Below are 57,550 nucleotides of genomic sequence, written 5' to 3' on the forward strand. Positions count from 1 at the left end.
TTGGATTTCAGCGGTGTCTTGCGCCCGCCGCGCGGGGCTTCGTCGGCGGTGATGAGCACCTTGGCGTCGCAGCCATTGATCCGCGCCGCCAGCGCGTCCGGCGAGAAGCCAGCGAACACGATCGAGTGGATCGCACCGATCCGCGCGCAGGCCAGCATGGCATAGGCGGCCTCGGGGATCATCGGCAGATAGATCACCACCCGGTCGCCCTTGCGCACGCCCATCGATTCCAGAATGTTGGCCATCCGGCAGGTGCGGCGGTGCAGCTCGGCATAGGTGATGTGCTGCGCCGCGTCGTTCGGATCGTCCGGTTCCCAGATGATCGCGGTCTGATCGCCGCGCGTTTTCAGGTGACGGTCCAGGCAGTTGGCCGATACGTTCAGCGTGCCATCAGCATACCAGTTGATGCCAACAGACCCGAATGCATAACTGACATCCTTGACCTGGGTATAAGGCTTGATCCAGTCGACCCGCTTGCCTTGCTCATCCCAGAACGCAACAGGATCTTCAATCGATGCCTCGTACATCCGATCGTACTTGTCAGAATCGACATGTGCACGCGCAACTGTTTCTGCGGACGGCGGATAGACCTTGGCATCTGCCTGGGCAGCGGTTGTCATACTGGGCTCCTCCCTATGGACTGGATTTCACTGGTTCGAATTTTGCCCGCTGATCAGGCGATGTCGACCCGTTTCCTCCCCGATAGGAATAATACGGGGAACTGAAAACAATGAAATAAATTACCGGAATCTTTGAGTTTGTTTGTAAAAAAATTTCTTCATGTTTGGTAAATTGGTGAAAAAAAGCAAAAAATGCTTAAAAAATAACAATAAAACAAATAGATACGTGTAATGATTTTTCGACTGTTGTTGGGGTGGGGTGGGCCACAATTTGCTTCTTTTCAAATTCATCTTTCGGTTGTTAGCGACTGAGGGCTGCTGTTGCCGTGGATTCGCAATTCCTTGCAGGGGTTGGCACATTCCGATGTTGGCGCTAGCTTTGATGCCAAGCGCTTGGACAAAGAGCGCAGTATAGGGAGAAATCATGATGAAAAAGATGTTGAGCGGTGCCGCTGTCGCCGCCTTGGGTGTTGCATTCGTGACTGAGGTTGCCGCGACCGAATGGAATGCCTCGGTCTGGGGCAAGCGCCGAGCATTTACAGAACATGTTGAGAAACTTGCCGAACTGGTTAGCGAAAAGACCGGCGGCGATTTCACGATCAACGTCAGCTATGGCGGTCTTTCAAAGCCCAAAGAAAATCTGGACGGAATTGAGATTGGCGCCTTTGAGATGGCGCAGTTCTGCGCGGGGTATCACCGTGACAAGAACCGTGCGATCACGGTGCTGGAACTGCCCTTTCTGGGTGTGAATACGCTGGAAGAAGAAGTGGCCGTCAGCCACGCGGTTTACGACCATCCGGCGGTCAAGGATGAGATGGCGCAGTGGAACGCGCGCATCATCATGACGTCGCCCATGCCGCAGTATAATCTGGTCGGAACAGGTGACCCGCGCGACGAACTGGCTGAGTTTGACGGCATGCGTGTGCGCGCCACGGGTGGTCTGGGTCAGGCATTTGAAGCAGTCGGAGGTGTTCCGACCTCGGTACCCGCAACCGAAGCGTTCAATGCCATGGAGTCCGGTGTTGTCGATACGGTCGCTTTTGCGCAGCACGCGCACCTGTCTTTTGGCACGATCAACGAGGCTGACTGGTGGACGGCCAACCTGAACCCCGGCACAGTCAACTGCCCGGTTGTGGTGAATATCGAAGCCTATGAAGCGTTGCCGGCGGAACATCGCGAAGCGCTGAACAGCTCGATTGACGAGGCGATTGACCATTACCTCGCCAATTACGGCGGTCTTCTTGAGCAGTGGGACGGTGTTTTGAGCGAGAAAGGTGTCGAGAAAGTGCAGATCGACGACGCCGTGATTGAGGAATTCCGCGCCAAGGCCGCTGACCCGATCCGCGAGCAATGGATTGCGGACATGTCCGCGCAGGGTATCCCCGCGCAGGATCTTTATGATCTGGTCCAGTCGACGCTGAAGCAACAGCGCGGCGGAAACTGATCGCCTTATCCGGGTGCCTGACAGGGCACCCGGACACCAATCGTAAAGCAGGGGAACACCGGAATGGCAGGACAAGCCACGGTGCTCGAGGATGGCAGTGGCCTCAGTCGGCTGGACCGCCTTCTTTTGGGGTTAGAGCGTTTTCTGGCATTGATCAGCGGGCTTGCCGTGTTCGGTTTGATGGTGCTGGCCGTAGTCTCGGTCAGCGGTCGCAACGCGATCAATGCGCCGCTGCCGGGCTATGTGGACTGGATTGAGCAGGCCATGCCGCTGATTGCCTTTCTGGGCGTTTCCTATGTGCAGCGTGACGGCGGCCATATCCGTATGGACATCGTCATCTCGCGCCTGCACGGGCGGGCGCTCTGGCTGTTCGAACTGATCTCGGTCATCCTAATTCTTGTTCTGATGCTGGCGCTGGTCTGGGGCAGCTGGTCCCATTTCGACCGCTCCTTCGATTTCGGCGCGCCGCTTTGGAGCCGGGACAGTTCGATCGACATCGGTATTCCGCTATGGCCCGCCAAACTTCTGGCACCCGTCGCGTTTTCGGTCCTGTGTGCCCGGCTGGTTCTTCAGGTCTGGGGCTATGGCCGCGCTTTCGTACTCGGGCTCGAGAATCCGGTGGCCGTGCCCTTGATTCAGGACACTGCCGCACAAGCCGCCGCCGAAGCCGAGCAGCTCGAAGGGCAGGACTAGCAGATGGACACGATTGACATTGGTCTGTGGGTCACGGGCGGTCTGCTGGTTCTGGTCATCACCGGGATGCGCGTAGCCTTTGCCGCAGGTCTGGCGGGACTGGTGGGGCTGGTCTGGATTTTCTGGGCCAAATTTGGTTATGACCCCGACCGATTTGGCAAGGCCCTGACGGTTGCGGTCAAGACGGCGGGGCAGGTGCCACATTCCAAAGTGGCCGCGCATACGCTCAGCCTGATCCCAACCTTCATTCTGATCGGCTACCTGGCTTATTACGCGGGCCTGACCCGCGCGCTGTTCGAGGCTGCAAAGCGCTGGGTTGCCTGGGTGCCGGGTGGTCTGGCGGTCTCGACTGTATTCGCAACCGCGGGCTTCGCTGCTGTGTCGGGCGCGTCGGTTGCCACCTCTGCCGTGTTTGCCCGGATAGCCATCCCTGAGATGCTGAAGGTTGGTTATAACAAGCAATTCGCCGCCGGAGTGGTTGCAGCGGGCGGCACGCTGGCTTCTCTCATCCCGCCATCTGCTATTCTTGTGATCTATGCGATCATTGTCGAGCAGGATGTGGGTAAACTGCTATTGGCGGGGTTCATTCCGGGGGCGTTTTCGGCGGTCATTTACGGGTTGTTGATCGTGGGCATTGCGGTCTTTTTCAAAACTGTCGGGCCGCCCGTCACAGGGTTTTCATGGAAGCAGCGGTTTGCGTCTTTGCCCGGCGCGTTTCCGATTGTCGCCGTGATCCTGATCATAATCTGCTTTGTCTACAACCCGTTCGGAGAAAAAGCCTGGGGCACTCCTACTGAGGGCGGCGCCATCGGAGCCTTCATCGTTTTCTGCTTTGCCCTGTTTCACGGCATGCGCTGGGAACAACTGAAATCAGCATTGCTGGAAACCGCCAAGCTGACCGCCATGATCTTCTCGATTATCTGGGGCGTTCTGATCTATGTGCGGTTTCTCGGTTTTGCCGACCTGCCGGGCGTATTCTCGGACTGGATCACTTCGCTGGAAATGTCGCCGATGCTGATCCTGATCTGCATCCTGCTGGCCTATGCGGTGCTGGGCATGTTCATGGACGCAATCGGGATGCTGCTGCTGACATTGCCGGTCGTCTATCCGGCGGTCATGGCCTTGAATGGAGGAGAAACCGTCAGCGCCGCGGAAAGCACTTTTGGCATGTCAGGTCCGATGTGTGCGATCTGGTTCGGCATTCTTGTGGTCAAGATGGCCGAATTCTGTCTGATCACGCCGCCCATCGGGTTAAACTGTTTTGTTGTCGCTGGCGTTCGTCCGGACCTGAGCGTTCAGGACGTGTTTAAAGGTGTGACACCGTTCTTCATTGCGGATGCCGTCACCATCGCACTGTTGGTGGCGTTCCCCGGTATCGTTCTCTACCTGCCATCTCTGGCCGGATAAAAAAGCCCCCGGCGATGAACCGGGGGCAAGGTGCTGCGATGTGCGGGTTCTTCAGTTTGCCCGCATCAGCATCCCGTACAGGTCACGCGGGTCGTCCGGGTCGGCCAACATGTCCAGAGGTTCAAAAAAATCAGTGCCTTCGATGGCGGTCTTGATAAAACGCAGGGCTGAGAAATCTTCGATCGCAAAGCCCACACTGTCGAACAGGGTGATCTGGCGGTCGTCGCTGCGGCCTTTGGCCTGTCCGGTCATGACCTGCCACATCTCGGTGACCGGATGGTCGGCATCCAGCGCCTGAATTTCGCCCTCAACGCGGGTCTGTTCCGGGAATTCGACGAAGATCTCGGACCGCAGCAGGATATCTCTGTGCAGCTCCGTCTTGCCGGGGCAATCGCCGCCGATGGCATTGATGTGCACGCCGGGTCCGACCATGTTGTCGGTCAGGATTGTCGCGTATTTCTTGTCGGCCGTGCAGGTGGTGATGATATCCGCGCCCTCGATTGCGTCTTCGGCGGTTTTGCATTTTACAGTCGTCAAACCGGAGTTTCTAAGGTTCGCGGCACATTTCTTGGTGGCATTGGGGTCGCTGTCATAAAGCCGCACAGTGTCGATCCCGCACATCGCCTTGAACGCCAGGCATTGGAATTCTGATTGCGCGCCGTTACCGATCATCGCCATGGTCGTTGCGGATTTCGGGGCCAGATAGCTACCAACCAGCGCCGAGGTCGCAGCTGTCCGAAGCGCGGTCAGCATCGTCATTTCGGTCAGCAGTGTTGGGTAACCGGTGTAGACGTCGGCCAGCAGGCCAAAGGCGGTCACGGTCTGAAGCCCCTCGGACGTGTTCTTGGGGTGACCGTTCACATATTTGAAGCCATAGGCCTCACCATCCGAAGTGGGCATAAGCTCGATTACACCATGCGGCGAATGAGCCGGGATGCGCGGTGTTTTGTCAAAGCTCTCCCAGCGTTTGAAATCGGCTTCGATCTGGGCGGCGATCTGGGTGATCATCTTCTCAAGCCCGATGTGATGCACCAGACGCATCATGTTGTCGACGGAAACAAAGGGCACGAGGGCCTTGTCGGAAGGTTGCATCATGGTCTCCTATCGGCGGGAAAGGTGAACACCGGCGATCATGCAACGCACTGATCCCCCGGCTGTTTCTATGGTTGGGATCGACAGCGGCAGCGGTGTGGCGCTGGCTTGGATTATTGCGATCTGTTCGGGCGTCAACGCATCAAGGGCGCGGCTGGACAGTGCCAACACCAAGCCGTCGCGTCCGCTAAGCTCAATCGCGTTTCCGGCGAAATTGGCGATCTGTTCATGCGAAAGATCGATGACGGTGCGACCGGATTCTTCCAGTCGGGCCCGAACCGTTGCGCGGCGTACCGGATCAGTAATCATGTCCAGACAAATCAGCGCATAATGCGTGCCAATCCCCATCAGGACATTGGTGTGATAGACATCCCGTCCTTCGGCGTCCCGTGCTTCGAACGCAATCGGTTCATAGTTGAAATGCGTGCAGAACCGCTCGAGCAGAACCGGGTCTGCACGATTGGATTTGACCGTGTAGGCAATACGACCGACGTGATCCAGAACCATGGCACCGGTGCCTTCAAGCGCAAGGTCGTCTTGTTCCAATCCGGAATAGTCAATCACGTCCTGAACACGGTATTTCTGTTTCAGCAACTCGACGACGTCGCTGCGGCGTTCGCGCCGACGCGACGAAACGAACATCGGATAGATGGCAACATGCCCGCCGGGATGGGTCGAGAACCAGTTGTTGGGAAAGACACTGTCGGGCGTGTTCAGCTCACCATGATCGTCAAAAACATGAACGGTTACACCTGCTTCACGCAGCTGTTCTACGGCTCGGTCATGTTCGTCCCGCGCGGTTGCCGATGTCGCCTCGGCAGACCGGTTTGCCAGTGTTTGAAACGCGTTGTCGTCGCGTGTTTCCGGATTAGAGGTAAACGCATGGGGGCGGATCATAACCACTGCCGAGGGGGATTGCAGGGATATCATCAGAAACTCCGGGTCGGGCGGTCGAAGATACGGCGTCCAAGCAATGAAGCAGCCAGATCGACCATCAATTTCGCAGTGCGGCCCCGCTCGTCGAGGAACGGGTTCAACTCAACCAGATCCAGCGAGCACACGAGGCCGCTTTCGTGGAGCAGTTCCATCACCAGATGAGCTTCGCGCTCGGTCGCGCCGCCGGGGACTGTGGTGCCGACAGCAGGAGCAATGGCAGGGTCCAGAAAATCGACATCCAGTGAGACGTGCAGAATTCCGTTTGCAGCGCGGACCCGGTCCAGAAATGCGATAAGAGGCGTCTTGATCCCGTGCTCATCAATGCTGCGCATGTCGGCCAGCATGGCGTGATCCTGCTCCAACCGTGCGCGTTCAGCCGGATCAACAGATCGCAAGCCGATCATACCGACGCGATCCGTTGGGACGGGCGCAGGCACCGCCGGGAAGATGTCAAAGCCGGGTTGACCTGTGAAATAGGCGACAGGTGTGCCATGCAAATTGCCGCTGCCGGTGCTGTCGGGCGTGTGAAAGTCGCTATGGGCGTCCAGCCAAAGCACAAACAGGGGGCGTCCGCGCTGTTCTGCATGGGCAGCCATGCCTGTGACCGTTCCCATCGACAGGGCGTGGTCGCCGCCCATGAAGATTGGAAGACCCTTGGGGGCTGCGTCCTGTGCCGCGCGGCTAAGGGCGCTGGTCCAGCCGATACATTCGGGCAAGGCAAACAAATGCGTGTGATCCGCTACATCTGTCTTATCAGGACGGATATCGCCAATATCTGTCACCCTATGCCCCAGGTCCGTGAGGGCTTGTTCCAACCCGGCAACCCGATAGGCGTCAGGCCCCATGCGGCACCCCTGACGGCGCTTGCCCGCGTCCATGGGTGCGCCAACCAAAATTACGTGTGTATTGTCCATATGGTTATTTAAACCTTCGCGATGGCTTGCGAGAAGAGATCAAAATGTCCAAAATGAAACTGCGGATATCGAAATGAGAAACAGATATGGACGATTTGGACAGTAGATTGCTCAGTGCCTTGCATCGGGACGCGCGGGCCTCGCTGTCCGAGCTTGCTGAAATACTGGGGGTGACGCGAACCACGGTACGCAGTCGGCTGCAACGCCTGAAGCAATCCGGTGAGATTGTCGGCTTTACCGTTCTTACCCGGCAGGACGTGGCGCAAAGCCCGGTGCGTGGATTGATGATGCTGGAAATCGAAGGCCGGGGAACCGAGCGAACAATGGCAAGGATTGCCGCCATGCGTCAGGTGCGTGCTGTGCACTCCACAAATGGCAGTTGGGACCTTATCGCCGAAATCGGAACCGAGACCCTGGCCGAACTGGACGAGGTGCTGTTTCAAATCCGGCGGATGGAAGGGATAACACGGTCCGAAACCAACCTGCTGCTTTCTACGCGCAAAGGACGTGTGTAATCCCTTGTAGTGCTTTGAGGTTCAAAGAAAATGTGCAAGAATTGACCTGCGCGCCCCATCCGCGCGAGGGATCATTGCAGTACCTCAGGGCAGGAAAAAAACCATGACCACGCAGGATACAGGTGAAGAACTCTGGGCCGTTCGCTGGGCCGAAAAGGTCACGGGATTTCTTGAAAAACCCTGGGTCAGGATAGCGATACCGATTCTGGTCACACTCATTGCGCTGGTTGTGCTGCATGAGCTGTCCTCGCATGTAAAGTGGTCCGACGTTCAGACCGATGTCGCCAATACGTCCTGGAAACTGCTGTTTTACGCCCTGTGCTTCACGGCTTTGAGCTTTCTGTCCTTGTCACTCTATGACGTTCTTGCAGTGCAAAGCGTGGCTGACGGAGAGGTTCCGTTGCCTGTTGCTGGCATGGCCGGGGCCTGCGGTTACGCTGTGTCGAATTGCCTTGGGTTCTCTTATATTACGGGGACTGCGATCCGATACCGGATCTATGCGTCACTTGGGTTGGATCTGGGCCGGGTCGCCGGTGTCATCGCTACGTCGTGGATTGCATTCTGGTCGGGGTTTGTGCTGCTGCTGGGCATTTTGCTGACCCTGCATCCGGATGGGGTGTCCAACCTTCTGCCAATCAGTGACACAACGGAAACCATCATTGGCCTCTGTCTGCTTGCCGCGGTGATAACCCTTTTTCTGTGGCTTGCGAAAGGTGGCCGAAGGCTGGCTTATGGCGGGCTTGGATTCAATCTGCCCGGCGGAAAACTGGCGGGGTTGCTGACGCTGGCCGCAGTCGGCGACCTGTTCGGGGCGTCCATGACGCTTTATGTGCTGATGCCGGATGACCTTGGGGTCGGTTATCCATTCTTCTTTACGATTTACATTGGCGCCATTGCCGTCGGCATTCTCAGCCACGCGCCGGGCGGGATTGGCGCGTTCGAGGCCGCGCTGATCGCGGGGCTGGGCGCTTCGGGCCGATCGGATGTGATCGCGGCGCTGTTGCTTTACAGGCTGGTTTACACCTTTTTGCCGTTCTCCATCGCCAGCTTGTCCATTGCCATTGCTTCGGCCCTGACACACCGGCACCACATCAGCGGTGCGGCCACATGGGTTTACCGCGTCATTCGCCCGATTGTTCCGATGGTCGCGGCGGGTGTCGCGGCAGTTGCCGGGGTTGTTCTGCTGGTGTCAGGAGCCTTGCCGTCAAGCAGCCAGAACCTCGGCGTCCTGCGCAATTTCCTGCCCCTGTCTTTCGTCGAAGCCTCACACCTGGCCGGCAGCGCTGTAGGAGTATTGCTGATCCTGATATCACGCGGGTTGTTCCGTAAACTTTACCGCGCCTGGGTCGTGGCCATGCTGTTGATGGTAGCCGGATTTGTAGCTTCGCTGACAAAAGGTCTGGATACGCATGAGGCAATCACCATGCTTGGTACCATCGCCTTGCTGGCCACCTTTCGGAGCGCGTTTTATCGCGTCAGCGGCGCATCGATTTTCCGCCTGAACATCCCGTGGCTGGTGAGTGTCATTGCGTTGCTCGCCGTTATCTTCTGGATTGGCCTTTTTGCCTATTCCCATGTCGAGTATCAGAACTCCTTGTGGTGGGAGTTCGCATGGAATGGCAACGCCTCACGATTTTTGCGCTCAAGCCTGGTGGTGGCGGTTATTCTTGGTGTGGTTGCCGTGAACTCATTGTTCGGGCGCGAAATTCCGCCGCCGGTGCGGACAGAGATCCCCGAGGTTGTTGAACGTCTGGCGCTGGAAAGCGAGGACACTGAAGCTCAGATATCGCTGACCGGTGACAAGCAATTCCTGATCTCACCGGACGAAACTGCGTTTCTGGCCTATGCCGACACTGGCAACGCTCTGATCACCAAGGGTGAGCCGGTGGGAGACGAAACTGCCGGTAAACAGTTGATCTGGCAATTGCGCGAAATGGCGGATCGGGAGGGCAAACTTTGCGCGTTTTACAGCGTTTCCACCAAATACCTGCCGACCTTTCTGGATCTGGGTCTGTCCATCCTGAAAATCGGTGAGGTGGCGCGCGTACCGCTGAACGATTTTTCGCTGGACGGAAAATCCCGCAAGCGGTTTAGGCAGGCAAAGAACCGGGCCGAGCGGGAAGGCTATGTGTTCGAGATTATACCCAAAGATCAACTGGCCTCTGTTTTGCCGGAACTGCGTAAGATCTCTGATGACTGGCTTGAGCAAAAAGCAGGCGAGGAAAAGGGCTTTGCCCTTGGCGGGTTCGACGATGATTACCTGTCATATTTCGACCATGCCGTGCTGAGGAATGGCGACACGTGTGAGATCGTTGCCTTTGCCAATCTGTTTCAGGGCGGTCATAAATCCGAGCTGTCGCTGGACCTGATGCGCTATGAACCCGACAGTCCAAGCTTCGTCATGGATGCGTTGTTTGCCGAGATGATGTCATGGGGGGCAGAGCAGGGGTTTCATTGGTTCTCGCTTGGCGCTGCACCGTTTTCGGGGATCGAGAACCGGCAACTGGCCTCGATCTGGAACCGTATCGGCGGGTTCGTCTATGAACATGGCGAACAGTTCTATCACTTTGAAGGGCTGCGGTCTTTCAAGCAGAAGTTCGATCCGGAATGGAGCCCGAACTACCTGGCCAGTCCTGGTGGGCTGGCGGCTCCGCGTATTCTGTACGAGGTGAACATCCTGATTTCTGGTGGGCTGCGTGGGCTGACGAAGTAAGATTCAGTTCAGGCTGGCGCGTGTTGGGGTTTTCTCAAGAAGATCGCCCCAATCGGTGCGGTATGCCATCTCGGCCAACACAGTTTCGGGTAGGAATTCCTGGTTTTGCCGGATTTGCCAGCCGCCGCCCAAGCCCTTGTAGACCGCGACCAGATTGCTTGAAACCTGTTGCCGCGCCTCGATCAAATTGGCCTGAGATCTCAGTAGCGCCGTTTGCGTGTTCAGGATACGGGAATAACTGGCGATCCCATCGCGGTACTGACTGACGGCAATGTCAGCAGCTTTGCGCGACGCGGCGACGCTGTTTTCATAGAAACCGACCTGTTTGCGTGACTGCGCATAGGCGACCATGGCGCTTTCAACCTCGGAATAGGCGGTCAAAACGGTATTCTGGTAATTGGCAATCAACGACTGATAAGCCGCATCCTGCGCGCGCACGTTGTTCTTGATCCGGCCGTAATTCAGCACGTTCCAGACGACACCGGCATTTGCCAACCCGGTAGAACTGGACGACGAGAACAAGTCCCGGCCTCCCGACGCCTGAAGTCCGACCGCGCCGGACAGGATGAACTGCGGATACAGATCCGCCAGCGCGATACCGACCTGAGCGGACTGCGTGGCCGCTGCCAGTTCAGCTGCACGCACGTCCGGGCGGCGACGCAGCAGCTCGGCCGGAACGCCGACAGCCACGTTGGAGCGCGCGGTTGGGATGCGCCCCGAATTGCCCAGAAGGCTGGTCATGCGCGATGGCGTCTGGCCAAGCAAAACGGCCAGCGCATTCTTGGCCTGTTGAATGTCGCTTTCAATCTCGGGCACCAGCGCTTTGGTATTGTTGAGCAGGGCGGTGGATTCCTGCACGTCAAGTTCGGTTGTCACGCCGTTATTGAAGCGCAATTCGGTCAGGTCTGCGGATTCCTGTTGCAGCCGAATATTTTCACGCGCAACTGCCAGCGACTCCTGCAACGCTCGGATGTTTACATAGAGCGCTGCCACGTCGCCGGTCAGCGTGACCAGCGCGTCGTCATAATTGGCAACTTGCAGTGCCAGGTTGGACCGGGCGGCCTGAACGCCGCGGCGCTGCTGGCCCCAGACGTCCAGCTCCCATTGTGCGTCAAAGCCGACCTGTGAGGTTGAGAACTCCGTATCCAGCGGGATGATGCGACGAATATCCGAAACCGGACCCAAATTGTCGCTGACCTGACGTCGTTCGATGGAACCGCCGATGGCCTGCGATTGCGGGTAAAGCTCTCCGAAAGCGATACCCAGTTGTGCGCGGGCCTGCAGAACGCGCGCACCAGCCACCTGCAGGTCCAGATTCTGGGCATAGGCTTCGGCGATCAGCTTGTTCAGGGTCGGGTCGTTGAACGTCTCCCACCACTTCACGACCGGGGCACTGCGCGAGGTTAAGCCGCTTTGTCCGGCGCTGGGGCTGTTCACCTCGATCCATTGTTTCACGACCGGAGAGTTCGGGCGCACGAAATCCGGACCAACCGGCGCGCAGCCCACCAGCAGGGCTACGCAGAGGGCGGTGCCTATCAGTCTGCGTTGTAGTTTGGCCCGGGTCATGTCACGTGTCCTCAGATATCCAGTGGTCGGATGAAGTTGGCGAAAGAGTACAGTCGTATGTTGATACGCCGTAGGAACTCAAAGCTTTTTCCTTGCCCGGTATAGATCGCCACAGCCGCGTGGCCACCTGCGGGGAAGGTGTGCTTATCAGGGATGTCGACCGAGATCTGCACCGCGATGCGGCCCGGCAGTTTCGGCAGCTCAAAGCCAGGCAGGCGGCCTGAAGGCAGGTATTGGCCCTGTCTGGTCGCCCACCAGATCGCCTCGACCTTACCGGTCAGAATCTCGCCGGGGTAAAGGTCCAGGGCGACCTCAACCTCCTGACCGGGCTCAACGAATTTCAGGTTCTGCTGACGGTAGGTGGCCAGAATGTACGGGTTATCTTTGGTCACAAAACTGGCGATCGCGCCCAACCTGATATCACCGACAACCAGGCCGGGACGGGCCTGTTGTGAGACGATCATGCCGTCTTCGGGCGCATAGATCGTGGTGTTGTTAAGGAAATACTGGGCCTTTTCCAACTGCGCCTGCGCCTGAAGGATGCCCGTGTTCACCCCGTCGATCTGAGAATCCAGCGCCAGCTGCGCTTTTTCCAGATTGGCCTCGGCCTCCTTCACCTGCGCCTGATCTTCGGTGACCTGTTCATTCCAGCGATCCAGCTCGTCCTGACGCGCACCACCGGCAGGCACCAGATTTTCATAGCGCGCTTGCTGTGTCAGGGCATAAGCCAGCTGCGCGTTGGCCCGTTCGATTGCCTCGGCCGCGGCAATCACGTCTTGCTCGAGTATTTTGGCGTTCTGCTCGGCGGCAACCAGTTGTGCCGTGGCCTCTTCGACCTCAAGCGCGAACACCGTGTCGTCAAAGCGATAGAGGGGATCGCCCTTTTTGACGTCGGTATTGGGCTCGACCAGCACCTCCGTCAGGATCGTCGGTTCGGTCAGCCGCGGTACGATCTGGATGGTCGAACGGACAACATGGCTGTCGATTGAATAGGGTTGAAAGAACCGCAGCGCGACCAGAAAGACCAGCAGCAGATGCGCACCCACCCAAAAGGTAACGATCCCCCAGGTGATACTGAATTTCAGCCACTTCGCTTTGAAGAAAATGAACCAGACGAAAATGATGTAGAACAGCGTAATGCCGAGGGCGACGAACATATTATGTAGTTTCCTTTGGCCTTAGCTTTTCTGCGTCTCGTCGGGATCCATAGGGTCGCGGTATTCCTCGTTCAAAGTGCCGCCCAACCGTTTGATTTCCTTGCGTACTGCGTCCCGTTCTTCATCGGGCATGCGGCGGATATCAACCACTGTTCCATCATGGAACGCCCAAATGAAGGCATGGACCCATGGAACAATGGCCAAAAAACCCATCCATCCCATAATCTTTATTGCTTCGGCATGAGGGTGATTGCGTTTGATAGCGATGCGCCCCGGCAATCCCATGACGAACAGGAACAATCCCATTACCGCGGCCAGCAACAAGATCAGTGCGACGAATGTCAGATAGTCATAGTAGCCGAGTGGCTGCCCCAATAACCCCATGCTCGTGCCTCCTTTTGGGAAGGTTGCCCCATCCTCAGCCGTTGTCACCCAGTTCGTCAATCAATTTGTAGCTGGTGGGCGGGTCGGCGCAAATGCCAGGGCCGCATTCCAGCAAAGTTGAAACAGCGTTTATAGCCGCCAGGCCCAACATGATGAAGAAGGCGGATTTGGCCAGAATACTGCCGCCAAAGCGGGGTTTGGCCTCGGTTTCGCCGGCGTATTGCCGGTCAAATAGCAGCATGAACGCCGTGCCAAGCAAGATCAGAAAAAAGCAGATCGCGGCCCAGGTGTAGTAGTGCAGGCCCAAAACAGGTGAGCCATAGTGGCCCGTGCCCGGGACGATATGTAGAAGAATTTGCCGGACGGCAACGCTGCCGCCGAAAAGCGCAGCGATCAGCATTATCGCATAGTGCTGGGGGCGGGGGCCATAAAGCAGGTTCAGGCCCAGACCAACACCCACGGCAACAAAGCCAACCCTTTGCAGCAGGCACAAAGGGCAGGGTAGTTCAAAGAGTTTCAGTTGATAGATTAGGGCCAGCAACAGAACAAGGCTGACGGCCAGCATTCCAAACGCGTTCAGAGTTCGTGACAATTCTGGTGTCATCCCGGCCCCCTACAACTGGATCGAAAGTTGGCTGGTTGCGTGGAACTTCAGCCAGTACACACTCAACGCCAGAGTGAAAAAGAACAGCACGTTGGCCGCGGTAGTTTTTCTGTAGTAGTTCAGCCCCATAGTGGCTGTAAGCAACGCAAATAAAAGCGCTATCATGGCCCGGTCCTCCCCTCCCGTGCAACGATTGCAATATAAGAGGATAGTGTCAGGCGGCTAAACGTCTGGCAAGAATTTGATTGAGAAACTCTCGTTTAATGCGAATTGCTTACGGTTAATCACACAATGTAACCTGAGTTGTCCACTCGGCACATTTCCGTGTCAGGTCCTTGGGAAGTGAGTGATCGGTGTAGAACGTATCCACTTCCGACAACGAGGCAATGCGCGCCGGAGCGGTGCGTTGGAATTTGGACTGATCGGCCACAAGGCAGGTTCGGCGGGCTTGCGCGATGATTGTCTGGCTGACCCGCACCTCCTGAAAGTCGAAGTCCAGCAGGTCGCCTTCTGCGTCCAAAGCAGAACATCCGATAATCGCGTAGTCGAATTTGAACTGCTCGATTGTCGAGATGGTCAGGTTGCCGATCAATCCCCCGTCCGCGCGGCGCAGAACGCCGCCGGCCACAACGATCTGACAATCGGGGTTTTCGACAAGTATATTGGCGACGTTCATATTATTGGTCACCACCATCAGGTCTTTGTGGCCCAACAACTGACGTGCGACGGCTTCGGTCGAGGTGCCGATGCTCATGAAGACTGATGCCCCGTCAGGAACGCCCTGCGCACATTTCTGAGCGATGCAAGCTTTTGCCTCGGCATTCAGGGCGCGCCGATCCTCATACCCGATATTGGATACACCGGATCGCAGCACCGCACCGCCATGTACGCGGTCCAGCTTACCCGAGTCCGCCAGTTCCGAGAGGTCGCGGCGAATGGTCTGAACGGTAACATCAAATCGCACGGCGAGATCGTCGACCATTACACGGCCTTCCTGTCTGGCGATATTCAGAATGTCTGACTGGCGGAAGGAAAGGGACATTTTTGCTCCTGTATGGGTATATTCGTTTTTGTTCTAATTTCGTGGATTTGCAACAGGTAGTCTAAGTTTCTTGGCTATTTCTTTTTATTTGGCACCTTTCGTGATCGCTAAAATCGAAAAAAAACGAAAATCAACGTTGACGAAACGAGCGTCCATAAGGTTAATGAACTTGCGTTTTCCACAATGGGGAATCATCCGGATATGGAACGGCAGAACGACCAGGTCACCGACCTCTTCATCATAGGCGGTGGGATCAACGGCTGCGGCATTGCACGTGATGCCGCAGGGCGGGGCCTGTCGGTCACATTGGCGGAGATGAATGATCTCGCCTCGGCGACCTCATCGGCTTCGACCAAGCTGTTTCATGGCGGGTTGCGATATCTGGAGTTTTTTGAGTTCCGCCTTGTGCGCGAAGCTCTGATCGAACGGGAAACACTGCTGCGGGCGATGCCGCATATCAGCTGGCCGATGCGGTTTGTACTGCCATATCACGCGGACATGCGGTTTGATTCCGAAACACCTACATCGCGTCTGCTGAGCACATTCATGCCATGGATGCGAGGGCGGCGACCGGCGTGGCTGATAAGGCTTGGCCTGTTCATGTATGACCACCTCGGTGGCCGTAAAATTCTGCCGGGCACTACCTCTTTGAACCTGAAAACGTCGCCCGAAGGGGTGCCCCTGCGAGATAAGTTCGAAACGGCCTATGAATATTCCGACTGCTGGATCGAAGACTCTCGGCTCGTTGTTCTGAATGCGCGCGATGCCGAGGCACGCGGGGCCAGAATCTTAGTCCGGACCGAAGTTCTGTCAGCCGAGCGTGTCGGTGACTTGTGGCATGTGACGATCCGGAACAGGGACAGCAATGAGAGCCGAGTGGTTCAGGCTAAAATGCTGATCAACGCGGGTGGTCCGTGGGTTGGCGATATCATCCAATCAAAGATCCGGGTGAATTCCCGGGAAGGTGTCCGGCTGGTGCGGGGCAGCCATATCGTTACACACAAACTCTTTGACCACGATAAATGCTATTTCTTTCAGGGTGAGGATGGGCGGATCATCTTCGCCATTCCATACGAGCGTGACTATACGCTGATCGGCACGACAGATCAGGATCATGTGAATCCCGACGAACCTCCGGTGTGTACAGAAGCCGAGCAGGATTACCTCTGCGCCTTTGCAACGAAGTATTTCAAGAACCCGGTTACACGTGACGATATAGTCTGGACCTATTCTGGCGTTCGCCCCCTATACGACGACGGGGCCACCAGTGCGACCTCTGCGACGCGGGATTATACGCTGAAGGTGGATACGCAAGGCGGTGCGCCGGTGTTGAATGTCTTTGGAGGCAAGATCACGACCTATCGGCGGCTGGCAGAAAGCGCATTGGAAAAAGTGGCCGAGCATTTCCCTGATCTTCCCGGACCATGGACTGCGGGCGTCGCGCTGCCGGGCGGCGATTTTCCCGTCGATGGCGTGCAGAATCTTGTGGCTGGGTTGGAGGCCGATTTTGCTTTTCTGGACCGCGCCTGGGCCGAACGCCTGGTGCGCGCGTATGGCACCGAGGCTCGCTCTATTCTGGGTGATGCGAAAAATGTTGAGGATTTGGGGGAAGCCTTTGGCGCATCTCTGACTGCACGAGAGCTCGTCTGGCTCATCGACAAGGAATACGCACGCACAGCCGAGGATGTCGTCTGGCGAAGGAACAAGTTGGGTCTGAGGCTGAGTGCCGATCAAGTCGAGCATATTCAGGATTGGATGGATCAGCATTACGCGCAGGCAGCCGCCTGAGCGACCGCTAACAAAAAGCCCCGCCGTTTCTGGCGGGGCTTTGTCTTTGGCTCAGGCCGCTTCTTCCGAAGGTCCGGGATCGTTCTTTGTGCCCTTGATCCATTCCCTCAGCCCCTGCATCACGGCGTAGAGAACGGGCACAAGTATGACACCGATCAGCGTCGCCGCCAGCATTCCGCCAAACACAGCAACACCGATGGCTTTCTGGCTGGCAGCGCCAGCGCCGCTGGCCGCCAGAAGCGGGACAACACCCAGCAGGAACGACAGGGCCGTCATCATCACCGCGCGGAAACGCTGGAACGCGGCCTCGGCGGCGGCGTCCTTGATCGACAAACCGTTGGCGCGCTGCTCCATTGCAAATTCAACGATGAGAATGCCGTTCTTCGACGCCAGACCCACAAGCATGATCATCCCGATCTGCGTATACAGGTTGATGTCACTGCCTACGATCGCCACCGCCGCAACCGCGCCGAACAAGGCGACGATCACCGATAGCAGGATCGATACCGGCATCGTCCAACTCTCGTATTGCCCGACAAGGAACAGGTAACCAAACAAGATTGCCAACCCCAGAATGACAATAACCAAACTGCCCGATGCTAGCTGTTGCTGCGCGGTGCCGGTCCATTCGAAGGCATATCCCGGGGGCAGGGCGGTTGCAGACTCCTCGGTCATGACATTGATCGCGTCGCCGCTGGACAATCCCGGCGCTGGTACCGCTGTCACGGTTGCTGAGCGGAACAGGTTATGACGTTTGAGCAGAACCGGACCCAGCACGTTTTCAACGTCGATCAGCGTGCCCAGAGGTACCATCTCGCCTTCGGTGGACCGTACATACAGGTTCGAGATGTCCTCGACATTGTCACGATAACTCCCGTCGGCCTGGATCATCACGCGATAGACTCGTCCAAACAGGTTGAAGTCGTTGACGTAGTATGAACCCAGCTGCGCCTGCATGGTCTGGAAGATCTCTGCCACGGACACTTGCAGCGTCTTCGCTTTTTCCCTGTCCAGATCGACAAACAGCTGGGGGACATTTGCGCGGAAAGTCGTATAGGCCTGCGCGATTTCAGGGCGCTGGTTCGCAGAATACACAAACGATCCCACGGCTGAGGCCAGATCCTGCGGTGAGCCGCCACCGGTCTGCTGTACCTCCATCTCAACCCCGGCAGACATGCCCAGACCCTGAATTGGTGGTGGGTTAAAGGCCAGGATCGATGCGGCGGATTCACCGTTGGCGATAGCCAGAACCTTGCCCAGAATGGCGTCTGCGCTCAGGTCTTCATCCTTCCGTTCGTCCCAGTTTTCCAGGTTCACAAAGATCGCCGCGCCGTTGGTGGTCGTGCCGTTGAGTATCGAAAACCCGTTGACCAGAACGGTGCTGGCAACCCCTGGAATCTCGCGGATCTGGTCGTCTACACGCCTGGACACTGCCTCGGTCCTCTCCAGAGTTGCAGCGTCCGGCAGCTGGATATCCACGAACAAATAGCCGTTGTCCTCAAGCGGAAGAAAACCGCTGGACGTGTTCGACATGATTGTTCCTGTCCCCATAGCGAGGGCAACAATGACACCTACCGCAACCACGGGAAGGATCAGCATCTTGCGCACGATAGCAACATAGCCGCCGCGCACCGTTCCGATGAATTTCTCGAACACGGCCAGCAGACCCTTAGGCGGGCCGGAGCGTTCCCGCAGCACCAGACCGCACAAGGCAGGCGAAAGGGTCAGCGCGTTAATCGAAGAGATCACCACAGCGGTCGAGATTGTAACCGCAAACTGCGAATAGAGCCTTCCCGAGATACCGGGCATGAACGTGACCGGCACGAACACAGCCAGCAGAACCAGAGTAGTGGCAATAACCGGGCCTGTGATCTGCCCCATCGCCTTTCGGGTCGCCTCGGCGGGGGGCAACCCCTCATCCGCGATGATCCGCTCGACGTTTTCGACTACGACGATGGCGTCGTCCACCACGATCCCGATGGCCAGCACCAAGGCGAACAACGAAATCGTGTTTAGCGACATCCCGAACAGCAGAAGGAAGGCGAACGTGCCAATCAGGGACACCGGGATCGCAACGGCGGGAATGATCGTTGCGCGCCAACTGCCCAAAAAGATGAATACAACGGTGATCACCAGCGTGAAGGTCATGATCAGGGTCGTGACCACGTCATTCAGAGATTGTTCGACAAAGTCGGTGGTATTGAACGGCACCTGATATTCAACATCGGTCGGGAAGGACCGCGATAGGCGCTCCAGCTCGGCCTGAACACGTTCCGATACGGCCAGAGCGTTGGCTCCGGGCGCCTGATAGATGCCGATGACGGTCGCCGGGACGGCCTGGAAATAACCTGATGCCGAATAGAATTGAGCACCCAGTTCCACACGCGCGATATCTTTAACCCGAACAATCGAGCCCGCCTCACCAGTCCGGATAACAATGTTGCCGAACTCTGCAGTCGATGTCAGGCGACCCTTGGTCTTGATGGTGTACTGAAAGGTCTGCCCTTCGGGTACAGGGGGCGACCCGATGGAACCGGCTGAAACCTCGATATTCTGTTCCCGAATGGCGTTGATCACATCGCCCGGAGTGATGGACAGAGCCGCCATCTGATCCGGGTCCATCCAGATCCGCATGGCGTATTCCAGATTGGTCAGAACGTCCGCTTTACCAACACCCTGAACCCGCGCCAGCGCGTCTTTCAGGTTGATCGATGCATAGTTGGACAGGAACACACTGTCATAAGTTCCATTGGGCGAGGTCAGTGTCACCAGCAGCAGCATGTTTGTGGACGCTTTCTGCGTGACCACACCCGAGGACGTTACCTCGGACGGCAGGGACGACATGGCCTGCGCCACGCGGTTCTGCACGTTCACCGAAGCGATATCGGGATCCGTGCCCACTTCGAACGTGACGTTCAGCGAATACGAGCCGTTATCCGACGAGGTGGACGTCATGTAGATCATGTCATCCACGCCGTTCACCTGTGCCTCAATGGGTGCGGCGACAGTATTTTCAACGGTTTCGGCGTTTGCCCCCGTGTATGTCGTGGTAACACTGACCACCGGTGGCGTAATATCCGGGAACTGGGCGACCGGCAGAACCAGATAGCCGATGCCACCCATGATTGTCAGGACAAGCGAAATAACAAGCGCCAGCTTGGGCCGGCTGATGAACAGGGCTGAGAACATCCGTTATTCCCCCGGCTGCTCAGACGCCACGACCGCGTCGACCGCGACACCGGGCCGGACCCTTTGCAGGCCCTCGACGATCACGCTTTCCCCTTCGCGCAGGCCTTCTTTGACGATGATGGCCGACTCAACTGTGTCTCCGGTAGTGATATAGCGCTGTTCGACCATCTGCTTGTCGTTGACGACCAGCACAAATTCACCCCGTTGATCGCGTTGCAGCGCGGCCTGAGGGATCAGGACTTCCAATGTGGGTTCCAGTGCTTCGATATGCACGCTTAGGAAAGCGCCGTCGATGATCAGCCGGTCAGCGTTGTCGAATTCCGCGCGCAGCGTGATGGCGCCGGTCAAGGGATCAATCCGGTTGTCGACAAAGACGATCTTGCCGGTTTCATCCAGTTCCGAGCCATTGGGCAATGTCACGCGGACGACCGGGCTTTGGTCGCTTTCGGCCAGCGTGGACGCGTTCTCACCCACTGATTCCAGAACCGAGGTAAACTGCTTCTCGTTCAACGAGAAATTGACGTAGATCGGCGCCTCGCTGACGATGTTGACCAAAGGCGGGTTGTTCGGTCCGACAACATCGCCAACACTGATCGCAACCCTCCCGATACGGCCGGAAAACGGCGCGTGGATCTGAGTATAACTCAGGTCCAGTTCCGCCTGCTGGATCGCGGCATTGGCGGCTTTGACTTCGGCCTCTGCCACCAGTTCGTTGGCGCGCGCAATGTCGCGTTCGGATTCCGGCGTGGCATCGCGTTTGTAAAGCTCTTCCTTTCGAGCCAGATCAACCTTGGCCAGTTCCAGATTGGCCTCGGCCCGGTCCAGGTCAGCGTTGCGCGCTTCCAGAGTGGCCTGGTACAGGTCGGGCTCGATCGTGAAAAGAAGATCGCCTTCGTTCACCAGCGCGCCGTCTTCGACATTCTGACTGTCAAGAAAGCCGCTGACACGTGCCACGATATCGGCCTTGTCCAGCGCTTCGGCCCGTCCGATGAACGCGGCTTCTTCAGTAATTTCCTGCGTATAAGCCGCCGCGATGGATACTTTAGGAGGCGGCGCCTCGCTTTGATCCTGGGCAGAAGCGGCATGCGCCAGTCCCAAGCAGACCAAAGCGGCCGAAAGCCATAGAAATCTGGCGACAGGGCCGTTTTGACGGAAATCGGAAAACGTCGATACAAGGGACATGGCTATTGCCTCGTTGAAGTAAAATTTTAGACGACCCGAGCCGCTGATTACGGGCCGAGTCGTTGGAACTTTGCTTCAGGATGGCGGGTTTGAACTTATTTCTCAACCTTGTTGACGCGCTGTGGGCGATGTCACGCGCGGAAATTATTCTGACAAGCCGCAGGTTTATCGTTGTTATTCAGAAAATGGCATACAGACTGGCACTGCGTATCCAAATCGAATGCGCGAATAAAAAAGGGGGCGCGTTGCCCCCGTTTTCGTTGATTGCTCCCCGCCTCAATCGCGCGTGCCTGCGAAGCGGGTCTGCCAGTCTTCGCGCTGTTCGTCCGTGACCTTGGCGAACAACACGTCCGGCACCGTAAACGCATGCCCGGCGGGCAGGGCGCTCAGCCCGGCCGCGACATCGTCGGGCCAGCTGGTGTCCAGCGTGTTCATCGCGCTCAGCATCCGGGCTGAGGTTTCCGGGATGAACGGCGCGCTGAGCACCGCATAAAGCCTGATCAAATTCAGCCCCAGACGCACTTGAGCTGCGGCCTGATCCGGGTCTTCTTTAAACATCGACCACGGCGCGGCGGCCTGCAGGTATTCATTGCCCGCAACCCAGATTGCGCGCAATTCCTGCGCAGATTTGCGAACCTCCATCGCTTCCATATGCCCCTCATAGGCGCGGACGCGACGGGTGAGTTCTTCGATAAGGGCATTTTCGCGCTTGCCATAAGCACCGCCCTCAGGCACGGCCTCACCGAATTTCGAACGGCAGAACTTGGTGATGCGGCTGACGAAGTTACCCAGCACGTCGGCCAAATCCTTGTTCACCGACTGCTGAAAGTTCTCCCATGTGAACTCGCTGTCGCTGCTTTCCGGCGCATGGCTCAATAGCCACCAGCGCCAGTAGTCGGCGGGCAGGATCTCCAGCGCCTGATCCATGAACACGCCCCGGCCTTGTGACGTCGAGAACTGGCCGCCGTCATAGTTCAGGTAGTTGAAGGATTTCAGGTGGTCGACCAACTTCCATGGCTCGCCCGAGCCCAGTATGGTCGCCGGGAAGGACAGGGTGTGGAACGGCACGTTATCCTTGCCCATAAACTGCACATAGCGCACGTCATCCGCACCTTTGTCGGTGCGCCACCAGCGTTCCCATTCAGCATCAGCCTTGCCATTGGCGTCCGCCCATTCCTTGGCGCAGGCGATGTATTCGATGGGTGCGTCGAACCAGACATAGAAGACTTTGCCCTCCATTCCGGGCCAGTCCTGATCACCTTTCTTGACCGGCACACCCCAGTCCAGATCACGCGTGATACCACGGTCCTGCAGTCCGTCGCCGTCATGCAGCCACTTTTTGGCGATGGACGTCGTCAGGATCGGCCAGTCGGATTTGCTGTCGATCCACGCGTCCAGTTGATCTTTCATGGCCGACTGACGCAGATACAGGTGCTTGGTTTCGCGCACTTCCAGATCGGTCGAACCGGAAATGGCCGAGCGCGGCTCGATCAGGTCGGTCGGGTCCAGTTGTTTTGTGCAGTTCTCGCACTGGTCGCCACGCGCACGCTCATATCCGCAATTGGGGCAGGTGCCCTCGATATAGCGGTCGGGCAGAAAGCGGCCATCGGCATTAGAATAGACCTGCTTTTCGGTGACTTCACGGATCAGACCGGCGTCATCCAATTTGCCCGCGAAATGCTGGGTCAGCTTTTTGTTCTGATCGCTTGACGAGCGGCCGAAATGATCGAAGCTGAGGCCAAAGCGATTAGCGATATTGGCCTGCACTTCGTACATTTCAGCGCAATACTCGGATACCGGTTTGCCTGCTTTGGCCGCTGCCAGCTCGGCCGGAGTTCCGTGTTCATCCGTGGCGCACAGGAACATGACCTCGTTCCCCCGGCCACGCTGGTAGCGTGCGTACAGGTCGGCAGGCAATTGCGAGCCGATCAGGTTGCCGAGGTGTTTGATCCCGTTAATGTAGGGGATCGCCGAGGTAATGAGTATCCGAGCCATTTTACGTATCCGCGTGTCTAACTGCGCGCCCGTCTACCTTAAGTAACCGGCCAGCAAAAGCCCGGGTTTGGCGAGGATGCCATTTAAAGCAACTATCGCGCAGAAAAAGCACTTTGTGGGCGATTGGAGATTGTATCCCCGTCATCAGACACAATACCCGTGGGTTGAAAACCGGAATCACAACCTCTTGAAATTCTGTCATGACTCCCCATCTTAAATGTATACCAACGTATACCAAAAACAGGGGCACCTAATTTATGTTCAACTTTCTGCTCGAGGGCGCATTTGCGCCCTTCACAATGGCACTCGCGCTTCTGTTCGGCCTTTTGGCGCTGGAACTGATCGCGCTGGCATTGGGTGGCAGTCTGATGGTGGGCGAGGGCGAAGTTGATCTGGACATTGCCGATGCCCCCGATCTGGACGTTGGTGATTTCGACCTTGATATCGACGCGGACGTTGATCTGGGCGAATTCGAACTGGCCGAGGTTGAGGCGGATGCGCCCGGCGCGTACCCGGCGGGTCCGTTGGCTTGGCTTGGGATCGGCAAGGTGCCCTTCATGATCTGGTTGGCGGTGCTGTTGGCCGGGTTCGGCCTTAGCGGTATGGGCCTGCAACTGGCGTTGCGCGATCTGCTAGGATTTGATCTGCCAAGCTGGATGGCCGCAATCCCTGCAGGTGCCTTTGGACTTTGGTTTGCACGTGGCTTTGGTGCTGTATTCGCCCGCCTGCTGCCGAAAACCGAAAGCGAGGCGATGTCTGAACGGATGCTGGCCCGCCGTCGTGGTGTGGTCACTCAGGGCACCGCAACGCGCGGGCGTCCGGCCGAGGTTCGCGTGACAGACCGCTACGGCAACTCGCACTACCTGCGCGCGGAACCGCTGCAGGACAAGGACGCGCTGGAACAAGGCACCGAAGTGCTGGTGCTGCGCGACCGACGGCGCGACCGGTTCGTTCTGGTCGGCTTGTCAGACTAATCAAATTTCTAACCCCAATCTGGAGGATTTTGCATGGAACTTACATTCCTGGCCATTACAGTTGCGACTATACTGGCGGTAGTTTTGTTTATCGGCCTTGTGCTTGGACGTCTCTACCGTCGTGCGACAAGAGAAGTTAGCCTGGTGAAAACAGGTGCGGGCGGTAAAAAGGTTATCATGGATGGTGGTGTCATCATCGTGCCGTTGCTGCATGAGGTGAGCCCCGTCAACATGAAAACCCTGCGCCTTGAGGTGCAGCGCAGCGGAGAGGCTGCATTGATCACCAAGGACCGGATGCGTGTCGATGTGGGCGTCGAATTCTACGTCTCGGTCATGGCTACCGAAGAAGGTATTTCGCGCGCGGCGCAAACCCTTGGCGGTCGCACTTTCGATGTCGAGCAGCTGCGCGAGATGATCGAAGGTAAGCTGATCGACGGTCTGCGTGCCGTGGCCGCTCAGATGACCATGGACGGCTTGCACGAAAACCGCGCTGACTTTGTGCAGGAGGTGCAGAACGCTGTGTCCGAGGACCTGCTGAAGAACGGTCTGTCGCTGGAATCTGTCTCGCTGACCGCGCTGGACCAGACCCCGTTTGAGGCGCTGGACGAGAACAACGCCTTTAACGCCGTGGGTATGCGCAAACTGGCCGAGGTCATTGCGACCTCGAAGAAAGAACGCGCGCAGATTGATGCCGAGGCCGAGGTCGAAGTGCGCCGGGCCGCGATGGAAGCTCAGCGTCAGAAGCTTTTGATCGAAAAGGACGAAGAACAGGCGCGTATTGAACAGACGCAACAGGTCGAAACCCTGCGTGTGGCGCAAGAGGCCGAAATTGCCGCGCGGACCGAGGACTCGGTGCGAGAAACCGAGCGCGCTCGGATCGCCCGTGAGGAAGCCATTCGTGCTGCTGACATTGAGCGTGAGCGTAAGATCCGCGAGGCCGAAATCTCGAAAGAGCGTGAACTGGAAGTGGCCGAGCAGGAGCGTCAGATCATTATCGCGCAGAAATCCGAAGAGGAAAGCCGCGCGCGTGCATCTGCTGACCTGGCCCGTGCCGAGGCGACCAAGGCGACCGAAGCCGTGGCGACTGCCCGTCAGGTGGCAGAGGCCGAGCGCCAGAAGCAGATCGTTCTGATCGAAGCGACTCGTGAAGCTGAACGTCAGGCCACCGCGATTCGTCTGGCCGCGCAGGCTGAAAAGGAGGCTGCAGCCGACCGTGCCGAGGCGCGCCGCGAAGAGGCGCAGGCCGAGGCGGACGCGCTCAACATCCGCGCTGAGGCCAAGAAGAACGACATGCTGGCCGAAGCCGAAGGTAAGCGCGCGATTGTCGAAGCAGATAATGCCCTGTCGGTGGACCAGATTCGCATGAAGGTCGATCTGGCCCGGATCGAGACAATGCCGTCGATCGTCTCGGAAATGGTCAAGCCGGCCGAAAAGATCGACTCGATCAAGATCCATCAGGTTGGTGGTATAGGTGGTGCGAACGGTGGCGGTGCCGCCAATGGCGACAAGCCGGTGGTCAACCAGGCTCTGGACTCGATCATGGGTATGGCGGTGCAAATGCCCGCGCTCAAGAAATTGGGCGAGGAACTGGGCTTGTCCATGGAAAATGGTGTCGGCGGTGTTGTAAATGGCGCTCTGGAGCCGACGGTAGAACCCGTTGAAGAAGTCGAGGTGGTTGAGGAAAAACCGCGGACGGAACATTAATCAGAAAGGGCCGGGTTTTTCCCGGCCCTTTTTCTATCGCCCTTCGCGCGACCGCTTCAGCAACCGGCCAATGGTGAACGAGGTGCGCGGCGCATAGACATAATTGGTCCGTTCCTCGGGCGTAGGGCGCGACCGCATCCGGGCCAGTCCAAACCCGATCAGGAATGCATGGCCAAGCGCGACAAAGGCGAACAGCGCCCCGGGGCCGAACTGCTGGATCAGCGTCGACGACACGTACGGCGAGGCGATCGCACCGAGGGCATACCAAAACATCAGTGCCGCAGATAGCTCGACCCTCTGTTCCGTTGTGGCAAAGTCATTGGCGTGCGCCGATGAGACCGAAAAAATCGGGAAAGTCGTGAAGCCGAAAAGCCACGCCGCCAGCATGACCCCAAGGGTTCCCGTGCCGCTTGCGGCCATGGTTACCCCGCAACTCAGCACTGCGGCAACGGACAACCAGATCAGCACCCATCGCCGGTCATATTTGTCGGCCAGCCATCCCATAGGGTATTGCGCCATCGCCCCGCCCAGGACGAAGGACGCCAGGAAAAAGGCGATCTGGTCCACGCCCAGTCCAACCTCTTGCCCGTACACGGGACCGACCATTCGGAAAGATGCAGAACTCAGCGCGGCGACTATCACACCAGCCACGGCCAGAGGTGAACTGCGCCAGGCCAGTTTGGGACGCAGGCGAGGGGCGTTGGGCGTTTCCGGCTGGCTGGCCCTGGTCAGTGTCAGTGGCAACAGAGCGGCGCAACACAGAATGGCCAGCAGGTTATATGAAATATAAGACGCAGGGGGCAGAACGGCGATGATCAACTGAGCCCCCAATGACGCGCCCATATCGACAATGCGATAGGTGCCCATGGCGCGCCCACGTGTTTCGTTTGTAACCTTGACGTTCAGCCACGCTTCGATCACCGTATAGCTGCCCGCGACACAGGTTCCCGATGCAATTCGCAGTGCAGCCCAGATATAGGGGTTGTCCGTCAGGGTATGCCCGATCAATCCCATCGCGCCCAATGCGGTACACACCGCAAACGCGCGCGAATGGCCGACGTTGCCCATCAGGCGCGGCGCCCACCAACAGCCGACAAAAAAACCGAGGAAATGCGCCGAACCCAGCAGACCGATCTGCTCGGTCGAGAAGTTCAGCGTCAGGCCCGAGATTGCGTCCAGCGGGCCAACGCCACCCGTTGAGAGCTGAAGCAGAATAACGGAAAGAAAAAGGGCGGCAAAAGAAATGATCGTGCGCATGATGGGCCAAGCTTGCCGCAATTCTCTGGTATTGCACACGTTTTATCGACTTTGTGGTGTCGTTTTTCGCCTATCCGACCCGTTTGATTTCTGCCCGGATGTCCAGGCCGACAGTGTCCCGTACCAGATCAGCATAACCTGATGCGCCGAAATCGTGGCGGTTCAGAGCGCCGGTCAGTCGAATGGACAGGTCGTCCAGACTGTCGGCGGCGCTGCCGGGCTTGCGATACAGATCCGCCCGCAGGGTAATCGGGCGCGTGACCCCGCGGACAGTCAAATCACCTGTGATCCTGGCCCCGCGTGAGATCCGCCCGCCATCCCCAAGTTGAACCTTTGTCGAAACAAACAGAATGGTGGGATAGGTGGCCGCGTCCAGAACCTCTCTGCTGAGCATTGGCTGACGCGCAAGGGGCAATTTGGTGCGGGCTTTGGCAACGTTCAGCTCGACCTTCACCCGGCTGTTGGCCAGATTGGCGAGGTCGATCCGGATATCGGCCGACTGGATCGGCATGGTTCCGGATTGAGCAAGTCCTGACAGATCAAAGGTAAAGACGACCGAGGTGCCTTTCGGCTCCAGTCGGTAAGGGGTTAGTGCAGCGTCTGCGGAGCGTGTCAGGGACAGGGTGGCCAGTCCGGCCAAAAGGGTGCGGCGGGTCATGCTGGTCATGCGAGCGCCTCCTGTCCCCTTGGCCGTGATCGTTTCAATAGCATCAACAGGATGGCGATGTTCAGCCCGTTCCAGAGGATGCCGTTGATGAAGGCCAGTTGGTAGTTTCCGGTGACGTCGTAGATCCACCCGGACATCCACCCACCCAGGGCCATGCCCATGACGGTCATCATCATGACGAAACCCACGCGGGCACCCGCTTCTTGCGGGGGCATGTATTCACGCACGACCAGGGCATAGCTGGGTACGATGCCGCCCTGCGCCAGCCCGAACAACAGGCTGATAACGTACAGCGATACCATGCCGTCATAAGGCAGGAACAGGAACAACGCGATGCATTGCAGGACCGAACCAATCAGCAAGGTCATTATCCCTCCCAGCTTGTCGGCCACCAGACCCGAGATCACACGGCTGACGACGCCGCCCAATAGCATCAGTGACAACATCTCGGCTCCGACGGCGGGACCATAGCCCAGGCCGACGCAGTAGGACACGATATGGACCTGCGGCATGGACATGGCCACACAGCAACCGATCCCGGCCAGCCCCAGAATATACTGTAGCGCTCGGGGCGGTATCCCGACGCTGCGCGCATTGATCCGGGCATTGGCGGCGGCGGTGCTGTGCGCCTCGGCCGGGACCTGACGACGCAGCAGCAGGGACAGCGGGATAACGACGGCCAGGGTTATGACTGCCAGAAACAGGTAGACCTGCTGCCAGCCGTCGCGGGCCAGAATTCCGGATAGCAAGGTGGGCCAGATGGCTCCGGACAGGTAGTTCCCGCTGGCCACCAGCGCCACCGCGATTCCGCGCCGCCGCATGAACCAGTGTGAAATGTCTGCAATCAGCGGGCCAAACCCGATCGCTGTACCCAGCCCGAGCAACAGATGCGCCACCGACAAAAGCATGATGTTGGGGGCCAGCGCCGCCAGCAGATAGCTGAGCGCGCTCAGCGCGGCGGCCCCGATCAACGCTTTGGTCACGCCGAGCCGATCCACCATCTGCCCCAGCCACATGTTGCCTAACGCAAAGCCAATCATGGTCAGAACGTAGGGCAATGAGGCTTCTGCCCGCCCTGCGCTGAACTGCGCTTCAACGGCGGGCATTACTACGATTACGGCCCACATGCCGACATTCGCCACCGTGGCAATGGCGAGCGTGATCAGAAGGCGAATCCAGGAGTAGCGACTGTCATGGATCGGGTGGCTCATGCCGAAACGCTAGGGCGCGGTTGTGGTTTTGGCTAGTCACATCTTCCGTGAACGGTTTGAGGTGTCACGCCATGACATCTTCGGCCTCAGTCCGTTTCAGGTTCAACCCGGCGCGCGGTTTGGCCTGGGTGGCCTGCCAACTGACCGGGGGCAGGGCGCGGGCGCGGCGGCGGGTCAGGGTCCAGCGCCTTGTCTCTCCTTGATGGTTCGCAGCCATGTGCCAGCGCGTCTCGATCCCCTGCGCGCCGCCGTCGCCAGGCGTCAGCAGCAGCCCCAGCGGAGCCCGCCCCATCGCGCCGCCCTGTTCGGCGGCCAGATGCATCCGCCGCACCGGAGTCAGCCCCGGCGCGCCGGGCAGGTCGCCGATGATCAGCGGGATGGCCCCACTGCGCAGCGCCTCTTCCATGCACCACAGCAGATCCTCGGCGCGGGTGGGACGGACGAACAGGAACCGGGCGGGATCGGCAAAAGGCATCATGCCGTCGGGATTTAGCTGGCCAGGCTCCCACGCGGGGGAAATCCACAGCACAGGCCCCTGCGCCTGACTGACCAGCCACATGGCAAAGCTGCGCCGGGCAGGGCCACAGGCCTCGTGTACACGGGCCAGTTGCAGGCTGATCTGTGGGTGCAGGGTCAGCCCCGGCGCCTCACGCGCGGGTTTGCGGCCAAGAAGATGAGTAGACATGCCGTCAGACTAGCATGTTCTCACTTTGTTCTCAATTCGGAAATGCGGGCACCGGCCCTTTAGCGCGCCAGGATCAGGCGGCCATCCGTGAACTGGATATTCGAAAAGCGGTGCAGGTAATCCATGCCCAGAAGCGACTGCCACAACTCACCCTCGTTAACCCAGGCAGATACGTTTGTGTCGGTGATCGGCCCCAGCTCCAGACTGTCCAGACGCACAGGGGCGGTCCGGACCTCTCCGTTCGCCGTGGCCGCCCGGCCGAAATAGTTCAGTTGGTCAGGGTCAATGCCGATGCGTTCCGCGTCCTGAGCGCTCAACACAATCTGGCTGGCACCCGTGTCGACCAGAAAGGTGATCGGTTCTCCGTTCACGACAACCGGCAGGTAATAGTGCCCGTCATAGGCGCGGGGCACCTCAATTGTTTCGCCGGTGACGGTCATTTGCGGCGCAGGTCCGACCGTGGTGCGGATGTCTTCCCAAAGGCCGACAACGGCGATAACGCCTACGAAGATGAACACCCAGGCCAGCGCCTGCTGCAGCGTTTTGTTCAGTGTCTGGCGGTTCTGTGAGACGAACCAAAACAACACAGCCGCGCAAAGCACGACCAGATATATCAAACGCCCAATGCTGTCGCCGTCCATACCGTTACCCTAAACAGTTCACCTTAAAGGTATATGGGGATTTATGACGCAAAGCCAAAGGCCTTGAGGCCGTCCAAAATGAACTGAACCGACAGTGCGGCCAACAGCATGCCCAGCAGCCGGGTCAGCACGTTCAGCCCGGTCTTGCCCAGAATGCGTGCCACCGCACCGGAGGTCAGGTACATCACGAAGACCATTGCCAACACGACCAACATGACTCCGATGACCACGGCCAGCCCCTGAAAGCCAGGCTGCTGACCCGCCAGCAGGATCATGGTTGCAATCGAGCCCGGGCCTGCGATCAGAGGGATACCCAGCGGAAACACCGATGGATCCGGGTGCTCCTCTTCTTCGGCACTGTTCTCGCGACGTTTGGTACGGCGTTCAAACAGCATGTCGAGCGCGGTCAGAAACAATAAAACGCCACCCGCGACGCGGAATGCCTCCATCGAGATGCCGACGAACCCCAGAAGTGCCTCGCCAAATGCGGCGAACAAGGCCAATATGCCGCCCGCCGTCAGGCACGCCCGGATCGCGATTGAACGGCGCGTGTGCCAGTCCATGCCTTGGGTCAGTGCCACAAAGATCGGAGTTTGGGCGGGCGGGTCAAGGACCACAAAAAGCGTTGTGAAGGCGGTGATCAGAAATGCTGTATCTATCACGACTTGCGGCTCCATTGCAGGTCTTGCAGAACGCTCAGAGCGTCCTTGGACTGATCTAATGGGACATAGATGTGGTCGTGGTGATAACCTGCGACCATGTTTGCAGGAATTCCCGCCTGCGCCAGAGCGCCAGCGGCTGCGGCGGTCAGGCCCACTCCTTCCGGCGAAGAGTGAACCTGCAGCGTTATGCATCGCATGGCGACTGCGTTTGATGGTGCGCTGCCGATTGGAACGATGAGAGACAACCCCTCTGCCTCGGCACAACTTGCGCGCGTTCCTTCTGGCCAGGGCTTGTTTTCAGGCCAGACGACAAAAGCAAATTCACCGGGCCGCACAATGGGGTGCATACCGGCAATCATGGCGTTGGTGTCCTTGACGGGTGTGGTCACGCTGATTCCGCCCGTTCCAGACGTTCAGCTGCGGCGACCCATAAAACTTCGGCCTTTTGCATCGCTTCGACCACCTCGGAGAATTTCCGGTTCCATGCTTCCAGATCGTTGGTCTTGCCATCTTCATACAACGTCGGGTCCGCCAGCTTGGCCGAGAGTTTCTCGTGCATGTCCGTCAGCTTCTCGATCCGGTCCTCGCATTTGCGCAAATCGGCGCGCAGAGCCAACACCGTATCCCGCGAGGGGCGTTTGGGTTTGGCAGTCTGCGGCTTTACCTTGACCGGTTTGTCACGGGCCAACAACAGGGTGCGATAGGCCTCAAGATCGCCGTCGAAAGGCTTTACTGTACCATCCGAGACCAGCCACAGCCGGTCTGCGACCAGTCCCAACAGATGCATGTCATGGCTGACCAGGATGACCGCGCCGGAATAGGCGGTCAGCGCCTCGACCAGAGCTTCGCGGCTTTCGATGTCCAGATGGTTAGTCGGCTCGTCGAGGATCAGCATGTGCGGGGCGTCGATCGTCGCGATCAGCAGCGACAGGCGTGCTTTCTGGCCACCTGACAGGCGACCGACCAGCGTCTCCGCCTGATCCGCATTCAATCCGAAGCCAGCCAGGCGCGAACGCCATTTACCCGGCGCCTCATCCGGGCGCAGGCGGCGCAAGTGGTCCAGCGGAGTCTCGTCTACATGCAACTCATCCACCTGATGTTGCGCGAAATAGCCGATGCGCAGTTTGTTGCTGCGGGTCATCTTACCCGCCATCAGGGGCAGGCGGTCAGACAACAGCTTGGACAGCGTCGATTTACCCTGACCGTTCTTGCCCAACAATGCGATGCGGTCATCCTGATCGATACGCAGATTCAGGCGGCGCAACACTTCGGTTTCGCCATAGCCCGTGACACCGCCTTCGATCTGGATGATCGGAGGTGACATCGCTTCCGGTTCCGGGAACGAGAACGCGCGTAACGCGGCCTCTTGCGGGGTTGAGACCAATTGAATGCGCTCGATCATCTTTAGCCGCGACTGGGCCTGAACGGCCTTGGACGCCTTATAGCGGAACCTGTCAACGAAGCTCTGCAAATGGGCGATGCGGGCCTTGGCCTTGGCGTTCTCAGATTCCGCCTGCGCAAGTCGCTCGGCCCGGCGTTCAGCGAATTTGTCGTAAGGCACCGCGTAGTAGGTCAGCTTGCGGTCTTCCAGATGCAGGATCGACCCAACTGCGCGGTTCAGCAAACCCCGGTCGTGGCTGATGATGATCACCGTATGCGGATATTTCGCCAGATAGCTTTCCAGCCACAGCGCGCCTTCGAGGTCCAGGTAGTTGGTCGGTTCGTCCAAGAGCAGCAGATCGGGCTGCGAAAACAGAACAGCTGCCAAAGCCACGCGCATCCGCCAGCCGCCTGAGAAATCCGAGCACGGCTTCAGCTGGTCTTCGTCATCGAACCCCAAGCCTTTGAGGATCGAGGCCGCGCGCGCCTCGGCCGACCATGCGTCGATATCGGTCAGACGGGTCTGAATCTCGGCAATGCGGTCGGGGTCGGTGGCGCTGTCTGCTTCGGCCATCAGCGCGCTGCGTTCGGTGTCGGCAGCCAGAACCGTGTTGATCAGAGACACATCGGACGAGGGCACCTCTTGCGCCACGCCGCCAATCCGCGCCCGTTTGGGCAGCGAGATATTTCCCGATTCCAACGCCAATTCGCCCCGGATAAGGCGGAACAGGGTGGTTTTGCCGGTGCCGTTCCGGCCAACCAGGCCAACCTTGTGACCATCAGGAATGGTGGCGCTGGCCTCGTCGAACAGGGGGCGGCCTTCGACGGCGTATGTGATATTCTCGATCCGTAGCATAGGCCGAGCACTGCGGCACGGCCTGACACTTGTCAATGGGTTGATTGACCGACTGCCTGTCAGTTCAGTTCAATGGCCACGTCTTCAAAGGGGTAGGAGGCAAATCCAACCAAAACCTGGTCGCCTTCTTTACTGAATGCAAAGACGTGAACTTCGTCATGGTGCAAAGTGGCACGGCAAAACACACCCGATTGGGGCAGGCTCAGAGGGCAGGTTTCCAAATCGGTGTGGGCAACCGCCGTTTCGAAAAGTTCGTAATTCATCGGCACAGGTTCCTGATCGGCTATGGCAGTTGAGGCAAGGATGCAGGCGATAGTCGCAAGTTTCAGTGTCATCAGAGTGACCTTTTGTTGTTTACACGTTCTGTCCGCGCAATGGGTAGTTGACAGAAAAAGTCAGGAATTAAAATCCATTTTCTCCGACCGCGTCATTCTTTCGCGCTCACCTTGTGACGTTACGCATGAATTATTGGTTGAGAGTCCGACACCAGCAGACGCTGTACCAGGTGTTTAGCATGGGCATGGCGCGGACCATGTGATAGCTCTGCTTCGATTTGCATTTCAAACCGGATTTCTTCATGCGCGCGGCACAATCACCGCCATCTCTGGCCACGCTGGTTTTTTTGACCGCGTTGTCGGTGTTGTCGCTGAACATGTTCCTGCCGTCGCTTGCGCGTATCGGGCAGGATTTGCAGGCTGACTATGGGGTGGTGAACCTGGCGATCGCCGGTTATCTGGCACTGTCCGCCGTGCTGCAACTGATCATGGGGCCGCTGTCGGACAGGTTCGGGCGCAGGTCGGTGATGCTGATCTGCATGGCGATTTTCGTGATCGCATCGGCAGGCTGCGCGATGGCCGAGTCGATCTGGGTGTTTCTTGGGTTCCGAATGCTTCAGGGCGCAGTGATTGCCGGTCAGGTTCTTTCGCGCGCCGCCATTCGTGACATGTACCCGCCGAACGAAGCCGCCAGCAAGTTGGGATACGTGTCGATGGCAATGGCGCTGGCCCCGATGCTGGGGCCGATGCTGGGCGGCGTGCTGGAAATGCTGTTTGGTTGGCGGGCAGGGTTTATCCTTTACGTAGTCTTGGGGGCAGGGTCTCTGGCCTTGGTCTGGGCCGATCTGGGCGAGACGAACACCAACCCCTCGGCCACTTTCGCCGCGCAGATGAGGCAATATCCGCATCTTTTCGGATCGCGCCGGTTCTGGGGTTATTCGGTCTGTGCCGCCTTTTCGATAGGTGGCTTCTACGCCTTCATCACTGGCGCGCCGCTGGTTGCGGCAACCTGGTTTGACCTTAATCCCGCAGCCCTGGGTCTTGGGATCGGCATAATCACCATGGGGTTCATGGCAGGCAGTTTTGTCACCGGCCGGTTGGCGGCGCGGACACAGCTAAGCACGATGATCCTGGCCGGGCGGGTGATCGCTTCGGCCGGCCCGATGATCGGGTTGTTAACCTTTGTAGTCGGCATTGGCACGGTCTGGAGCTTTTTCGGTGCGGCCGTTTTCGTCGGGTTCGGAAACGGGCTGACGGTCGCTAATGCGACCGCAGGCCTGATGTCCGTGCGGCCCCAGCTTTCCGGCAGCGCGGCAGGACTTTCCGGCGCTTTGACGGTGGCGTTGGGGGCGGTTCTGACTTCAGCAACCGGGGTGCTGGTCAATGCGGAAAACGCCCCGTTTCTTGTGTTGGGCATGATGTTCGCCAGCAGCTTCACTGGTCTTCTGGCGGTCCTGTACGTGCGCTGGATCGACCGGCGCGACCCCCTGCCGGACACGATCTGATCCGCAATTCATCATTCCACTTTTCATGAAGCAAATACCATGTTAGGCGGCGCGCGATGGATTTCGGCGCGGGTTCTTCGCGCTATCAATTAAGGAGAGGCCGACATGGCACTGGAACGCACATTCTCGATCATCAAACCCGATGCAACCCGCCGCAACCTGACTGGCAAGATCAACGCCAAGTTTGAAGACGCCGGCCTGCGCATCGTTGCGCAAAAGCGCATCCATATGACCAAGGATCAGGCTGGCAAGTTCTACGAAGTGCACGCCGAGCGCCCGTTCTATGACGAACTGTGCGAATTCATGTCGTCGGCCCCGGTCGTCGTTCAGGTTCTGGAAGGCGAGGGCGCAATTGCCAAGAACCGCGAAGTCATGGGTGCAACCAATCCCGCAGACGCAGCCCCCGGAACCATCCGCGCCGAGTTCGCTGAGTCTGTCGGCGAAAATTCGGTCCACGGTTCGGACGCTCCGGAAACCGCTGCGGTTGAGATTGCTTACTTCTTCTCGGGCATCGAACTGGTCGGCTAATACGTCGTTAGTCGGAACAGATAGGGCCGCATCCGGTTTCGGGTGCGGCTTTTTTGTCAAACGAATTTGAGATCGTCAGCGGACACCCGGACGCCAATTGCGTCAAGATCCGAGATCATCTGAGTTTCGGGCGCTGCGCTGACACCGGCTTTGATCGCGTCAAACCGTTGACGCAAAGCCTTTTTCTCCTCGCCCTTGCAGTCATTCCAGGGACGGCCCTGCAGTCCCATGACCAGAACATAATACCCGATAAAATGCGGCCGCGAGCCTGACTGCAACAACCGGATATAGGCCGCATCCGCGCCCATCTCGCGCAGTTGTTGCGCCGAGTGAATTCCGGCACGCGCGCACGCCTGTTCAAAGGCTGGGCCGAGGTTACGGATGGACGAGACGGGATCGGACATGCACAAGCCTTAGCCATGTGTTTTGGAGTTGTCATCAGGCTGTTGGCGCGAACCCGATACCTTCAGATCTTACCCAGAGTAATCTTAAAGCCGGGGCTTGTCAGCTCGGCAATTCCGCGATTTCATGATGTTATATTGCCATGAGGGCGCTGACGTCCGAAAACAAGGAACCCAAGGATAAATCCGGCGAGGCAAAAAACTCATCACTAAAATTGGACGGCAAGGCAGTAAAGGCACTCAAAAATCCGAGCGACCGTAAAGGGGACCAGCGTGCAGAAGATTATCAAGACCCTTGTGTCCGACTATCTTGATACGCCGCGCAGGGACCGGTCGTGATGACGAAAAACAGCCGACTATTTATTGTTCCGGGTACCTTTGAACAGGACAGGTTTGCGAAATTAATCAAAGGGTTGACGGTCACGTTTGATGTATTGAGCCCCAGTCGGTCATTTGACCTTTTGGACTGTCACGATCAGTCTCTCAGAGCATCAGGGCGGCTGCTGATCGAAACCGAAGGCGCCTTGCATTTGCTGCAAGAGGATGTTGCCCCCTTGGCGCAAACATGGATTGGCAAAGGCCGGTTCGTTCAGGATTTGCCTGATGGGCCTGTTCGTACCGCTCTGCGCGGGTTTCCCAAGCTCCGCGCACTTATGAGCCTGGGCAGCGGTACGGGAAAAACGGGAACTTTTGCCGTTCTGGATGACCTGCAAAAAACCCAGGTTCGTGGCGATGTGTTGTTGCTATCCACAAAGGACATTCAGGTTACGCTCCTGAACGTTCACCCAATGCGTGGATATGACCGTGCTTTCGAAGCGGTCTGCGCGGCGCTGAGCGAAATGCTAGGCGCGGCGTCCAGAATCGAGCAGATGTTTCACGTTCTGTTGCCTAAAGTCGCACCGTATGTGGCCAAGCCCAAGGTCAGCCTGGGCACGAATGAGCCCTCGATTCAGGTGGCGACCGATATCATCCGTACTTTCCTGACTGTCGCGCGCCAGAACGAAGCGGGAGTTATCGCCGATATCGACACGGAATTTCTGCACGATTACCGCATATCTCTGCGCCGCATTCGTTCAGTCCTGAGCCTGTTCAAAGGTGTGTTTTCACCCGAACGGACAATCGCTTTGAAGCGCGAGTTTTCAGAGTTGATGGAACCAACCGGACGGGTACGGGATCTGGACGTATATCTTCTTGAAAAAGATACGTACTTCAATCTCATACCCGACAATCTTCACGTCGGCGCAGAAGCTATGTTTGCACAGTTTAGCAAAGAACGAACCAGTGCTTTGGCCGAGCTGTCCCGGCGGTTTCAGAGCGCGGTTTACAATAAACAGATGCGCAATCTGGCGTTGCTCTTTGCAGAGGCCAAATATCTGGATCCCGGACCTAATGCGGAACGTGGCGCGTATGACTATGCGTGCGTGCTGATCTGGAAGCGATACCGCAAGGTTTGCAAGCTGGCACGGCGGATAACGCCGGACACCCCGGACGAGGTCCTCCATGAGCTGCGCATTGAATGTAAGAAACTGAGATATTTGATGGAGTTTTTTGCGCCTTTGTTCGACCGGAAAGACTTCAAGACACTCATCAAGCCCCTGAAAAAGCTTCAGGATAATCTTGGCCTGTTCAACGACTACTCGGTTCAACAAGAGGCGCTGCTGAGTTTTGTCGTCGCACAGAGTAACACGCAGGGTCGGGCAAACGCGCAACTGGCGATGGCGGTTGGCGGGCTCATCGCCGTGCTCAGCCAGCGTCAAGCGGCAGAACGGGCCAGCGTCATTGCCAATTTCCAGCATTTCGACAGCCCGAATATCCAACATCTGTTCCGCAGCATGTTCCGCAACAAGGAGGACTGAGGTTTGAAGATCATTGCCTGCTACAGCAACAAAGGTGGTGTGGGGAAAACTGCGACTTCGGTGAACCTGGCCTATGCCTATGCGCAGGCGGGGCAAAATGTGCTGCTTTGTGACCTCGACCCCCAAGGCGCGTCGGGGTTCTATCTACGGGTGAAGCCGTCGAAAAAGCTGACGGATGCGCGGTTTTTCGAGGACGTGGAGCGGTTTACAAAATCCATCCGTGCCAGTGACTTCGAAAGGTTTGACGTGCTGCCTGCCAACCTGACCTTCCGCGATTTTGACGTGTTCCTTTCACGGATGCGGAACAAACGGTCCAGGCTGAAAAAAGCACTGGCCGCGGCGGGCAGTGATTATGATGTGATCGTTCTGGACTGTCCGCCCAATTTTTCGACCCTGTCCGAGAACGTCTTCAAGGCGGCCGATCTGATCGTTGTTCCGGTCATTCCGACAACTTTGTCCCAACGATCCTTTGATCAGCTTGTCAGTTTTTTCGACGAGCGGAATCTGCCCAAGAAAAAGCTGAAGGCGTTCTTTTCAATGGTACAACGGCGCAAGACGTTGCATCTGGAAACGATGGAGGCGATGCGAAGGTTGTATCGCAAGCGGTTTCTGCAAACCTCGATCCCTTTTGCAGCAGATATCGAGCGCATGGGTCTGAACCGCGCGCCGGTCAGCATCTATGCCGGGCGAAGTGCCGCCAGTGCCGCCTATCAGGCGCTGTATGACGAACTGGAAAACGGAGTGGTTACAACCAAATGAGCACCGAAATTGAACGCAAGTTTCTGGTCGCGCAACTGCCGGATATAAGCAACACGGAAAAGGCCATCGTGCGGCAGGGGTATCTGACGGCTCCCGACGATTCCACCGAACTGCGCTTGCGGCAGAAGAACGACAAGTTTTTTCTGACCCTCAAGGGAAGCGGAACGATGGTGCGAGTCGAGCGGGAGACCGAAATCTCCGCCGGTCAGTTCGATACCTTCTGGCCGGAAACAGAAGGGCGTCGGGTCGAAAAAGAACGCTATACCGGCCAACTGCCCGATGGGCGGGTCTTTGAGTTGGACGCGTTTCTGGGTGAATTGGCCCCATTGCGTCTGGTTGAAGTGGAATTTGAAACCGAAGCAGAAGCGCAAGCTTATACGCCCCCTGATTGGTTCGGCGCAGATGTGACCGCAGATAAACGCTATAAAAACAAGACGATGGCAATTAAAGGGATACCATCCTAAGGTTTTCGTGCGAGCTTTATTGTTGCTTCCAGTCCCGGATCGCAGTTGCGTGCCTGAAACGTTCCACCGTGCATATGGGAAATTGCAGCCACCAAGGCCAAACCCAGCCCGGCATTACGCTCCCGTCTGGCCGGGTCGAGCGTGACAAATGGCATTTGCAGGCGCGACAGGTCCTTTTGCGGCGCGCCGGGGCCACGATCCCTTACGCTGAGAAAGGTATTCGGACCATCTTCGCTGAGGCTGATCGTGACCGTCGTGTCTGCAGGCGCGTATCGCATCGCGTTCTCCAACAGGTTCGACAATGCCTGAGACAGCAGCGGGCGGTGTCCAAGAATAGGCGCCGCCGTGCCGGTGACTTCAAGCCGGATGCCCTGATCGGCTGCTACCGGATCGTAAAGCTCGGCTACGTCGGCCACCAGTTGTTGCAGATCCACGGGCTCGAACTGTTCCCTGCCAACGCCCGCCTCGGCGCGAGAGATTTCGGTCAATTGACCCAGAACCCGCAATACATGGTCGATTTCTGCGGTTGCCCGGGCGACATCTATCTCGCGATCCTGTTCCGTTTTTGCCGGGTCAGACAGTGCTTCGACCCTCTGTTTCAACCGAGACAGGGGGGACCGCAAGTCATGCGCGATCGAGTTGGATGTGGTGCGCAAGTTGCTGACCAGCTCTTCGATTTTGTCCAGCATGGTGTTGAGCGTCCCGGCCACCTGATCGAATTCATCGCCGGTTCCGCGCATGGGCATTCTGCGGGACAGGTCACCCGACACGATGTTTTCTGCGGTGCTTGCGATGTCCGACAGCCGCGAAAATACCAGCCGGGTAAACAGCCAACTGGTCAGAATGCTGAGGGCCAGGGCGATCCCAAGCGCAATACCAACAGACCGCAGCAAAACCCGATCAAATTGCTGCCGCGCCAGCGCGTCACGCCCGACCAACAGGCGTTCTCCGCCAGGCAGCCGAACGGAGGCGGCAGAGATGGGGACTAGTTGATCGTCTTCCGCCCGGTGCAATTCCAGATCGACCCATCCACTACCAGCGGTAACGCCCTCGGGCCATTGCTTGAGGTTGCCAGCCAGCTTGGCTCCGAACCGGTCCGTCAACAGGTACAACGCGTCGCGGTCGGATGCGGTGGGAAGGCGCCTTTCGATGGCAGCCATCAGACCGATCAACCCTCGGCGTTCGTATTCATCCGCCAGCCCTGTCAATTCGGCCGATACGACCGATCGGGTCTCACCCTCGATGCTGCGATTGGCTGTCACATAGACCAGAGCCAGCACCGCAGCGGTTAGAAATGTGCTGAGAACCATGCTGGCCAGTACGAGGCGGGTACGGGAATTGTTAAAGGAAAGTCGCAGGTTATCCATCAGATATCATGTAACCGGCGCCCCGGACAGTTTCAATCAACGGAGGCTCGCCGCCTTCGTCCAACTGGCGCCGCAACTTTGAGATATGGACGTCGACCACATTGGTATTGGGGTCGAAATGATAATCCCAAACACCTTCCAGCAGCATGGTGCGTGACACCACGCGGTTTTTCCGTCGCAGAAAGAACTCGAGTATCTGAAACTCACGCGGGGTGAGAGTGATTTCGCGCCCGTTGCGGGTGACCTTGCGAGTCAGCAGATCCATCTCAAGATCTTTGCAGGTGAGTGTGGGGCTTTCCTCGGCCTCCTGGGGGCGTCTCAGTAAAGCTTCGATACGGGCATGCAATTCCTGGAATGAGAAAGGTTTGACCAGGTAATCATCCGCACCTGCGCGCAGCCCTTTAACCCGTTCGTCAACAGCGCTCATCGCAGTCAGCATCAGAACCGGCGTTTTTAGGCCGGCAGCCCGCATCGACTTGATCAGCGACAGTCCGTCCAGCCCGGGCAGCATCCGATCCAGAACAACCGCGTCAAAACCACCGTCGGTCGCGTGATACAAACCTTCGCGGCCATCTGCTGCCAGTTCAACCGCATATCCCTCTTCGCCGAACCCTTTGGCGATGAAGTCCCGGGTATCTTCGTCATCTTCAACGATCAGCAGGCGACGGCTCATGATCCGAATTCCTTTCTACCGGGATTTAAACACAAATTTGGGATAAAGCACATGGTTTGGGTAATGTACGTGCCGGGTGCATCGCAGTGCACCCGGCAGTCCCGGCGGTTTGCGGACAATTCAAACCCGCCGAGGAGGCGCCCGCCAGATTTCCCCATCAAGTGGCGCGCGCTGGTGTCAGATCAGGCGATTTCCACCGCGACAAAGATCTGATTTCCGCCGCGATTGATCAGGACAAGCGCCGGATCGGTCTTTTCGCTGTCCAACGCGGCTTTCAACGCGTCCGGAGTGGCAGTTTCCTGACCACCCAGTTTCACGATCACATCGCCACGTTGCAGACCGGCTTTTGCGGCCGGGCTGTCCGGCTTCAGATCGGTCACGACCACACCATCGACGTTTTCGCCAACACCCATTTCAGCGCGATTCATGTCCGTTAAAGGTGCGACGGTAACGCCCAGAGCTGTGCCAGAAACGGTTTCATCCACCGACCTGTCCATTTCGGCCGAGGCACTTTGGTATTGGCCGATGGTCAGCTCAAGCTGTTGTTCCGCGCCATCGCGAAGAACGGTCAGAACGCTGTCGGAGCCCACTTTGGTTGTGCCGACAAGGATCGGAAGGTCGCTGCTAGAGTCGACGGCCTCATTGTTGAACGAGAGGATAACGTCGCCCTGTTTCAGCACACCCTCAGCCGGGCTACCTTCAACGACATCCGAGACCAACGCCCCGGTCGAAGTGTCGATGCCCATGGCCGCTGCGATTTCGGGGCTGACATTCTGGATCGAAACACCCAGCCAGCCGCGGCTTACCTGTCCGTCGTCGCGCAGATCGTCTGCGATATGTTCGACGATGTTGGATGTCACGGCAAAGCCCAGGCCCACGGACCCGCCGGTTGGCGAGTAAATGGCCGAGTTCACGCCGATCACTTCACCTTCCATGTTGAACAGTGGCCCGCCCGAGTTGCCCTTGTTGATGGCGGCATCAGTCTGGATGAATTCAGCGTATGGCCCCTGCGAGATGTTGCGACCCTTGGCCGACACGATCCCGGTGGTAACGGTCGAGTGCAGCCCGAAGGGGTTGCCGATGGCCACAACGTCTTCGCCCACGCGAATCACATCGCTGTCGCCCAGATTGACGGCCTGCAAGGTTTCACCTGCGTCGATCTTCAGAACGGCGATGTCGGTCAGCGGGTCGGTGCCGACAACTTCGGCGTCGAATGTGCGGTCGTCCGACATGCGCACGGTCACGGTCGATGCATTGTCAACGACGTGGTGATTGGTCACGATGTACCCGGTCTCATCCAATACGAAGCCCGATCCCAGGCCCTGTGCCGGACCGCGCTGCGGCGCGTTGAACCCTTCGGGTGCGCCAAAGCGCTTGAAGAACTCACCAAATGGGTGGCCTTCGAAATCGAATTCCTGTCCCTGGGCCGGCATCGGTGCAGCGTTTTGTTCTGCGATGATTGTGACGACTGAGGGTGACACACTCTCAACGAGATCGGCCAGGGCTTCGTCAGCCATCGAGGGCAGGGCGGTCGTTGCCAGCATGGCGGCACTCAACGCGCCAACGCCAACCCAACTGGATGTCCCGGGGAAAAGAAGAGAGGACTTGCGGATGCTCATTTTTGTCTCCTGTTTATATCACGCGATTGCGGCCGCGCGTTGGAACAGGAGATGCGCCTTCAGTCTGAGTGTTTCCTGAGTGATTTGTTAAGAAATCTTAATTTTGCCGCAAACGGGTGTTCTATCCTGCGAGGTCAATACAGGGGATCGGAGGATTCGTGCGAATCATCCTCTGAGAATCGGTGGATTGTTGCCGATTTTGGCGCCAATACGTGAAAAGCATTGAATTGAATCAGAATCGTTAACAAATCAGCCACTGATTTTTCGAATATTTGGGGAATCGTCTTTTGGTTGTGGGCTTGCTCGATGTCCGCCAAAGAAATTAGCAACAATTCTCGACAAAATTGCCAGATAGCTCATTAGGTTTATGCATAACCAGTAGAGATGCTGGATTAAGTCGATAGGAGACTCTACCTGAGGTTGATTGTCGATCAGGGGGATGTTGCGGAAAAACCATTCTGATATCGGCAAAAATAACCGCACTAGCCAGTTTTACGTTGTTTGGAACCATCGAATGGGTGACGATGTAAGAGCCCAAGCGAGGGGGAGCCGATGGCACTAGGGGGTGCCTGAGGCTTGTCACAATCACTGGAAGCGCTGAGCGGCATGTTAACGAGGGGGTCTTGTTTAGGTTCGGCAGCGGAATAGCCAGAATGCCAATTTGGTAATCTTGGCCGCGCTTTTAGGATTGGTGAAAAGTGGTAGTCCTGTTTTGGGCAACCGGCCCGGTCGAAATCGACCGGGCCGTGTTCATTTCAGGACCTTCGATTTGCCTTCCATGCCGCCCAGTCTGCGGGCGTATCAATATCCATCAGAGCGTTTTGTTCGGGCAACGGCTGCAAGTGCACTTTGTCTGAAAACGCCCGCACGATGGCTTGAGCACCCGCATCGCCTGTCAGTTGGCTGAGACGGTCGAAAAGGCTGCGGTCGAACACGACCGGATGACCAGGTTTTCCCGCGGCGGTTGCGCCACGCCATATCAGCTTGTCCGGATTGGTTTGGACCGACTCAAGAACACTCTCCAGGTCTGCGGTGGTGATTTCCGGCAGATCAGCCAGCAGGATCATGGCAGCGGGGGAACCCGGTGGCACATGCATCAGAGCACCTCGCAGGCTGGCGTTCATGCCTTCGCTTGCGTCCGGAACTTCGATTTTGTGAACGTCCAGTCCCTCTAGCGCGTCGTGTCTTGGATGCGGAGAGGGCGGCAGCGCCACAATGACAGGTGCCGCGATACGCGCAATCAAGGCTGAACGGCGTAACAGCGGCTGGCCGTCGACGGGCAGCAAGAGCTTGTCTTTGCCGCCCATACGACTGGAGTTTCCAGCGGCCAGCAGAATGATTGGTATCGGAATCATTCCGCTAACATGCCGCTGGGGATGGGGGTTGTCATCCCCGCATACGCGCGCCATCCGCATCAAACAGAGGCTTTGAGATTACGCGCGCCGGGCGTAGCTGCCCGAGGATTTCGATTTCAACTTCTACCCCGCCGGTCGCGCGGTCCACGGGAAGAAAACCCAAGGCCACCGACTTCTCGGCGTAATGCGAATACCCGCCAGAGGTGCAGAAACCCGCGACCTTACCGTCCAGCCAGATCGGTTCATAGGCGTTCACGTCCGCGTCGTCCGCGTCAACCTCGAACGCCACCAGTTTACGTGCTGGTCCCTCGACCCGTTCAAGCTCGGCAGCCGACCGACCGATGAAATCCGCTTTTTTTGAGAAGGATATGAACCTGTCCAGACCTGCCTCGGCTGCGGTGTAATCGGGCGAGAATTCTCGCATCCACGAGCCAAAGAACTTGTCCAATCGCAAGCTCATCATCGCGCGCATGCCAAAGGGTACCATGTCGTGTTGGTGTCCAGCCGCCCACAGGGTCCACCACAATTGCCGTTGGGCCATCGGATCACAGTATATCTCAAACCCCAGATCGCCTGTATAGCTGACCCGCTGGACGATACAGTCGGTCATGCCTACCGTCATGCGCCGTACGTCTAGGAACCGAATATCCGCGAGGTCTTCACGGGTGCACGCCGACAAAACCTGTACTGCTTTGGGTCCGGCGATCTGAAATCCGTTCAACTTGTCGCTGATGTTTTCGACTTTAGTGCCGTCTTCCTGATGCTGCAGGAACCACCGCATGTGAAAGGCCTGGCTGCCATACGAGGCAGTCAGCCGGAATTCGGTTTCTCCCAAGCAAGATACAGTGAAATCTCCGATCAACTTGCCCTTAGGCGACAACATGGGTGTCAGTGATACGCGCCCCGGTTGTGGAATGCGCCCGGCCATGATCCGGTCCAGCCAGTCCCGTGCCCCCGGACCAGAGATACGGTATTTTCCAAAATTGTGGACTTCATTGATGCCGACACCGCCACGAACTGCGCGCACCTCGCGACCGGTCGCGTCGAATGCGTCAGAGCGGCGGAACGAGGGTGTCTCGTATCCGGGCTCACCGTCTTGCGCAAAGTAGTTCGGGACCTCCAGGCCATATTGCTGGCCCCAAACCGCGCCCAGATCGCTGAAGATGTCGTACATCGGGGTCGTCCGGTTCGGACGCGCGGCAGGTAGTTCCTCATTAGGGTAGGCGACGCTGAACCGCTTTTGGTAGTTCTCGATTACCTTGGGGCGAGTGTAGCCGGGGCTGATCCAGTCGCCGAACCGAGCCACGTCCATCGCAAACACATCACGCTCGGGCTCGCCCTCGATCATCCATTGGGCCAGCGTCAGGCCGACACCGCCGCCCTGGCTGAAGCCTGCCATAACGCCACAGGCCGACCAGTAGTTGCGTACACCCGGTACCGGTCCGACCAGTGGGTTCCCGTCCGGCGCAAAGGTGAACGGACCGTGGATCACCGATTTCACACCGGCCTCGGCCAAAACGGGAAAGCGTTTGTAGGCGAATTCGATACTGTCGGTGATCTTGTCGTAGTCATCGGGCAGCAATTCATGCCCGAACTCCCACGGGGTTCCGTCGACCGCCCAAGGCTTGCAGGGCTGCTCATAGAAACCGATGCACAATCCGCGCCCTTCTTGCCGCAGGTAGCTTTCCCCGGCCGGGTCCATCACATGAGGGTGCTCGCCACCGGCGTCGATGATCGCTTCGATCTGAGGAATCGAGTCGGTCACCAGATACTGATGCTCCATCGGGTGCAGAGGGAAATAGATGCCAGCCATCGCGCCAACTTCGCGCGCCCACAGGCCACCGGCGTTGACCAGATGTTCAGCATGGATGGTGCCTTTGTCAGTGACAACATCCCAGGTGCCATCTCGGCGTTGTTTAGTTTCCCGCACCATGCAGTGGGTTTCAATCGTGGCTCCGCCCATTCGGGCGGCCTTGGCATAGGCATGTGTGGTTCCGGACGGGTCCAGATGACCATCCAGCGGATCGTAAAGCGCGCCGATGATCCCGTCCGTATTGGTGATAGGGGCGATCTTTTTTATCTCTTCCGGCCCGACGATTTCTGTTTCCAACCCCATGAACCGATGCTTGGCGCGTTCAGCCAGCAGCATGTCGAACCGGTCCTGATTGTCGGCTAGCGTCACCCCGCCCACATGGTGCAGCCCGCAGGACATGCCGGTGATCTCTTCCAGCTCCTTATACAGTCGGATCGTATAACCTTGCAGCGCAGCCATATTGGTGTCGCCATTCAGGGTGTGAAAACCTCCGGCCGCGTGCCATGTGGACCCGCTGGTCAGTTCGGACCGCTCCAGCAGCATCACGTCCGACCAGCCCAGTTTGGTAAGGTGATAAAGAACTGAGCATCCTACGACGCCCCCGCCGATCACTGCTACCTGAGTTGTGGTCTTCACGTCTCGCCTCCCGTGTAATTTGGCCAAAGCCTGCAAGCGCGATGCGGGGTTTACTGTTCCGTTCGCGACACTACTTGTCGCAGGCTATTGTTTAGAGGGGGCGGATCTTCAATCCCGTGATCCGGTTTCCTTCGCGTTCAGTCACTTCGAACCGGAAACCGTGGAACGAAAAGACCTGTCCGACAGTGGGGATCATCTGCGCCTCATGAATGACAAGTCCGGCCACGGTATTGGCTTCTTCGTCGGGCAGGGACCATTCCATGGCGCGGTTCGCGTCCCGGATCGTCATTGCGCCTTCAACCAGGTACTGCCCGTCTTCGGTGCGAGTCACCGGGACGTCCTCTTCAATGTCGAATTCGTCTGCGATTTCACCCACGATTTCCTCAAGGATATCTTCGAGCGTAATCAGACCACGCAATGAACCATATTCGTCGACCACCAGCGCGAAATGACTGTGCATGCGCAGGAATTCCCGCATCTGGTCGTCCAGCGTGGTGGTTTCCGGCACGAAATAGGGGTCGTTCGCAACTTTGGAAATGTCGAATTCTTTCAGCCGGTTGGCATCGCCCTCCGTTCCGCCAGCATGGGCGTACATGGCGCGGAACAGGTCTTTTGCGTGTACCACGCCGACGATGTTTTCGGGTTCATCCCGGAACACGGGCAGTCGAGTATGCTGGCTTTTCAGGCATTGCTGCAGAATGGCCTCGGGCGCGTCGTCCGCGTCGATCATCTCGATATTCGAGCGGTGCAACATGATCTCTTCGACCGTACGGTCCCCCAGATCCAGCGCGCCGAGGATACGGTCGCGGTCTTCTTTTTCGACCACACCTTCGGAATGGCCCAGCTGCAGGGCTCCGGCGATTTCCTCGCGGACGGCCAGAATGTTGCTGTCCGGGTCGATCTGCACGCCGAATACGCGCAGAACGCCGCGCACCAGCAGACGCACGGCTGCAACGATGGGTGAGAATACGGTCACGACAACGCTGATGATCGGCGCAACAGCGGCTGCTGCCTTTTCCGCGTTTGTAATGGCGTAAGTCTTGGGCAGAACCTCGGCAAAGATCAGAACCAACAAGGTCATCACCAGCGTCGCCAACGCCACGCCGCTTTCCCCGAACAGCCGAGTGAACAGCGCAGTTGCCAATGAGGCCGCAAGGATGTTCACAAGATTGTTGCCCAGCAACACGGAACCAATCAGGCGTTCGTTGTCGTCGGTGATGTCCAGCGCCTTTTTTGCCCCGCGCGAGCCCTTGTCGGCCTGCGCCCGAAGCTTCCCGCGTGAAGATGCGGTCAATGCCGTTTCAGAACCCGAGAAAAAACCCGACAGGATGAGCAAAAGCAAAATAGCGCCTGTGGTAAACCAGAATGCGCTGTCGATCAGAGAAGAAGAGGGTTCCATCGGTCCTTGGTTGTTGGTGTTTCTGCATTTGTTATGGGGGCGCAGCCCCACCGGATCAAGGGCTTAGCCCTTGTCGTCGGTGTCTTTGGCCAGCGGGTGATGCTCCAACACCAGTTCTGCCAGCCGTTCGTCCAGAACATGAGTGTAGATTTCGGTGGTGGCCACGTCGGCGTGCCCTAGTAACGTCTGAATTGACCGCAGATCGGCTCCGTTGGCAAGCAGGTGCGTGGCGAAGGCATGGCGCAGCGTATGGGGTGTGACCTTTTCCGGTGGTACACCGCCCTGAACAGCCAGCTCCTTAACCAGCAGAAAGAACATGTGTCGGGTCAGGTGCCCGGACTTGCCGCGCGACGGAAACAGGAACTTCGATCGCTGGCCTCCATCTGACACCAACCGATCTTCGGCTTCATCCCTTGTTTTCAGCCAGACAGACAAAGCTTCGCGGGCAGGGGGAGACAGCGGCACCATCCGCTCCTTACCGCCTTTGCCAAGAACCAGCAGCATCCGCGGGTCGCCACGCGCCGATGACACGGGCAGCGAGACAAGCTCGGTCACGCGCATACCGGTGGCATACAGAACTTCCATCAGGCAGGTGTTGCGCAGGCGGTCTGATTCCGTGCGTCCGGTTTGGCGCGCGGCCTGCAGCAGCCGGTCCACTTCGGGCACGTCGAGCGTCTTAGGCAGGCGCTTTTGCCGACCCGGGCCCTTGATCTGAATGGCCGGGTTGGTGTCACGCCAGCCTTCTTCAAACGCAAACCTATAGAGTTGTTTGATTGCGGACAGCCGCCGCGCGCGGGTGGATTTCGACAAACCCTGCGCATCGCAGTCGATCAGGTAGGCCTCGATCTGGTCGCGCTCAGCCTCGGCAAACCCGGTTTTGCGGCGTTCCAGCCAGGCCGCGAAATCCTTCAGGTCGCGCCCATAGGCCAGCAGCGTGTTGGTGGCTGCCCCAAGTTCTGCGGCCTGTGCCTGCAAAAAGGTGGAGATCCACAATTCCTGAGTGGCCGGGGACGCCATGATCAGGTGCCCTGCAGGATCAGCAGGTTCAGCGCTGCACGGCGAGCTGTGTCCTCAAGGCCCACCCGGCGCAGCGTTGCGATAGCGGCGGTTAGGTCCACGAGATTCCCGCGAGATCCGTGGGCAAACCGCTCCATGGTTTCCAGAATGGCCTCACCCAGTTGATCGTTTGCGAGAAGCGCTTCGATATCCGACGGGATCGGTGCCGCCCAGGCAAACCCTTCAGCGATTGCATCCGCCAAAGGCGACGGCGAAGGCGCGCGCCCGGGGTCGCCCTGCGCCAGCGCGGCCAAAAACTGCGACTCTTCGGACTGATCCGGCGCAGAAAGTGCGGCGGTCTCATATAGCTCGGACAGAAGCAGGATACGCCACCTCAGGTTCTCGGCCGCTGGGTCGGAAAGAGTGATTTGCGACAAGCGGCCGGCGAAAAGCTCGGCAAATGGAACCTCAAGCCCAACGTCGCGCATCTGTTCCCAAACGGCTATCAGGGCTTTGGAAATTTTTTTAGGCTTCCCTGACTCAAGCGCAGTTTCAAACCGCTGAATCGCCGCGACCCTGTCCCAGACCGCACCGGAGGCCGCCGGATCGCGTTCGGTGTACAGGCCCAATAGCTGATTGGGGGTCAGCGCGCCGATCCGAGTCAATCGTTCAGCGGCTTCGATCTGTGCTTTCCAGCCAGCCACATCCCGAAGGTCGGCGTTGGCAAAGGCCCGCGGCAGCGGGGCCGAGGGCAACCGTTCGCCAATTGCTTCGTAAAGACGGAAACTTAGCGGGTCCGGGTGATCCGGTTGCGGCAGGTATTCCGCATCTTCAAACAATTCGGGGCTGAGGAACCGGTCCAACACCGCCAGATCCTCAGATGGCAGAACTTGCAGCGCATGTGCTGCTTCTAACGTCAGGGCCGCCGAAGCCCAATCTCCCCGCCGAGCCTTGCAGAAAATCTGGGCCGCGTAATCTTGCGACAGATGTGGTTGGGCGATCAGAGCTGTGCAGCTTCGATCCTCGTCCCCGGTCAGCAGCGTCGCGTCGAACCAGCGCTGAAACCGGTCGCGGCTGTCCGTAGGGCCAGCCAATTGCACAAGTGACTGCACCGGATCAGCAGCGCCAAGCTGCATCAGCCGGTCTAGCCTTGCTAACAGCAGTGTTTCCTGCGCGTTCGGCTCTGCAGGTGACCGCGCCTCAGACAGTAGCAGGGTAAAAAGCAGGCGCTGCATGGCGGGGTTGTACTTGACAGGCACGCGGGCAATTAGTTCGGCCAGACGTTCGGAATCGCTGTTCTGCCACATGTCAATCGGTAGGCCGGTCACAGTCGACGATACAAGGCCCAGCGGTTGCGACAACGCCTCAAGCGGAGTGACTTCGACATCCGGCTGGATACCGGTCTGCGTCACCGGAGGTTCCAGCAGAACCGTGCCCGGCAGGTTCTCTGGCGGGTTGCTCAACCATTCAATGACTGAAAGAGGTTCCTGCTGCGCCTGCGCCGATCCGGCCAGAAACAGCGCGAACACTGCGGCCTTATTCGACATTCAGGATTACCGGTTCTCTGATCTCGTCCTGCGGGGCTGAGAAATCCGCGCCGAAGAACGGCCCCAGATAGGCATATGCCACCAGCCCGATGAAACACAGGCATACAAGGTATATCAGGAACTTGATCAGACGGCCCATTGCTCAACACTGCCCCAATTTTCTCTTTTGCCATAGTTATAGCTAGCATTTTTCCTAAGATCACGTCATTCACGGTGAAATGAGCGAAATTAAGCATAACACCCACAACTCCGAACCTGTTGCAGGGTTTGCACTGCACAAAACGGTGGTTCTTGTAGGGATGATGGGCGCAGGCAAGACTGCTGTGGGCCGGGCTTTGGCCGCGCGACTGGGTGTTCCCTTCCTCGACAGCGATGCCGAGATCGAATCGGCGGCCAATATGACCATCCCCGAGATATTTGAACGCGACGGTGAGCCGTTTTTCCGCACTAAGGAAAGCCAGGTTATCGGGCGCCTGCTGGACGAGGAGAAAGGCATCCTGTCGACCGGAGGTGGTGCTTTTTTGGCTCAATCGAACCGCCAAATGATTACGGAACGCGGGGTGTCCGTCTGGCTGCGGGCTGACCTGAATGTCCTGTGGAACAGGGTCAAACATAAGGACACGCGCCCTTTGCTTCGCACCGCCGACCCGTATGCGACTTTGCGTTCCTTGTATGAAGCGCGTGTACCGGTCTATGCGGAGGCTGATCTTGTGGCCGAATCCGACGGCGAGACTTCGATCGAGAATATGGTGGACCGGGTGTTGAATGCCCTAGCGACACGCCCCGATGTTTTGGAACGAAAATAGATGCACCAAACCGTACATGTAGACCTTGGCGAACGCTCCTATGATGTGGAAATCGGGCCCGACCTGCTGGCGCAGTCCGGCACACGGATCGCGCCATTGCTGCACCGTCCCAAAGTTGCCGTGCTAACGGACGAGAATGTGGCCGACCTGCATCTGGATGCATTGCGTGACGGATTGGCTGAGGCGGGGATCGAGATGTCTTCGTTGGCCTTGCCAGCAGGGGAGGCAACCAAAAGCTGGCCGCATTTCGAACGCGCGGTCGAGTGGCTCTTGTCCGAAAAGATCGAACGCCGGGATGTCGTGGTGGCTTTCGGTGGCGGCGTCATCGGCGATCTGGCGGGCTTTGCCGCTGCTGTCCTGCGGCGCGGGGTGCGGTTCGTGCAAATTCCGACGTCTCTGCTGGCGCAGGTGGACAGTTCCGTCGGAGGCAAGACCGGGATCAATGCACCGCAGGGCAAGAACCTGATCGGGGCGTTTCATCAGCCGTCTCTGGTGCTGGCAGATACTGCGGTGCTGGGCACGATGACTCAGCGGGATTTCCTGTCGGGCTATGGTGAGGTCGTGAAATACGGCCTGCTGGGCGATGCTGAGTTCTTTGAATGGCTGGAAGGGAATGGCCCGAACGTCTCCGGCGGAGAAATGGCTGCGCGGGTGCGTGCCGTGACCCGCTCAGTCCAGATGAAAGCCGATATCGTCGCGCGCGACGAGACCGAGCAAGGCGACCGCGCGCTGCTGAACCTGGGCCATACCTTCTGTCATGCGCTCGAAGCGGCGACCGGGTATTCCGACCGGCTGCTGCATGGTGAAGGCGTGGCTATAGGTTGCGCATTGGCGTTTGAACTGTCCTCGCGCCTGGGGTTGTGCTCGCAAGAAGACCCAAGCCGTGTGCGGGCACATCTGCGCGCGATGGGGATGAAGACCGATCTGGCAGATATTCCCGGCGACCTGCCGAGCGCGGAGGCACTCGTGGACCTGATGGCACAGGACAAGAAGGTCATCGATGGCCAGCTGCGATTTATTCTGGCACGGGGTATAGGGCAGGTCTTTGTGACTTCTGACGTCCCCCGAGATGTTGTGATTTCGGTGCTTGAGGATGCTCTGGCGACGGTTTGATCACCGCCCGCGGATGACCATCAACTCACCGATGTTTTCGCGGGTGATATAGCCCACCATATGCCCGGCGTGCGTACAAACCGCTATGGCCGGAGCTCCCTTGTGCAGCCCCTCCAAAACCATCTCCAATCCACTGGTCAGTTGCACCTTTGGTATGTCCGTTTCCATGATGGATGTGGCTGGTTCCGACCGTGGGCTGTCGCCAGCCAGAGCAGCAAACAAACGGCCTCGGGTTACGAATCCCAAGAGGTCTCCGTCTGGCGCCAATACTGGGAATTCATGCTGCGTGGTATGAATGACGGCCTGGGCCGCTGTCGCCAATGTGTCAGTTGGGGACAGGGCCTGATACTCGGTGATCATTGCGTCCCGTGCCAGAACCCGCCGCGCGACCGAGCGCATGGCCACGTCCTGGCTTTCCGAGCTGGCTGCGACGAAAACAAAGACGGCGATCAGGACCAGTATTGGATTACCGCTGCTCAGCCCCCAGAAACCAAACGCCACAGCAACGGCCTGGCCGCTCATCGCAGCGATTCTGGTGGCTTTAACCCGGTCCATTTTCAGGCAAAGAAGGGCGCGGAAAACGCGACCGCCATCCATTGGAAAGGCAGGAATCATGTTGAAAACGGCCAATAACAGATTCACATAAGCCAGACGGCTCAACAAGCTGGGCCCGGTCGTGTCGATCTGCGCCATCGTCTCCAGCGGCATACCGGCCCCGAGCGCAACCAGAACGATCCAGATCACAATGTTGACGGCGGGCCCGGCAAGGGCCACCCACACCTCCTGCATTGGCTTTTCCGGCATTCGTTCCAGCCGGGCCAACCCGCCGATGGGCAGCAGAGTGATATCAGGAGTTTTGATCCCGTAGCGCCTTGCCATCAGCGCGTGGCCGAATTCATGCGCGACGACACAGGCAAACAGGGCCAGTACGAAAATCAGGTTCTCGATTGCTGCCGGTAGCCCGCCGCTGGAATAGGCGGCAAAACCGACCCAGGCCAATAACAGGAAGAAGGTGACATGGACCCTCAGTTCCGACCCAAGTACCCGGCCGAGTGAGAAGGACCATGTCATGATAGATCTCCGTTTGGGTTAGAACGGAATCTCGTCGTCGTCGATTCCGCCTGATGCCGGGGCAGGGGCGCTGGACGATCCGCCGTAGGGGTCGCCATAGCCGCCACCGGCCTGACCGCCGCCATATCCGCCAGACTGACTGCCGCCGCCTTCGCCGCGAGCGTCCAGCATCACGAGTGTCGAGCCGAAGCCTTGAAGAACAACCTCAGTCGAATACCGATCCTGCCCGGACTGGTCTTGCCATTTGCGGGTCTGCAGTTGCCCTTCGAGATAGACCTTCGAGCCTTTGCGCAGGTACTGCTCCGCCACGCGGACAAGCCCTTCGTTGAAAATCGCAACGCTATGCCACTCCGTGCGCTCTCGGCGTTCACCGGTGTTGCGGTCTTTCCAGGTCTCGGATGTAGCGATGCGCAGGTTGCATACTTTGCCACCGTTCTGGAAAGTCCTTACCTCAGGATCGCGGCCAAGATTTCCGACCAGAATGACCTTGTTGACTGAACCCGCCATATATTTCCCCGTTCTTGACTGACTAGAGTGCGCCCGAATCTGACGCTGTGTATCTGTGCGACCCTATACGGCCTGCGTCGTGGTTAAAACACAGTTGATGGATGCAACAGTGGGCAAGAAATTTCCTGGTTTCAGTTTACCAAGCTTTCATTGCTTGCTGAAATATTTATACTTATTCGGGTTCCTGAACGAGCGAGATTGGCATTAATGCGTTTTCTGGTTGGTGGTTTTTCTGTTTTGTGCCTTGCGCTGGTCTCGGTTCCGGTGACGGCTGACACATTGTCCACGAAAAGCCGCAGAGATATTTTTCTCAAACAATCCAAAGTGCTGGATACGCGTGCAGCGACGCAATACCGGGATTCGGAGCGGTTAAAGCCAAAAACTGCCCAGCCCAGCTTCAGCAAACGCTATACCGGCAAGTACCGCGGCGAATACATGGCACTTGCCCGCCAGGCGGCCCGCAAACACAGTGTTCCGGAGGAGTTGTTCCTGCGCCTGGTGCAACAGGAAAGTGGCTGGAATCCCCATGCAAAATCCCACAAAGGTGCTTTGGGTTTGGCGCAGTTGATGCCGGGCACGGCACAGTTGCTGGGTGTGAACCCGCATGATCCGAAACAGAACCTGGAAGGCGGCGCCCGATACCTGTCGTGGCAGTATCGTAAGTTCAAATCCTGGCGTCTGGCTCTGGCCGCATATAATGCAGGCCCGGAAGCTGTTGAAAAGCACGGTGGCGTTCCGCCGTACAAGGAAACCCAGAACTACGTGAAAGTGATCTGGGGCGGCTAAAAAAGCCATGCTGCGGCGCAGAGCGCTCATATCTTGATCGCAGACAGTTCAGCGCCTTAACCTGACCGTATAGCGATCAGGATAGGGAAGCGTGTTGGTGGCAATTGATCATCCGCAGATACCCAAGGAAACTATGGCCAATTGGCAGCAACTCGTCGACCTGGTTGCCCAACTTGCAGATGTTCCCGCCAGCCTGATTATGAAAACAGATGTACCGGACCACTCGGTGCTGATTACTTCGGACCACCCCGACAACCCTTATCCGGTGGGAATGAATTTTCGTCTGCACCCCAAACTCTATTGTCAGGGTGTATTGCAACGCGACGGTGAGCTGGTGGTTGAAGACGCGGCGTGTGAACCGGCGTGGTCTGACAACGACGACATGGAACATGGCATGTCGTTTTACATCGGCTTGCCGCTTAAATGGCCCGACGGTTCCGTCTTTGGAACGATTTGTGTCCTCGACCGGAAACGCAACCGTCGGGCGTTGATCTTCCGCGAAGGGTTGGCTCAGTTCGCGCGCATGGTCGAGTCGGATTTGGCTTTGTTGCAAGAGGTTTACCTGCGCCGTGCGCTTGAGGAAAAACTGAACGAAACACTTGCGCAGTTGGAAACCCGGGTGCAGGAACGGACACGCGAGCTGCAGGAAACCAACACCGCACTACGTGTTCTGTTATCCAGCTTCGAGGATGATCGAAAAAGCCGCGACCACCAGATCGTCGAACGTGTTCGCAGTATGGTTTTGCCCTATCTCGACAAACTTCGGTGCCAACTTGATGAGGATAAGGCTCAGCACGCCTATCTGGATCTGGCGGAACAGAACCTGCGAGAAATTACGTCATTGATGTCGGACAGACTTTCTGACGCGTTTGCGGTCATGACTCCGACCGAGATTGAAATTGCACAACTGGTTATGTCAGGAAAGACGACAAAAGACATCGCCCGAGCCCTGTCACGTGAGACCTCAACGATTGACTTTCATCGCAACAATATCCGGCGAAAGCTTGGTCTGGAGGGGCGGGACCAGAACCTTCGGAGCCATCTCCTCACGATTTCGTGAACATCGAATATGGGGATTACCCCCATATTTCCCCCGGAAGATTCCGATCTGAACCAATTTGAAGGACATCGCTATCCTCTCAAGGGTGGCGCGGAAAATTCCGTGCTGTCCAACAGAGAGGAAAAAAAATGGATCGAAAAGATCTGAAACCGACGATCCTGAAGGGCGATCGGGATGATTTGGCGCCGGGGTTATCACGCCGGTCATTTTTCATGGCGGCGGGCGCTGCTGGTGTTGGTGCCGGGGCCTCCCTGATAGGTGCAAATCCGGCGCAAGCGCAGTCACAGGCATGGTTGCAACCTGGCAACAACAACCACGTGATTGAATTGCAGGGCACGACTGGACAATCAAGCACAGGGGCGGTCGGCATTGATTACTATGGTCATTGCGCGATCAAGATCACCTCACCCAGCGGTGCGGCGGTTCTGTTCGATCCTTGGCGGGACGACCCATCCGGGGCGTGGGGGCTGTGGTTCAGAAACGAATTTCCCCAAATCCCGGTCGATATTACGATGTCGACGCATGCTCATTTCGACCACGATGCGATTGAGCGGCCCAACTCGACCATGGTTCTGGATCGGATGGCCGGAGAATTTGTCTTTGCCGATCTCAAGATCACTGGTTTCGCCGACAAACACGCCTGCGTTGCTCCGGGATGGTACGATTGGACGAACGCTCTGGCTGAATCCGGAGTCGAAGCCTGCCCGCCCAACAATGTCGGGCATATGGATATGGTCGTCTATCTTGTCGAGACCGGAGGCATTCGCACCCTGATCTGGGGCGACAACCGTCACAACCCACCTCAGGAGTTCTGGGATGCCGTTGGGCAAGTGGATGTCCTGACACTGCCGGTGGATGGATCGCAACATATCCTAAGCTATGATCAGGGAAATGACATTGTGGCCAGGCTGAAACCCAAGATCGTTATCCCGACGCATTATCTGAACGAAGTAACGTCTTATACGCTTACAACGCTGCAATCGGCGGATGAATGGGTGAAAGCGCAGCCAAGTTACAAGATGCTCGACGGCGGCAGTCTAAAGCTTGAGGCAGGCGAAGTCGCAGGCATGAATCTGGAGTTCATGCATTTTGGAAACAACGTCCTGACCAGTTGAGTTTGGCCAATCCGGTATTGTCACTCGCGGAACCACCAATCATCGAACCCTTACGCAGTCAGGTTGGTGCAAAAAAGGCCGGTTTGTAACCGGCCTTTTTCCGAAGTCATTTCAGTTACTCTGCTGCGATTTTAATCACCGGTTCCATCCGGGCCAGTATGTCATCGGCAAGGTGACATTTGATCTGATGCCCATCGGTCAGGGTTTTGACCGGTGGCACGTCGCTTTCACATCGCCCGTCCGGCACGTCGGACTTCCAGCGGCAGCGCGTCTGGAACGGACACCCAGGCGGTGGGTTCATCGCTGACGGGATATCGCCCTCGAGAACGATGTGCTGCTTTTCGATCGACGTATCCGCGATGGGCACGGCGCTCAGCAGGGCTTCGGTATAAGGGTGGTAGGGCGGCGAGAACACCTGATCCGTTGAGCCCAGTTCGACCACGTGACCCAGATACATGACCATCACCCGGTCACTGAGGTAACGCACGATGGACAGGTCGTGGCTGATGAACAGCAAGGTCGTCTTGTGTTCGCGCTGAATCTCCATCAGCAGATCGGTAACTGCCGCCTGCACCGACACGTCCAGCGCCGAGACCGGTTCATCCGCGACAACGATGCGCG

General features: G+C 57.8%; 53 protein-coding genes (1 of these 53 cut by a window edge). 18 read left to right on the top strand and 35 right to left on the bottom strand.

All coding sequences use genetic code 11. The annotated features are described in order from the left end of the window. Window positions 1-620, bottom strand: a 620-nt coding sequence (locus tag GOX66_RS04715) for an AMP-binding protein (RefSeq protein ID WP_170760116.1), incomplete at its 3' end; no start/stop codon positions are given. Window positions 621-1,047: 427 nt separating this feature from the next. Here GOX66_RS04715 and dctP point away from each other — a divergent pair. From dctP to GOX66_RS04730, 3 genes are all read left to right on the top strand, one after another. Next, a complete protein-coding gene (gene dctP, locus GOX66_RS04720) occupies window positions 1,048-2,064 on the top strand; it encodes a TRAP transporter substrate-binding protein DctP (protein ID WP_170760735.1) in 1,017 nt (338 codons plus the stop codon). A gap of 63 nt (window positions 2,065-2,127) precedes the next feature. Continuing rightward, complete coding sequence (locus tag GOX66_RS04725) at window positions 2,128-2,757, top strand: TRAP transporter small permease subunit (protein WP_170760117.1); 630 nt, start codon at window positions 2,128-2,130, stop codon at window positions 2,755-2,757. A 3-nt stretch (window positions 2,758-2,760) separates the two neighbouring features. Beyond that, window positions 2,761-4,164 carry a TRAP transporter large permease gene (locus GOX66_RS04730; RefSeq protein ID WP_170760118.1) on the top strand — a complete coding sequence of 468 codons (1,404 nt, stop codon included), beginning with the start codon at window positions 2,761-2,763 and terminating at the stop codon, window positions 4,162-4,164. 51 nt (window positions 4,165-4,215) lie between these two features. On the opposite strand, the gene GOX66_RS04735 is transcribed toward GOX66_RS04730, so the two are convergent. From GOX66_RS04735 to rocF, 3 genes are read right to left on the bottom strand one after another with little or no spacing between them, the layout of a single operon-like run. Then, window positions 4,216-5,259, bottom strand: coding sequence for an ornithine cyclodeaminase (locus tag GOX66_RS04735; protein ID WP_170760119.1), 1,044 nt, complete (start codon window positions 5,257-5,259; stop codon window positions 4,216-4,218). 6 nt (window positions 5,260-5,265) lie between these two features. Then, complete coding sequence (gene ctlX, locus GOX66_RS04740) at window positions 5,266-6,186, bottom strand: citrulline utilization hydrolase CtlX (protein ID WP_170760120.1); 921 nt, start codon at window positions 6,184-6,186, stop codon at window positions 5,266-5,268. Continuing rightward, the gene (rocF, locus tag GOX66_RS04745; protein WP_170760121.1) at window positions 6,186-7,106 is read right to left on the bottom strand and encodes an arginase; all 921 of its coding nucleotides are present in this window, start codon (window positions 7,104-7,106) and stop codon (window positions 6,186-6,188) included. Before rocF ends, ctlX begins: the two co-directional genes overlap by 1 nt. 86 nt (window positions 7,107-7,192) lie before the next feature. Between rocF and GOX66_RS04750 the strand changes: the two genes are divergently transcribed. Beyond that, the gene (locus GOX66_RS04750; RefSeq protein WP_170760123.1) at window positions 7,193-7,621 is read left to right on the top strand and encodes an Lrp/AsnC family transcriptional regulator; all 429 of its coding nucleotides are present in this window, start codon (window positions 7,193-7,195) and stop codon (window positions 7,619-7,621) included. A gap of 103 nt (window positions 7,622-7,724) precedes the next feature. Then, the gene (gene mprF / locus GOX66_RS04755; protein ID WP_170760125.1) at window positions 7,725-10,334 is read left to right on the top strand and encodes a bifunctional lysylphosphatidylglycerol flippase/synthetase MprF; all 2,610 of its coding nucleotides are present in this window, start codon (window positions 7,725-7,727) and stop codon (window positions 10,332-10,334) included. A gap of 3 nt (window positions 10,335-10,337) precedes the next feature. On the opposite strand, the gene GOX66_RS04760 is transcribed toward mprF, so the two are convergent. The 6 genes from GOX66_RS04760 to GOX66_RS04785 all read right to left on the bottom strand — a co-directional run bounded on the left by GOX66_RS04760 (window position 10,338) and on the right by GOX66_RS04785 (window position 15,087). Next, entirely contained in the window at window positions 10,338-11,900 is a 1,563-nt protein-coding gene (locus GOX66_RS04760; RefSeq protein ID WP_170760127.1) for an efflux transporter outer membrane subunit, read from the bottom strand. An 11-nt stretch (window positions 11,901-11,911) separates the two neighbouring features. Further along, on the bottom strand, window positions 11,912-13,057 hold the full coding sequence (locus tag GOX66_RS04765) for an HlyD family secretion protein (RefSeq protein WP_170760129.1): 1,146 nt from the start codon (window positions 13,055-13,057) through the stop codon (window positions 11,912-11,914). Window positions 13,058-13,078: 21 nt separating this feature from the next. Continuing rightward, window positions 13,079-13,441 (bottom strand): DUF3302 domain-containing protein, encoded by a 363-nt coding sequence (locus GOX66_RS04770; protein WP_170760131.1) that lies wholly within the window; start codon window positions 13,439-13,441, stop codon window positions 13,079-13,081. Between the two features lie 34 nt (window positions 13,442-13,475). After that, window positions 13,476-14,045, bottom strand: coding sequence for a disulfide bond formation protein B (locus GOX66_RS04775; RefSeq protein ID WP_170760133.1), 570 nt, complete (start codon window positions 14,043-14,045; stop codon window positions 13,476-13,478). Window positions 14,046-14,054: 9 nt separating this feature from the next. Next, the gene (locus GOX66_RS04780; protein ID WP_170760135.1) at window positions 14,055-14,210 is read right to left on the bottom strand and encodes a DUF5993 family protein; all 156 of its coding nucleotides are present in this window, start codon (window positions 14,208-14,210) and stop codon (window positions 14,055-14,057) included. A 115-nt stretch (window positions 14,211-14,325) separates the two neighbouring features. Continuing rightward, window positions 14,326-15,087, bottom strand: coding sequence for a DeoR/GlpR family DNA-binding transcription regulator (locus GOX66_RS04785; protein ID WP_170760137.1), 762 nt, complete (start codon window positions 15,085-15,087; stop codon window positions 14,326-14,328). 201 nt (window positions 15,088-15,288) lie between these two features. Here GOX66_RS04785 and glpD point away from each other — a divergent pair, with 201 nt between their 5' ends. Beyond that, window positions 15,289-16,875: a glycerol-3-phosphate dehydrogenase gene (gene glpD / locus GOX66_RS04790; RefSeq protein WP_170760139.1), complete on the top strand. Its 1,587-nt coding sequence runs from the start codon at window positions 15,289-15,291 to the stop codon at window positions 16,873-16,875. A gap of 51 nt (window positions 16,876-16,926) precedes the next feature. Here the strand turns inward: glpD and GOX66_RS04795 are convergent, their stop codons facing one another. The 3 genes from GOX66_RS04795 to metG all read right to left on the bottom strand — a co-directional run bounded on the left by GOX66_RS04795 (window position 16,927) and on the right by metG (window position 23,241). Beyond that, window positions 16,927-20,064: an efflux RND transporter permease subunit gene (locus GOX66_RS04795; protein ID WP_170760141.1), complete on the bottom strand. Its 3,138-nt coding sequence runs from the start codon at window positions 20,062-20,064 to the stop codon at window positions 16,927-16,929. A 3-nt stretch (window positions 20,065-20,067) separates the two neighbouring features. Next, entirely contained in the window at window positions 20,068-21,246 is a 1,179-nt protein-coding gene (locus tag GOX66_RS04800) for an efflux RND transporter periplasmic adaptor subunit (RefSeq protein ID WP_170760143.1), read from the bottom strand. Window positions 21,247-21,522: 276 nt separating this feature from the next. Next, window positions 21,523-23,241, bottom strand: a complete 1,719-nt coding sequence (metG, locus tag GOX66_RS04805) for a methionine--tRNA ligase (RefSeq protein WP_170760145.1) — start codon at window positions 23,239-23,241, stop codon at window positions 21,523-21,525. Window positions 23,242-23,498: 257 nt separating this feature from the next. Between metG and GOX66_RS04810 the strand changes: the two genes are divergently transcribed. Both GOX66_RS04810 and GOX66_RS04815 read left to right on the top strand, forming a co-directional pair. Continuing rightward, the gene (locus GOX66_RS04810) at window positions 23,499-24,215 is read left to right on the top strand and encodes an OB-fold-containig protein (protein ID WP_170760147.1); all 717 of its coding nucleotides are present in this window, start codon (window positions 23,499-23,501) and stop codon (window positions 24,213-24,215) included. A gap of 33 nt (window positions 24,216-24,248) precedes the next feature. Next, entirely contained in the window at window positions 24,249-25,919 is a 1,671-nt protein-coding gene (locus GOX66_RS04815) for a flotillin family protein (protein ID WP_170760149.1), read from the top strand. A gap of 33 nt (window positions 25,920-25,952) precedes the next feature. Here GOX66_RS04815 and GOX66_RS04820 read toward each other — a convergent pair whose 3' ends face one another. The 9 genes from GOX66_RS04820 to GOX66_RS04860 all read right to left on the bottom strand — a co-directional run bounded on the left by GOX66_RS04820 (window position 25,953) and on the right by GOX66_RS04860 (window position 33,613). After that, complete coding sequence (locus GOX66_RS04820) at window positions 25,953-27,176, bottom strand: MFS transporter (RefSeq protein WP_170760151.1); 1,224 nt, start codon at window positions 27,174-27,176, stop codon at window positions 25,953-25,955. Window positions 27,177-27,246: 70 nt separating this feature from the next. Further along, window positions 27,247-27,843, bottom strand: coding sequence for a YceI family protein (locus GOX66_RS04825; protein WP_170760153.1), 597 nt, complete (start codon window positions 27,841-27,843; stop codon window positions 27,247-27,249). Next, window positions 27,840-29,054 carry an MFS transporter gene (locus tag GOX66_RS04830; protein WP_170760155.1) on the bottom strand — a complete coding sequence of 405 codons (1,215 nt, stop codon included), beginning with the start codon at window positions 29,052-29,054 and terminating at the stop codon, window positions 27,840-27,842. The genes GOX66_RS04825 and GOX66_RS04830 overlap by 4 nt, the downstream gene beginning before the upstream one ends. 64 nt (window positions 29,055-29,118) lie before the next feature. Beyond that, the gene (locus GOX66_RS04835; RefSeq protein ID WP_170760157.1) at window positions 29,119-29,739 is read right to left on the bottom strand and encodes an ImuA family protein; all 621 of its coding nucleotides are present in this window, start codon (window positions 29,737-29,739) and stop codon (window positions 29,119-29,121) included. Between the two features lie 59 nt (window positions 29,740-29,798). Further along, the gene (locus tag GOX66_RS04840; protein WP_170760159.1) at window positions 29,799-30,380 is read right to left on the bottom strand and encodes a retropepsin-like aspartic protease family protein; all 582 of its coding nucleotides are present in this window, start codon (window positions 30,378-30,380) and stop codon (window positions 29,799-29,801) included. Window positions 30,381-30,421: 41 nt separating this feature from the next. After that, window positions 30,422-31,042, bottom strand: a complete 621-nt coding sequence (locus GOX66_RS04845; RefSeq protein WP_170760161.1) for a MarC family protein — start codon at window positions 31,040-31,042, stop codon at window positions 30,422-30,424. Next, window positions 31,039-31,431: an ACT domain-containing protein gene (locus GOX66_RS26135; protein ID WP_170760163.1), complete on the bottom strand. Its 393-nt coding sequence runs from the start codon at window positions 31,429-31,431 to the stop codon at window positions 31,039-31,041. The genes GOX66_RS04845 and GOX66_RS26135 overlap by 4 nt, the downstream gene beginning before the upstream one ends. Continuing rightward, window positions 31,428-33,278, bottom strand: a complete 1,851-nt coding sequence (locus GOX66_RS04855) for an ABC-F family ATP-binding cassette domain-containing protein (RefSeq protein ID WP_170760165.1) — start codon at window positions 33,276-33,278, stop codon at window positions 31,428-31,430. Before GOX66_RS04855 ends, GOX66_RS26135 begins: the two co-directional genes overlap by 4 nt. A 59-nt stretch (window positions 33,279-33,337) precedes the next feature. After that, entirely contained in the window at window positions 33,338-33,613 is a 276-nt protein-coding gene (locus GOX66_RS04860) for a hypothetical protein (protein ID WP_170760167.1), read from the bottom strand. A gap of 242 nt (window positions 33,614-33,855) precedes the next feature. On the opposite strand from GOX66_RS04860, the gene GOX66_RS04865 reads away from it, so the two are divergent. Next, entirely contained in the window at window positions 33,856-35,058 is a 1,203-nt protein-coding gene (locus tag GOX66_RS04865; protein ID WP_170760169.1) for a multidrug effflux MFS transporter, read from the top strand. Between the two features lie 105 nt (window positions 35,059-35,163). After that, window positions 35,164-35,586, top strand: a complete 423-nt coding sequence (ndk, locus tag GOX66_RS04870; protein ID WP_170760171.1) for a nucleoside-diphosphate kinase — start codon at window positions 35,164-35,166, stop codon at window positions 35,584-35,586. A gap of 56 nt (window positions 35,587-35,642) precedes the next feature. Here ndk and GOX66_RS04875 read toward each other — a convergent pair whose 3' ends face one another. Next, window positions 35,643-35,990 carry a TfoX/Sxy family protein gene (locus GOX66_RS04875; RefSeq protein WP_170760173.1) on the bottom strand — a complete coding sequence of 116 codons (348 nt, stop codon included), beginning with the start codon at window positions 35,988-35,990 and terminating at the stop codon, window positions 35,643-35,645. Between the two features lie 335 nt (window positions 35,991-36,325). Between GOX66_RS04875 and GOX66_RS04880 the strand changes: the two genes are divergently transcribed. Genes GOX66_RS04880 through GOX66_RS04890 form a run of 3 tightly spaced genes read left to right on the top strand, consistent with a single transcriptional unit; the run spans window position 36,326 to window position 39,066 of the window. Beyond that, a complete protein-coding gene (locus tag GOX66_RS04880) occupies window positions 36,326-37,843 on the top strand; it encodes a CHAD domain-containing protein (RefSeq protein ID WP_170760175.1) in 1,518 nt (505 codons plus the stop codon). A gap of 3 nt (window positions 37,844-37,846) precedes the next feature. Further along, a complete protein-coding gene (locus tag GOX66_RS04885) occupies window positions 37,847-38,602 on the top strand; it encodes a ParA family protein (protein ID WP_170760177.1) in 756 nt (251 codons plus the stop codon). After that, window positions 38,599-39,066, top strand: a complete 468-nt coding sequence (locus tag GOX66_RS04890; RefSeq protein WP_170760179.1) for a CYTH domain-containing protein — start codon at window positions 38,599-38,601, stop codon at window positions 39,064-39,066. The genes GOX66_RS04885 and GOX66_RS04890 overlap by 4 nt, the downstream gene beginning before the upstream one ends. On the opposite strand, the gene GOX66_RS04895 is transcribed toward GOX66_RS04890, so the two are convergent. From GOX66_RS04895 to GOX66_RS04935, 9 genes are all read right to left on the bottom strand, one after another. Next, window positions 39,063-40,433 (bottom strand): sensor histidine kinase, encoded by a 1,371-nt coding sequence (locus GOX66_RS04895; RefSeq protein WP_170760181.1) that lies wholly within the window; start codon window positions 40,431-40,433, stop codon window positions 39,063-39,065. The genes GOX66_RS04890 and GOX66_RS04895 overlap by 4 nt on opposite strands. Then, on the bottom strand, window positions 40,426-41,106 hold the full coding sequence (locus tag GOX66_RS04900; protein WP_170760183.1) for a response regulator transcription factor: 681 nt from the start codon (window positions 41,104-41,106) through the stop codon (window positions 40,426-40,428). The genes GOX66_RS04895 and GOX66_RS04900 overlap by 8 nt, the downstream gene beginning before the upstream one ends. Window positions 41,107-41,288: 182 nt before the next feature. Next, on the bottom strand, window positions 41,289-42,725 hold the full coding sequence (locus tag GOX66_RS04905; RefSeq protein ID WP_170760186.1) for a Do family serine endopeptidase: 1,437 nt from the start codon (window positions 42,723-42,725) through the stop codon (window positions 41,289-41,291). A 755-nt stretch (window positions 42,726-43,480) separates the two neighbouring features. Beyond that, window positions 43,481-44,080, bottom strand: a complete 600-nt coding sequence (locus GOX66_RS04910; RefSeq protein ID WP_170760188.1) for a nucleotidyltransferase family protein — start codon at window positions 44,078-44,080, stop codon at window positions 43,481-43,483. Between the two features lie 31 nt (window positions 44,081-44,111). Beyond that, window positions 44,112-46,529 (bottom strand): FAD-dependent oxidoreductase, encoded by a 2,418-nt coding sequence (locus GOX66_RS04915; RefSeq protein ID WP_170760189.1) that lies wholly within the window; start codon window positions 46,527-46,529, stop codon window positions 44,112-44,114. Window positions 46,530-46,620: 91 nt separating this feature from the next. Then, the gene (locus GOX66_RS04920) at window positions 46,621-47,928 is read right to left on the bottom strand and encodes an HlyC/CorC family transporter (protein WP_170760191.1); all 1,308 of its coding nucleotides are present in this window, start codon (window positions 47,926-47,928) and stop codon (window positions 46,621-46,623) included. Window positions 47,929-47,991: 63 nt separating this feature from the next. Further along, entirely contained in the window at window positions 47,992-48,945 is a 954-nt protein-coding gene (locus GOX66_RS04925; protein WP_170760192.1) for a site-specific tyrosine recombinase XerD, read from the bottom strand. 2 nt (window positions 48,946-48,947) lie between these two features. After that, window positions 48,948-50,471, bottom strand: coding sequence for a hypothetical protein (locus GOX66_RS04930; protein WP_170760193.1), 1,524 nt, complete (start codon window positions 50,469-50,471; stop codon window positions 48,948-48,950). Further along, window positions 50,461-50,610, bottom strand: coding sequence for a hypothetical protein (locus GOX66_RS04935; RefSeq protein ID WP_170760194.1), 150 nt, complete (start codon window positions 50,608-50,610; stop codon window positions 50,461-50,463). The genes GOX66_RS04930 and GOX66_RS04935 overlap by 11 nt, the downstream gene beginning before the upstream one ends. 79 nt (window positions 50,611-50,689) lie before the next feature. Here GOX66_RS04935 and GOX66_RS04940 point away from each other — a divergent pair, with 79 nt between their 5' ends. Together GOX66_RS04940 and aroB are read left to right on the top strand one after the other, a co-directional pair. Continuing rightward, window positions 50,690-51,277, top strand: a complete 588-nt coding sequence (locus GOX66_RS04940) for a shikimate kinase (RefSeq protein ID WP_170760195.1) — start codon at window positions 50,690-50,692, stop codon at window positions 51,275-51,277. Further along, entirely contained in the window at window positions 51,278-52,390 is a 1,113-nt protein-coding gene (aroB, locus tag GOX66_RS04945; RefSeq protein WP_170760196.1) for a 3-dehydroquinate synthase, read from the top strand. It begins immediately after the preceding gene. On the opposite strand, the gene GOX66_RS04950 is transcribed toward aroB, so the two are convergent. Both GOX66_RS04950 and ssb read right to left on the bottom strand, forming a co-directional pair. Beyond that, on the bottom strand, window positions 52,391-53,461 hold the full coding sequence (locus GOX66_RS04950; protein WP_170760197.1) for a site-2 protease family protein: 1,071 nt from the start codon (window positions 53,459-53,461) through the stop codon (window positions 52,391-52,393). Between the two features lie 18 nt (window positions 53,462-53,479). After that, window positions 53,480-53,968: a single-stranded DNA-binding protein gene (gene ssb / locus GOX66_RS04955; RefSeq protein WP_170760198.1), complete on the bottom strand. Its 489-nt coding sequence runs from the start codon at window positions 53,966-53,968 to the stop codon at window positions 53,480-53,482. 207 nt (window positions 53,969-54,175) lie between these two features. Here ssb and GOX66_RS04960 point away from each other — a divergent pair, with 207 nt between their 5' ends. The 3 genes from GOX66_RS04960 (at window position 54,176) to GOX66_RS04970 (ending at window position 56,929) form a co-directional block, all read left to right on the top strand. Then, the gene (locus GOX66_RS04960; RefSeq protein WP_170760200.1) at window positions 54,176-54,754 is read left to right on the top strand and encodes a lytic transglycosylase domain-containing protein; all 579 of its coding nucleotides are present in this window, start codon (window positions 54,176-54,178) and stop codon (window positions 54,752-54,754) included. 97 nt (window positions 54,755-54,851) lie between these two features. Beyond that, window positions 54,852-55,814, top strand: coding sequence for a LuxR C-terminal-related transcriptional regulator (locus GOX66_RS04965; protein ID WP_336509283.1), 963 nt, complete (start codon window positions 54,852-54,854; stop codon window positions 55,812-55,814). A gap of 128 nt (window positions 55,815-55,942) precedes the next feature. Further along, window positions 55,943-56,929, top strand: a complete 987-nt coding sequence (locus tag GOX66_RS04970; protein WP_170760206.1) for an MBL fold metallo-hydrolase — start codon at window positions 55,943-55,945, stop codon at window positions 56,927-56,929. A 115-nt stretch (window positions 56,930-57,044) separates the two neighbouring features. Here GOX66_RS04970 and GOX66_RS04975 read toward each other — a convergent pair whose 3' ends face one another. After that, a protein-coding gene (locus GOX66_RS04975) for a dipeptide ABC transporter ATP-binding protein (RefSeq protein ID WP_170760208.1) crosses the window boundary here: on the bottom strand, window positions 57,045-57,550 show its end. Its footprint extends 1,582 nt past the window's final position; the window shows 506 of its 2,088 coding nt (coding positions 1,583-2,088); its start codon lies off the right edge, out of view — the gene reads right to left on this strand; it ends in the stop codon at window positions 57,045-57,047.

Source organism: Ruegeria lacuscaerulensis, from assembly GCF_013031245.1.
GTDB classification, from domain to species: domain Bacteria; phylum Pseudomonadota; class Alphaproteobacteria; order Rhodobacterales; family Rhodobacteraceae; genus Ruegeria; species Ruegeria lacuscaerulensis_C.

Coding starts and splice junctions, on each gene's coding strand:
- GOX66_RS04825 (WP_170760153.1), bottom strand. CDS start 27,843: ATGACCAGCATGACCCGCCGCACCCTTTTGGCCGGACTGGCCACCCTG.
- GOX66_RS04905 (WP_170760186.1), bottom strand. CDS start 42,725: ATGAGCATCCGCAAGTCCTCTCTTCTTTTCCCCGGGACATCCAGTTGG.
- GOX66_RS04775 (WP_170760133.1), bottom strand. CDS start 14,045: ATGACACCAGAATTGTCACGAACTCTGAACGCGTTTGGAATGCTGGCC.
- GOX66_RS04960 (WP_170760200.1), top strand. CDS start 54,176: ATGCGTTTTCTGGTTGGTGGTTTTTCTGTTTTGTGCCTTGCGCTGGTC.
- GOX66_RS04875 (WP_170760173.1), bottom strand. CDS start 35,990: ATGTCCGATCCCGTCTCGTCCATCCGTAACCTCGGCCCAGCCTTTGAA.
- GOX66_RS04920 (WP_170760191.1), bottom strand. CDS start 47,928: ATGGAACCCTCTTCTTCTCTGATCGACAGCGCATTCTGGTTTACCACA.
- GOX66_RS04795 (WP_170760141.1), bottom strand. CDS start 20,064: ATGTTCTCAGCCCTGTTCATCAGCCGGCCCAAGCTGGCGCTTGTTATT.
- GOX66_RS04735 (WP_170760119.1), bottom strand. CDS start 5,259: ATGATGCAACCTTCCGACAAGGCCCTCGTGCCCTTTGTTTCCGTCGAC.
- GOX66_RS04900 (WP_170760183.1), bottom strand. CDS start 41,106: ATGAGCCGTCGCCTGCTGATCGTTGAAGATGACGAAGATACCCGGGAC.
- aroB (WP_170760196.1), top strand. CDS start 51,278: ATGCACCAAACCGTACATGTAGACCTTGGCGAACGCTCCTATGATGTG.
- GOX66_RS04895 (WP_170760181.1), bottom strand. CDS start 40,433: ATGGATAACCTGCGACTTTCCTTTAACAATTCCCGTACCCGCCTCGTA.
- GOX66_RS04770 (WP_170760131.1), bottom strand. CDS start 13,441: ATGGGGTTATTGGGGCAGCCACTCGGCTACTATGACTATCTGACATTC.
- GOX66_RS04725 (WP_170760117.1), top strand. CDS start 2,128: ATGGCAGGACAAGCCACGGTGCTCGAGGATGGCAGTGGCCTCAGTCGG.
- GOX66_RS04860 (WP_170760167.1), bottom strand. CDS start 33,613: ATGACACTGAAACTTGCGACTATCGCCTGCATCCTTGCCTCAACTGCC.
- GOX66_RS04815 (WP_170760149.1), top strand. CDS start 24,249: ATGGAACTTACATTCCTGGCCATTACAGTTGCGACTATACTGGCGGTA.
- GOX66_RS04810 (WP_170760147.1), top strand. CDS start 23,499: ATGTTCAACTTTCTGCTCGAGGGCGCATTTGCGCCCTTCACAATGGCA.
- GOX66_RS04930 (WP_170760193.1), bottom strand. CDS start 50,471: ATGTCGAATAAGGCCGCAGTGTTCGCGCTGTTTCTGGCCGGATCGGCG.
- GOX66_RS04910 (WP_170760188.1), bottom strand. CDS start 44,080: ATGATTCCGATACCAATCATTCTGCTGGCCGCTGGAAACTCCAGTCGT.
- GOX66_RS04765 (WP_170760129.1), bottom strand. CDS start 13,057: ATGTTCGTCGCCCTCGGCATTACGCTGTTCTACATCATTTTCGTCTGG.
- GOX66_RS04730 (WP_170760118.1), top strand. CDS start 2,761: ATGGACACGATTGACATTGGTCTGTGGGTCACGGGCGGTCTGCTGGTT.
- ssb (WP_170760198.1), bottom strand. CDS start 53,968: ATGGCGGGTTCAGTCAACAAGGTCATTCTGGTCGGAAATCTTGGCCGC.
- GOX66_RS04935 (WP_170760194.1), bottom strand. CDS start 50,610: ATGGGCCGTCTGATCAAGTTCCTGATATACCTTGTATGCCTGTGTTTC.
- GOX66_RS04800 (WP_170760143.1), bottom strand. CDS start 21,246: ATGTCCCTTGTATCGACGTTTTCCGATTTCCGTCAAAACGGCCCTGTC.
- GOX66_RS04835 (WP_170760157.1), bottom strand. CDS start 29,739: ATGTCTACTCATCTTCTTGGCCGCAAACCCGCGCGTGAGGCGCCGGGG.
- GOX66_RS04940 (WP_170760195.1), top strand. CDS start 50,690: ATGAGCGAAATTAAGCATAACACCCACAACTCCGAACCTGTTGCAGGG.
- mprF (WP_170760125.1), top strand. CDS start 7,725: ATGACCACGCAGGATACAGGTGAAGAACTCTGGGCCGTTCGCTGGGCC.
- GOX66_RS04970 (WP_170760206.1), top strand. CDS start 55,943: ATGGATCGAAAAGATCTGAAACCGACGATCCTGAAGGGCGATCGGGAT.
- GOX66_RS04890 (WP_170760179.1), top strand. CDS start 38,599: ATGAGCACCGAAATTGAACGCAAGTTTCTGGTCGCGCAACTGCCGGAT.
- GOX66_RS04830 (WP_170760155.1), bottom strand. CDS start 29,054: ATGAGCCACCCGATCCATGACAGTCGCTACTCCTGGATTCGCCTTCTG.
- ctlX (WP_170760120.1), bottom strand. CDS start 6,186: ATGATATCCCTGCAATCCCCCTCGGCAGTGGTTATGATCCGCCCCCAT.
- rocF (WP_170760121.1), bottom strand. CDS start 7,106: ATGGACAATACACACGTAATTTTGGTTGGCGCACCCATGGACGCGGGC.
- GOX66_RS04950 (WP_170760197.1), bottom strand. CDS start 53,461: ATGACATGGTCCTTCTCACTCGGCCGGGTACTTGGGTCGGAACTGAGG.
- GOX66_RS04750 (WP_170760123.1), top strand. CDS start 7,193: ATGGACGATTTGGACAGTAGATTGCTCAGTGCCTTGCATCGGGACGCG.
- GOX66_RS04780 (WP_170760135.1), bottom strand. CDS start 14,210: ATGATAGCGCTTTTATTTGCGTTGCTTACAGCCACTATGGGGCTGAAC.
- GOX66_RS04855 (WP_170760165.1), bottom strand. CDS start 33,278: ATGCTACGGATCGAGAATATCACATACGCCGTCGAAGGCCGCCCCCTG.
- GOX66_RS04840 (WP_170760159.1), bottom strand. CDS start 30,380: ATGGACGGCGACAGCATTGGGCGTTTGATATATCTGGTCGTGCTTTGC.
- GOX66_RS04925 (WP_170760192.1), bottom strand. CDS start 48,945: ATGGCGTCCCCGGCCACTCAGGAATTGTGGATCTCCACCTTTTTGCAG.
- dctP (WP_170760735.1), top strand. CDS start 1,048: ATGAAAAAGATGTTGAGCGGTGCCGCTGTCGCCGCCTTGGGTGTTGCA.
- GOX66_RS04880 (WP_170760175.1), top strand. CDS start 36,326: ATGACGAAAAACAGCCGACTATTTATTGTTCCGGGTACCTTTGAACAG.
- glpD (WP_170760139.1), top strand. CDS start 15,289: ATGGAACGGCAGAACGACCAGGTCACCGACCTCTTCATCATAGGCGGT.
- metG (WP_170760145.1), bottom strand. CDS start 23,241: ATGGCTCGGATACTCATTACCTCGGCGATCCCCTACATTAACGGGATC.
- GOX66_RS04865 (WP_170760169.1), top strand. CDS start 33,856: ATGCGCGCGGCACAATCACCGCCATCTCTGGCCACGCTGGTTTTTTTG.
- GOX66_RS04785 (WP_170760137.1), bottom strand. CDS start 15,087: ATGTCCCTTTCCTTCCGCCAGTCAGACATTCTGAATATCGCCAGACAG.
- ndk (WP_170760171.1), top strand. CDS start 35,164: ATGGCACTGGAACGCACATTCTCGATCATCAAACCCGATGCAACCCGC.
- GOX66_RS04820 (WP_170760151.1), bottom strand. CDS start 27,176: ATGCGCACGATCATTTCTTTTGCCGCCCTTTTTCTTTCCGTTATTCTG.
- GOX66_RS04760 (WP_170760127.1), bottom strand. CDS start 11,900: ATGACCCGGGCCAAACTACAACGCAGACTGATAGGCACCGCCCTCTGC.